This is a genomic window from Finegoldia sp. P1-F-LS (assembly GCF_052932205.1).
Genome location: NZ_JBRFJH010000008.1, coordinates 1 through 57,671 on the forward strand (window position 1 = coordinate 1; position 57,671 = coordinate 57,671).

Genomic DNA, 57,671 nt, shown 5'->3' on the forward strand with positions numbered 1-57,671 from the left:
CTACAATTCTATAGCCTCCAGATTTACCTGATAAGTATTCTAGTACTAATTTTATTTTAAATTCTTTTGTATATTTTGGCATACAAAAACCCCTCCATCCGTATTCCGGATTTTGGGGTTCAGATCAAATTAAGCGTGCTTAGAATTATTTATTTCCCAACATTTTTATAAATCAAAAAGCTTATCAATAATAATATCCCTACTCCAGCTACAATTGCGAATATTTTTAGTTTGGAGTTTAGCTGTTCTGCTTTTTCTTCACTTGTATCTATGATTTCTTCGGAGATGAATTTCTTTGCGACCATCATTAATGACGGAGCAAGGATTAAATCATCCAAGATTCCTAAACCTGCTAAGAAATCCGGCACGAAATCAACTGGGCTTACTACGTAAAGCACTGAGAGTGCCAATATAATTTTCGAGAATAATGGTGTTTGTTTGTTAAAAAATGCATACCACAATGTTGGTATTTCGTTTTTCAAGCCAAATAATTTTTTGATCATTTACTCACCTCAACAATATTATACCATACATTGCACGATATATCGTATTACATAATAGTTACAATTTGATCTATTTTTTGATTTTTCCTATTAATCCGCCAATTACTGCTGGAATTATCCAAATGAAGCTTTTGATTTGCATTGGAAATACGGATTCAATAATTTTCAACAAGCCGAAATCCAATTTGAAGCTGTTGAGTAGAATTAAAAATCCAAAAATTGATGCGCCTATGATTGCTCCAAGTTTCGTGTTTTTTTCGAATGTATCTTTGTTGAAAAGGTTCAAGAATATTAACACGATTGCTACTGGATAGATTGCTGAAAGTATTGGCGCGGATATTTTCAAGATTTTTTCCACTCCGACTACTGCAAAAAACGCGCTGAACACAGTGGATATGATAATTATCAAATCGTATGACATGATTCCATTTGTTTTATCTTTGAGCATATCGCCGAAAAATTCTCCTACAGTTGTCGTAAGTCCGATTGCTGTTGTGAGGCATGCCAATGTCATTGCAATGCAGATTAATATTTTTCCAAACACTCCCAATTGTTGGTTGCAAATGTACAATAGCAATTCTATTCTTTCCATGTTGCCCAAATTTAGATTGGAAGTTGTCGCGCCGATGAATAATAATCCACCATATACAAAACATAGTCCAATGGCTGCAATAGTTGCAGATTTTATCGTGTAATCTTTGATTTTGTCTTCATCTTTGATTCCGTTTTGCATGAATCCTTTGGTAACTACGATTGCAAATACAATTGACGCCAATGCGTCCATTGTTTGATATCCTTCTTCAAAGCTTGATTGGAAGACTTGAATTTGATATGTATTCACAGGTGTTGCGACAGGAGATATTATTCCTTTTAAAATAATCGCAAGAAGAGTCACAATCAATAATGGTGTCAAAATTTTTCCCAAATTATCTATTATCTTGTTAGGTTTTCTTACGAATAAATACACACAAACAAAAAATATTGCTGTTAGCAAAATGGAATTTGCTCCTTTGAAGAATCCTTTTTGTATTACTTCTACCGTTGTCGCTGCAGTTCTTGGAATTGCAAGTCCAGGTCCAATCGCAAGCATAATTATTGTTGAAAATATCAGTGAGAATCGAGGATTTATAGTATTTCCGATTTTTTCAATTGTTCCTCCACATTTTGTCGCTGCCAATAATCCCAGAAACACAAGTCCAACCGAACTCAACAAGAATCCAATCATAGCTATCAAATATTGATCTCCAACTTTGTTTCCAAGATATGGTGGAAATATCAAATTCCCTGCTCCGAAAAACATTGAGAATAGTGCAAAACCACTAACAATTATTAGTTTTTTATCTTTCATCTTTACCTCTGTATAATTATTTTAAATTTTTATCATTTCTTACAATTCTATCACAATTTTGTCCAATAAACAACAATTTTTCCTAAAAAACAAACTTGTGCGAATATTTGTTTTATTATAAAATACGAATAGGTGATATTATGGAATTAAAACGTAAATTATCAATATTATCAGACGCTGCCAAGTACGATGTCAGTTGTTCTTCCAGTGGTTCCAATAGAAAAAACACTACGAATGGAATTGGCCAGGCACACAATTCTGGAATATGTCACAGTTGGTCAGAAGACGGAAGGTGCATATCCTTACTGAAAATTTTGCTTACGAATAAATGCATTTACAGTTGCGAATATTGCGTAAATAGAAAAGAAAACAACGTCGAAAGAGCAGAATTTACTCCAGAAGAAGTGGCTGATTTGACTATAAATTTTTACAAAAGAAATTACATCGAAGGATTATTTCTGTCGAGTGGAGTTGTGAAAAGCCCCGACTATACTATGATAAAGCTTATTAGAGTTGCAGAAATTCTTCGTAACGAGAAAAAATTCAACGGATACATTCATATGAAGGCAATCCCTGGCGCAAGTGAAGAATTAATCGAAAGACTAGGAAAACTTATCGATCGTATGAGTATCAACATAGAACTTCCAACAAAATCAAGTTTGAAGATGCTTGCTCCTCAGAAAACTTATGAGTCCATCGAAAAACCGATGAGTTTCATCAACGAATCCATAACACAATACAAAATCGACAGGAAAACCATCAGAAAAACTCCTTTGTTTTTACTAGCAGGTCAATCCACTCAAATGATTGTGGGTGCAGCTGGAGAATCTGATCTTACAATTATCAACAAAGCTAGTAGCTTATATGAAGATTACAAACTCAAAAGAGTTTTCTATTCTGGATTTGTCCCTGTAATCAAATCAAAATATACAGAGAAAATCAAAAAAGTTCCCATGTTACGTGAACATAGGTTGTATCAAGCAGATTGGCTGATGAGATTTTACAAATTCAAATCAAATGAAATCTTGAACGAAAAAAATCCGTTTTTTGATTTGACGTTGGATCCCAAGGCATTCTGGGCAGTGCAAAATGTAGCGAATTTCCCAATAGAAATAAATCGCGCATCTTATGAAGATCTTTTGCGTGTTCCTGGATTTGGTCCAACTTATGCGATGAGAATAATAAATGCGAGAAAATTTGCCAACCTTAGCTTCGATGATTTGACCTCTCTCAAAATTTCTTTAAAAAAAGCGAAGAACTTCATCCTCGTAAATGGAGTTTATCGCGGACAAAAATACAACACGCAAGACGATTTGCTAGAAATTTTGAGAATGCAAGAAGGAAAAAATATCACGCAGCTTAGTTTTTTGGAGTAGATATGAGATACAGTTATGACAACAGCTTAGATGGCTTATTCACGGTGATTTTTGAACAGTACAAACACATCGAAAATTCGATTATCGTAGTAAAAACTGAGCAATTGGATTTTTTGAATGACGACATATACATTGAGACAGACGTTGACAAATCATCGCGTGTAAAAAAATCTATAATAGACAATTTTGGATTCAATTTTTATCGTAGCATCAACTACGCATTTGTCTCAGAAAACCCCGACAAGTCGACCATTATCGCTAAGACAATCAAGAATATGTACAAATACAACTACAACTTCATCAACTCTTCCGACAAAATCGCAGTCCAATTCAATAGTCTGTGCAAATATTCAACAAGAGAACTTCACGCATACAAAGGTCTTCTTAGATTTAAAGAAATCCAAGACAATTTCTTATTCGCAGAATTTGAACCAAACAACGATATTTTGGAATTACTAGCATATCATTTCAAAAACAGATTGAGAAATGAAAAGTTTGTGATTTACGATAAGAAAAGAAACAAGTGCGCGATTTATGTGGACAAAGAGTTGGCGTTTTACGATGTACAAGAAATCTTCAAACAAGAATCTGATGAAGAGAAAATGTTCGAAGATTGCTGGATAGAATTCTACAATTCAGTCGGGATAAAAGAACGACACAACCTGAAACTTATGCAGAATAATATGCCGAAAAAATACTGGAAATATTTACCAGAAAAAAACAAAATTTACGATAACGAAGAATAATTAATTTAAAGGAATACAAATATGAAAGAAACCGAAGAAACAAACAAAAAATTAGTCAGTCAATTAATTGAAAAAAGTATAGAAGCTTTTATCTTAGGAATTGAAATTTATAATAAGCCAACAATAAAATATAGAATAGAAGGATTTAGTTTTTTTATCTGTAATGCATGGGAATTGATGCTAAAAGGCGAATTAATAAATCGTGAAATACCTATATACTATAAAGACAGCCCAGAAAGAACTATTACTTTATCTGAATCAATAGCAAAAATATATTCTGATAAAAACACAAGAATAAGGCTTAATCTTGAAAAGATTATTGATTTAAGAAATATAAGCACTCACTTTATAACTCAAGACTATGAAGTAAAATACGCTCCTCTTTTTCAAGCGTGTGTATTAAATTATATTAATGAAATCAATAGATTTCACAGTGTAGATATAACTAAATATATACCTCAAAATTTCTTAACTATTTCTGCTCATTATCAACCTTTATCTAACGAGGAAATTAAATTGAAATACCCTCCAGAGATAGCAGAAAAATTCATTAAAGAAGCAAATGAGGTTGATGTACTTATGGATGAATATAATTCAGATAAATTTTCAGTTAAAATAAAGCAAGTTTTGTATATAACTAAGAAGAGAGATGATGCTGATTTCACAGTTCGTATAGAAAAAGATTCTAAAACACCTATTGAAATAGTGAAAGAACTTAAAGATCCTGCTGATACTCATAAATACTCTTTTAATAGTGTGGTTACAGCTGTTCAAGAACGTTTGAAAAGAAAAAATATTGTATTATCTTATGAGAAAGGTTTTACTGCATATGTTCTAACTCAATTTATCAATTTTTATAATATTAAAGAAAATGACAAATATTGCTATAAGCATAAGATTGGAAACAACAATAGCTATACATATTCTCAACAATTTATCGAATTTATAGTTGATGAAATAAGTAAAGATCCATTAAATATTGTTGAAAGTCTTAAAGATGGTAATAAGAAATTGAATAGTTCTAGAGAAGAAAACAAAAAAAGATAACCCCAGGCACATAGGAATGCTCGATATAAAATATCTACCCCTTTCTGGGACCCAGCGTTAATCCTTCACAAGTTATCTTTGTTAACTATATTATAGCATATTTTCATCAGAACAAAAAGAAAACTTATCTTAAACTTAAAAAAGCCTTGAGAATTCTACTCAAGGCTTTTCTTTTGGTACTCCCACCCGGATTCGAACCGGGGATGCCCCCTTAGGAGGGGGGTATTATATCCAGCTTAATTATGGAAGCACATAAAAACCGAATTAATTCGGCTTATGATGCAAGAAGTGCTTCTAATAATTCGTAAGTGTATTTGGCGCTTCTTTTTATTCTAGTTAATGTGTCTGCTTTTTCGTAAGGTTTCTTGACAACAAGGCTTACTTCTCTCTTGTCGCCTTTTCCAGTGTCTATTATAACTTTTCCTACGACTTGTCCTTTTTTCAAAGGAGCTTTCAAATCTTTTTTGATGTCGACTTTTTGTTGCAGACCAGTTTTATTATTATACAAAATAGATACGTCTTCTGTAGGATAAATCTCAACTTTTTTATCAACGACACTGTCGACTGATTTCGTTTCGATTGGTTTTTCACTGTTTAATATATTCATTGGCTCGAATGAATTTCTGACGTATTCTAGCATTATTTTTTGGTAAGTATTTCTGTCGTATTTTGTTGGAGCTCCCATCAAAACAGATACTACTTTGTTTTTGGGATTGTTTGGCTTCAAGCTCATCGTAGTTATCAAACAGTATCCAGCTTTTTCAGTTGTTCCTGTTTTAAATCCATCTACGCCTTCTATTTTTCCTAAAAATGGAACTGTAGTTGCAGCTTCGTATTTTCTACTTGGCATTACAAGTTTTTGTGTTTTTGTGTAATTCAAAACTTGTGGGTAATTGTTGATTGTATAAGTTGTTAATTTCGCCAAATCTTTTGCGCTCATCAAATTTTCCTTGTCGTTTTCAGGATAACCTGATGCAGAATAAAACTTCGCAGATTCCAATTCCAATTCGGCTGCTTTTTTGTTCATTCTTTCGACAAATTTTGCCACAGATCCTTCTGATTTCACTGCTAATTCGTCTGCGGCATCATTGCCACTGACTATCATCATTCCTCTTATCAAATCATTTACAGTTAATTCTTCACCTTTTTTAAGTTGCATTGTGCTTGCTTCAGGCTTAGCGTATTGTGTTTGGATTTTGATTTTATCGTCGAGTTTGTATTTGTTTGCGTTGATATCTTCCATAACCAAAACATAAGTCATGATTTTAGTTAAGGATGCTATAGCCAAAGGCTTGTTCTCGTTGTAATTCAACAATTCTTGGGAATAATCCTGTTCAATTGTGTAATATGCTTTTACTTTGTCTTCAAATCCCAACTTCGAGTCCGCTTTTGATAATGCAGGTTGAAATACAATAGCAAGTACTAACATTAAGGGTATTATTTTTTTAATACTCTTCATTTCTCACCTCATCTTTTCGATATAACTTCTTCGTACACTTTTATTACATCATCTGTAATATTTTCTTCGGAATATACTTCTTTGATATCGTGTGATATTTTCTTTCTGTCGTATTTTTCAATATTGTCGTGCATATATCTTAACGCTTCGGCTAACTTCTCAACGTTAAATCTATCAACCAATATTCCATTTTCTTCATTTATTAAATGTTCTGGCCCACCGCACTTGCTCGCAACTACAGGAAGTCCTGCAGATAGCGCTTCCAAATACGCCAACCCAAAAGTTTCTGAATACGAATACAAACAAAACATATCCGCATTATTGTAGCCCTCAACGATTTTTTCTCTTTTTGTTAGTCCAGGAAGAAATACTTGGTCGGTCAAATTCAACTCTTCGACCATTTTAATTAAAGGTTTTCGTAAAAATCCGTCGCCATAAATCGTAAGCTTCACATTTTTATCGTTTGAAAAAGCAATGTTAAACGCCTCGATTAATTCTTGTGGACCTTTTGTCGTGATTACATTTCCAGTGGATACGATGTTGAAGATTTCTCCTCGTTTGAAATTCTCGTTGTTTTTGAAAATCGTAAGGTTCGGAATAATTGCAATTTCTGTAGAATCCTTGCCAAATTCTTCTTTTATTTTCTCTTTGAATTTGGGACTTACAGTTATTAGCCCGTCTGTCCTATCGTAAGTTTCTTGGGCAATTCTTCTGTAAGAAGGCTTGATTGTATCTTGATTTACAACAGAATTGCATTCAGTAAGTACGAATGGAATGTTCAACTCTTTTGCAAGCTTGGATGTGTAGTATCCTTGGTCTGTAAAATAAGTGTGAAGCACATCTGGTCTTCCTTCGATTTTCTCCACTTTTTTGTAGAAATGTCTAAGTACCAAATAAGAAAAGTCATAAAGGCTTTTGAAGATATATCTTCCAATTGGAAAATGAAAGGAATACACTTTGACATTATCTTTTATAAAATATTCACTTTTATATTTTCGAAAACGTCTAAGTGATCTGAAATCAAGAGCAATCAACACAACTTCTACGCCTTTTTTGGCGAGTGCAATTGCCTGATCCAGTTCAAATATTCCGTTCATTTTGTATTTATCCGTTGGATAACCTCTAGCGATTATATAAGCCTTCATTTCTTTTCCTATCTTAATTTTAGTTTACTAGTCTATTATATCAAATCCTGTGTATTTTTGTAGCACTTCAGGAATTTTTATAGATCCATCAGCTTGTTGATAGTTTTCGATTACAGCTGCAAAACAACGTCCAATAGCAAGTCCAGACCCGTTTAGTGTGTGAACGTATTGTGGCTTATTATTTTCGTCACGATATCTAATATTTGCACGTCTTGCTTGGAAATCTTCAAAGTTTGAACAGCTTGAGATTTCAACGTATCTGTTGTAACTTGGCATCCACACTTCGATGTCGTATGTCATTGCAGATGAGAATCCCAAATCCCCAGAACAAAGTCTAACAACTCTGTATGGAATTTCCAACAATTGCAAGATTTCTTCTGCGTTATTAGTAAGTTTTTCTAATTCGTCATAACTTGTAGAAGGTTCAACGAATTTTACCATTTCAACTTTTTCAAATTGGTGATTTCTAATCAAACCTCTCGTGTCACGTCCAGCACTTCCAGCTTCTCTTCTGAAACATTGAGTAAATGCTGTGTAATAAATTGGCAAGCTTCCTTGTTCCAAAATCTCTCCACCCAATAAATTAGTTACAGGAACTTCTGCAGTAGGAGCAAGATACATGTCGTCTTTTTCGCAATAAAACATATCTTCTTTGAATTTTGGAATTTGACCAGTTCCTCTCATCGCACTTGGACTCATCAATACTGGAGTATTCATTTCAGTGTAACCTTGTTTATCAGTGTGAAGATCCACCATGAAATTCATCAACGCTCTTTCAAGTCGTGCTCCTTTTCCTTTGAATACAGAAAATCTTGATTTGGAAATCTTAGTTGCTCTTTCGAAATCCAAAATATCCAAGTCAACACCCAAATCCCAGTGAGCTTTTATATCGAAATCAAATTTACGAGGTTCGCCCCATTTTCTCATTTCCAAATTTTCAGTATCATCCAAACCAACTGGAACTTCCTTGTTAGGAGTGTTTGGAATTTCCATCAAATATTCTCTGATTTCATCGTCGATATCTTTCAAATCATCATCCAAATTTTTGATATCATCAGACAACTTCTTCAAATTTTTGAAAAGTTCTGTAGTATCTTCTCCGTTTTTCTTCATTTGTGGAACTTGTTTGGAAAGCTTATTTTGTTCCGCCTTCATTGATTCTACTTTTTGAATAACTTCACGTCTTTTTTCATCAGTAGCCAAAAGTTTTTGAATAGGATATTCTCCTCTTCTTTTTTTAAGCGCTTCAACGATTTCTTCTGGATTATTTCTAATTCTTTTAATATCTAACATAACCTTCTCCTTATAAAACAATAAAAAAACTCATACCAAGGGACGAAAATTACGTTTCCGCGACTGCCACCCTAATTAGCATAAGCTCTCTCAACCAATAACGCATCGAAGTTAGATTCATTATCTTCATATACTTATTCTCACCACACATAAGCTCTCTGAATTACTCCAATAATTACTATTTCTTCATCAACTGCAATATTCAACTATATTAATGTATATTTTACCACAAACTATCCATTTGTGTCAATGTATAGCTTGATTACAACGTTTTTGGATTTTTGTATATTCATCATTTTAAAAACAGATCAGCTTTTTAAACGCCAATCTGTTTCTATCTTTTATTTTTTATTTATAATCGTATTAATCGCCGCCTGCACAGCCTTATACCTGTCTTCATTCGTGTGAGATGCAAGACAAGTTATTAGATACTTCTTTCCGTCTTTCTCGTACAATACGACAATGTTGTAGGATGATGCCATCGTGCCCGTTTTGATGCCCTTTACATCTTTGTTGTAAAACGCTGACTTAGGATCCAAAAATTCGTTGGTATTTTTCCAATTCATTTCTCCTTGAGGAGTTTGAATTGTAAAATAACTCTTGCCCATACATTTTTTGACAAAATCATAATCAATAAGTTTAAGTGCAACTCTATTAATATCTTTTAAATTGGTATCTGCCTGTGTAGAAAATCCACTCGGATCGAACAAATGAGTTTTATTGTAACCTTCATCTGCGAGGTACTTGCTGAGATTTTTTACAAAATAATTCACATATTTTTTTGCGCTGTAACCATCTCCCAAGTCTTTTTTGCCGATATTATATGCCAATGCAAAAGCCGCATCATTTCCAGATGGCACAAGCATAGCCTGCATGATTTGCTCTGCTGTATATTTGCCAGGCTTTAAGTGTGCCATTGATGAGCCTTGTGGTACTAGATCTAATAATTCTTGATTAACCTCTATGCTATCTTCTAATTTTACCTTCGTTAGTGCGTAATCAATCGCAAAAAGTTTCGATAAGCTTGCAACCGTTGGTAATTGTCCGCCGCCTTCATAAAACAAATATTCTTCTTTATTTATGTCATACACCGAAAAAGAAAGTGCATCTTCTGGAATCTTCAACTCTTTAGTATCTATTTTGAAATCAATTCTATCGTAAAATTTTCTAAAAGTTCTGGATTGTAAAATTCTATAGCCACGCAATTTCAATACTCCCAAACAAAGCACTAAAAGAATGACTCCAAGAATTAAAAATATTTTGCGCTTATGTTTTTTCATAATTCACCTCTGTATCTAAATTATCCTATATCACAATGTGAATTACAATACTTGTATCCAAATTGTAGATTTGTTGAAAACATCAAACAAAAAACACCAAGCACAATCTCTCACAAGATTTGCTCAGTGTTATTTTCTACATATCTTTGTTTGCATTTTGGAAAAATTTTGCTACATATCCTATTACAACTAAAACCAAGAATACTTTCATCAAGAATTTCAAAATACTAATAGTAATTCCCATAATTCCTGTCATAATATTCAAAGCCAAAATAGCCAAGAATATATACAAAATGTATTTTAAATATTTGTTATCCATACTCCACTTCCTTTATATTTCTTCTTTTGCGAAAAATCTTCTGTAAATAAATCTAATTACCAAAACTACTAGCGCTATTTTTATGAAAACTTTCAAAAACGAGAATGCTACTGCCCCAATTGCCACTAAAATTCCTACAATTGCTCCGGCTAATCCCAATACCAATCCAAAAGCTCCTAAAATAGCTGCGAAAACTATTGATAAAATAACTATCAATGTTACAAACGCTAAAGTAATCATAATTGCCTCCCTTTGTTTCGTACAGTACCTTTTATTACATTATAGCATAATAATCCCTTATTCACAACAAGCATTAGGAGATAATTCAAAAGATTTTATAAAAAACTTGCCACTTTTTTCTTCAAGTTTAAGTTCCGATTTGATATCATCTTCCAAGATAATTTCCTTGGAATTGATTTTACACACCGCAGGTTCGAATGCCCACTCTTCATCATTTTCCATCACATAATACGAATTGTCACCCTTCAAATACACGACATTTTCCTTATTTTTCACATCGTCACTTGTAATATTCGCGTATTTCAATAAAACAGCATCCACCAAATTCTTGTCCACCTTTAAAATCTTTGCGTTTTCTCTTGTTTGTTTGAATGCATTTGGATTTTGTTTTTTCAATTCGTCTATCTTGGATTTGTCCTTGTCAGGATCTAGCGTTTCGCTTGGAAAATTCGCCACGAAGTTTTTCAAAGTGATTTCTTGTGGTGATGCGAAGCTTTCTCCGTAGAAAAATGTGTCTATTGAATTTACAACATCTTTGCCATTATAATTGTAGGGCTTGTTGAAGTTCGCTGCGATTTTTTCCACATCAGATTTTTCAAGTCTACCGTCTTTTGAAATGTCAACATTTTTAAATCCATCATTCAAATAATCTGCCACATAAGCCTTGTTTTCTTCGGTAATTTCGGGCATTTTCTTCGAACAAGATGCTACAAATACAACGCCGAGCATCACAAGTAAGATTTTAAATAATTTGTTTTTCATATTTCCTCCCATTATTTCACTAATCTTATTATATATGAAAATCAAACAAAAAACACTGACGGAAGTTTAACCAACTCCCAAATCAGTGTTTTCAACTAACATCTCGACTTTCGGATGATTTTTCAAATCGTAATGATTTTCCAAAAACCACTTCACAAGCTCATCATCTCTTTTGATCGGCGTGGAATTATTGATGAAAATATTAATAGTAATCCATTTGAAATTCGAAAGGCCAATCTCGATGTCTTTTTCAATCATCTCCTTAGTTTGACCCTTAATTCCAACCATTAAACACGCAGAATCAAAATAATCGGATACCTCTTTTACATCATGAAATTTCGCGTTTTTGTTGAGGACATTTTCTCTAAAATCGTAATCGAACGATTCAATTCCCGTCTTAAACAAAATCTCGCATCCGAAAAATTCCCTGATTTCGTGAAGTCTATGTTTAAAAATATAATGCGCTTCAAAAACCAACGTGTGAATATTTTTATCGTGAATTAAATTCTTGATGTCTATTTTCGTTTGCTCGGGAAGTTCGAACACATTTCCCGAATTAATACATTCCAAAACGCCAAATTCGCCAGTTACATTTTCAAGAATCTCGCGGTTCTCACGAACAGCATCATCCATATCCATCGTATTGTCTTCAATGTAATCGCAAAAAGTGCATTTGCCCCAAAAACATGGTCTGCCTTTCAAAAGCACAATCTCGCGTTTTAATTTTTCTTCAATCTTAGCGTATCGATTCAATCTTAATCCTCTTAACAGCAGTCATCACAACAGTAAATGAAATGAGCCTGTCGACAAATTCCATGAAATATTGGTTGATAAAAGATGCCGCAGCAGGATTTACTCCCTTGTTTATCATGAATCTTACGATAACATCACTTCCTGAGCTTGTAACCCCACCAAAAATATATCCTTGAATAATAGCGCCCAAAATAGCACCTGGAAGTACAGCCAATAAAAGTGCAGGAATAGTGTGCAATTTCTTAAAATATCCCTTTTCATATAAAATTCCAACCATAAACACCATAAGCATACCTGTAGGGGCAAATGGAAGCGCAAATGGATCGAAAAGAATTTGGTTCATAACAGACGATAAAAACGCCGTCACAATCCCGTATTTCCATCCAAATAACATACACACCAATAAAGATCCTATGTGATCCAATAACAAAGGAACCTTCGTACTAACAGCGATAAAAGCACCAAGGCAGTTGATTGCAATGCAAATCGCTATAGTAGTCAACAATTTCGTATTCGTTTTTCTCAATAAAAAAACCTCCTAATAAAATATAGGAGAACTCAAAAATAACGCCTTGTTTTTTTATACTTGGAGCTCTCAAACAAGTCCTGAAATAAATTTCAGTTTTAACTAGGCAACAGTAATTTTACCAAATAATTAAACTCAATGCAAATTAGTGTACCTAAAAAGTAATTGCAAAAAAGTAGAACCGATTTGTTTGTCGATAAAGAAAGTTTACCAAAAACTCGTAAATCGCTCATCTGACTACAAAAATTGATAAATTCAGCGCTCATGAAACTAAAATCGCGAACTCGCTATCGCTCAAACAGCGCGATTTTTACGTTCCATTTCGCTTGAATTTAAAGCAATTTTTTCCGAACGATTCGCTCCTTTACTTGCGTTTTTGGTTATAACATATTTCTCTCCAAATCGGTTTCTACTTTTTATTGCTATCATATTTTGAGATGATAATTTCGTAAAATTCCACACACACCCTCCCCTTTCCCACCAAAAAAACGCCTCTTACGAAGCGTTATTTAATACATGTTTAATTGATTTTTCTGGTATACCTATTGGTTCTACGACATATTCTCCCTCATACTCTTGCAACGACTTTTTTGGTAATTGCAATGTCACAAGAAGGTCTGCCTTCACTGCTACGTTGTGGATTTTATTTTCATCAGAATCCATTCCCGATGGCATGTCCACGCTCACAACAAAAGCTTGTGAGTCGTTAATCATGTCGATTACATCTTTGTAAATTCCTTCGATATCTCTTTTGAGACCCGTTCCAAAAATGCTGTCGACAATCAAATCATTTTCTGTTATGTCGAATTTCGTGTTTTCGTCTACAAATTCAATCTCCACGTCTAATTTTTTCAAAATATCGTAGTTGATTTTAAAATCCGTCGATGCTTTTTCCAGTTTTCCAATGACATACACTTTCACATATTTTTTTGCGTTGTAGATATCTCTTGCAACTGCCAATCCATCTCCACCATTGTTTCCAACAGAGCAAAACACGTACGCTTTGGAGAAATTCTTGTCCAAAATATGTTTGGAGATTTGCGCCTTGGCATTTTCCATCAAGACAATCGATGGAATTCCGATTTCGTGAATCGTGTAATGGTCGATTTGTCTCATTTGTTCAGCTGTTACATAAATCATAGTCCGTTTTTGAACCTCTCTTCTCTTATATCCCTGCCGAAAAATTGTATCGGTATAAACTCGCCCTTGATTCTTGATGAAATTCTCTGATCATATTGACTTTGCAAATCATCAAGGTCGATATTTGTCGAAATTATCGTAGTTTTTTGGTTTTGAATTCTGTAATTCAACAGATCAAACAATAAACTGATGTTGGTTTCTGTTGAATTTTCCGTTCCCAAATCATCAATCATAAGCACATCACAGTTGTAAATAATATCTTCAACCTCTGGTTGTGGCGCTTCGTTGAAATTCTGATATCTTATCGAAAAAAGTTGCTTCAACAATTGCATTGCAGACAAATATATCACAGAAAATCCGTTTTCAATGATTTCTTTCGCCATGCAGGACAACAAATATGTTTTTCCTGTTCCAACTTGTCCGTACAACAAAAGTGACTTCGCGTTTTTAGTGTAATTCTTCGAGTAATATTTCAAATTCTCGCTGATTGCTTGCATGTTTTCACGTTGGGACATTCCTTGTGAACTGTCTTTTTTCGTGTCAAACACGTTGATGTCAAATCTATCGAAATTTTGATTTTTCATTTGCTCGTTAAGTGAACTTTTCTCACGAGCAATGTTCACCATGATTGTTTTCTTGCAAGAACACATTTTTCCGTTGTAAACTCCAGTATCCTCACACTTGTCGCAGCGATGCTTCAAGTTCAAATAATCACTTGGAAACCCACTTAATATGAGCATTTTGTGCATTTTTTCTTCAGTGGATTTGATTTCATCTTCCAAATTTTTTAATTCTTCCTTGTCAGCTTTGATGCTTTTTCTCAGATACTCGTATCCAATCTCGTTTCTGTGTTGGAGCAAATTCTCGTATTCTGGAACTTTTCGAAAAACTTCATCAAATCTCTTATCCAATTCTCTTTTGGATTGATTTCTGTAATCTTCCAATATTCTGTTGGCTTCTTTTGCGTAGCTCATTATTATTTATCCTTTTGCTCTTTTGATTTCTTGATAAAATCGTTCAAAAATTTCGAGTTAATATTTGTAGCCTTGTTTTCAATATCGTTAGTCTTCGGTCTATAATAAGTTCTCTTCTTCGTTTTTCTTTGTTGTTTTTTATTGTTTTCTTCTTGCCATTGTTCCAACGTCATGATACCGTCAAGCTTCCAATTTCTGAGAACTTGCAAAACGTAATTCGTGTTGTTTTTCGTGTTCGGATTAGTTGTGCAGTAATGGAAAGCTGTCACCACCAACTCTGGTGTTTGGTGATAAGTGGAAATGTGTTCCAAAATTCTTTCCATTTCTGATTTGGATAATTCCATATCTCGGATATCTTCAATATCCCTGAACATTTCCTTGATTTCTTGACTGTTTTGTGGAATGTAAGTCTTCTGAGATTCGTCTGGCTCGGGATTTGTAATTCCAAGATACAATTGTCTCAAACTCAAAAAAACCGTGTGGTTAGTTTGCGTTTCGGCATCAGTGTATCGTTTGATAATTCCCTCATCCAACCAATAATTCCAACACTCCGATACTTCACTTTCAGTCAAATCCAACGCCTTCGCAATTTCTTCATCCGAAATATCCACATTCGCCGAAGTATCCTTGGCAAGCTTGTAACAGTACAAATACACTTTTAGTTGATTTCCTGTGGCCACTTGAAGATATTGATTCAAAAATATATTTTCAATAGGTGTTTCGCCCAAATCTATTTTAAATTTTTCTACACTATATTTCATAAAATCACCTCTTATTATCAATCGCCATCGTAGTGTTCTTCGCAAAAATTGTCCCGTCTTTTACCGTGAAAAACTCATCGAAATCCTCGTCGTGCGTGTCCAACCTTTGATTTTCAAACACTTCCTCGTAACTACAAAACTTCCTGAATCCACATTTTTCGTAACATTTTATCGCTCTTATGTTGAAATTATTCACATTCAAGAAAATCCTGTCCAGCCCGTAAACATTAAATGCAATGTCAATCAAAGCTTTTATGGATTCTTCGCCGTATGATTTGTCCATTTCATTTGGATCCAAAACAATACCCAAAAACGCCGTTTTCGTGAACTTGTCGTATTGTTTCAGCCCCACATATCCCACCAATTTTCGGGATTTATCCCTAATCGCAAAATATTTTTGCGTTTTCATTTCTCTTTTTTGGCGATACCACATTTTTATTTCAAAATCGTCCAAATCGGACAAGTTGTAATCGATAAGTCGTTCGTCTGTGTGTTTTCCCCATTGTTCGATTTCAAATGCATCGTTCAATGTCAAACCTTCCAGCGTTAACCTCTCAGTAGTTATCATTTGTCAAACGCTCCTACATCGGGCATTTGCTTGTCCAAATCCATAAACTTCGTGTGTTCCTTGTCGAATAAAGTATCCACAGTTCCTGTTGGACCGTTTCTGTGTTTTGCGACGATAATTTCCGCGATGTTCGGCTTGTCTGTTTCTGGATCGTAATAATCATCACGATACAACATCAACACAACATCCGCATCTTGTTCGATCGCCCCAGATTCACGAAGGTCACTCATGACTGGTCTGTGGTTCGGTCTTTGATCAGGCGCACGCGACAATTGGCTCAATGCAAGAATCGGACAATTTAATTCTTTCGCCAAGCCTTTGAGTCCTCTTGAAATCGTGGAGATTTCTTGTTGTCTGTTCTCATTTCTAGAATTTGTAGTCATAAGTTGCAAATAATCTATAATAACCAAATCCAATTCGCCACGTGCTTTTAATTTTCTACATTTCGAACGTAGCTCGTTCAATGAAATCGACGAAGTATCATCGACAAACATATTGCTTTCTGCTAATAGCTGTGCCGCTTGTCCCAAATTTGTCCACTCAGTAACTCTACCAGACACAAGTTCCGACAAATTAATGTTACTAAGAGCAGACAATAATCTTTGAGTCAATTGCATCTTACTCATTTCAAGAGAAAAAATTGCAACGTGATGTTTGACACTCGCCTTGTATGCAATATTAAGCGCAAGCGATGTTTTTCCCATCGCAGGACGCGCTGCAAGTAAAATCAAATCCGAGTTTTGTAGCCCCGAAAGTTGTCTATCCAAATCAATCAAGCCAGTCGTAACACCAGTTAATTGCCCTTGGCTCATACTCATTTCGCCAATTCGTGCAAGAGTTGGCTCCAACATTTCTTGGATTTTAACCAAATCTTGGTGATTTCTATTCTGACTGATTTTGAAAATATTACTTTCAGCGTATTCCAAAACCTCTCCAACGGAATTGTTGGCAATGGACATATCAATCACATCTTGTGACACGCGCATCAAGTTTCTGATAATCGCCTTGCTCTTGACAATTTCTGAGTAATATTTTACATTTACAGCACTTCCCACAGCTTCTGAAATGCTTATAAGTTCATCAATTCCACCGATAATTTCGTACATATTATTGGATTTTAATTGGTCTTCCAACGTAATGTAATCCACAGGCTTTTTCTCGTCAATTACTTGCAAAATCGCCTTGTAGATTTCTTGGTATTTCGTAGAATAAAAATCCACCGGCTCCACAATTTCTGCCGCATCATCCACAGCTCTCTCGTCAATTATCATCGCACCGATTATGCTTCTTTCAGCTTCCAAATCGCACGGCATAATATTTTGTTGATTTTCCATTACCTCACCGCCTTTCTTTCGTGTATTTTAAAATTATTCCTTGTCTACAATTACTTCCAAATTAGCGTTAATATCTGGATATACTTTTACCACAACATTAAATGTTCCCAAAGATTTGATGTTGTCTTTCATTTCGATTTTTTTCTTGTCAATATCCAAACCGTGTTGATCCTTCAATGCTTTTTCTATATCCATAGAAGTGATTGAACCGAAAAGTCTGTCGCCTTCTCCAGTCTTTGCGATAATCTTAACTTTAGTGTTTTCGATTTTTTCTTTTAATTCATTAGCTTTTTTTATGTTTTCTCTTTCAATCGCTCTTAATTCTGCTTGTTTTTCTTCCCAAATTTTAATATTTTCTTTTGTTGCTTGTACTGCTAATTTATTTGGTAGTAGGAAATTTCTCGCAAAACCAGTCTTTGCATTAACCATTTCGCCAGCTTTTCCTAACTTATCTACATCACTAGTCAATATAACTTTCATCCGTATCCTCCTTGATATATTCATCAATTGCTTGTTTTATCTTTTCTTCTGCTTCATCCATGCTGCAATCAAGTTGCGCACCTGCACTTGTAAGGTGACCGCCGCCACCGACTTTTTCCAAAATCAATTGCACGGAAATTTTACCCAAACTTCTCGCACTAACATGGATTTTATCTTTTAATTTCGCCAACACGAAAGAAGCTTCCACTCCCAAAATGTTGAGCAAATCATCTGCTGATTGTGCAGCAACCAAAATGGATTCGTCAACTTCTTCTTCCAATCTTCCGATGGCGATGTTGTTTCTATACATTTTCGATGAAGCGATAACATCTGATTTGAGCTTGATAGTTCTCTCATCGTCTTTGAAAAGTTGTTTAACCCTGACACTATCTGCGCCTTGTCTTTTCAAAATAGATGCCGCTTCAAAAGTTCTAACACCTGTTTGATAGAAGAAATTCTTCGTATCCACAGTAATTCCTGCAAGTAATGCCTCTGCTACAATCTTTGGTATCTCGAGTTTTTCTGTCATATAGAACAAAACTTCCGTCACCATTTCAGATGCGCTAGATGCGTAAGGTTCCAAATAAGTCAACGAAGTATCCTTGATATAATCGGAACTTCTTCTGTGGTGATCGATAACCACGATATTTTTCGTAATATCCATAATTTCTTGGCACTCAACAGAATTTCTTCTGTGATTGTCGCAAATAATCACCAAACTATTGCTGTTGCAATTTTCCTTCGCAAATGCATTCTTCACAAAATATTTCTTGTAATCTGGTTTTTCTTCCAAAACCGCATTGTAAATATTTTCGATTTGAGGGCCAACCTCATTCAAAATAATGTAACATTCCTTGCTATTAATCTTGCACGCTTCCAACATTCCCAAACAAGACCCAATTGAATCCATGTCTGGATTTTTGTGTCCCATAATAAACACATTCGAGCTTTGTTCGATAAGCTTCTTCAACGCGTGAGACACAACCCTAGCCTTAACCTTGTTACGTTTTTCAACAGCCTTGTTCTTGCCGCCGAAATATTTAAGCTCTCCAGTGTCAACCACAGCTTGATCTCCACCACGGCCAAGTGCAACATCTAGGCATGATCTTGATTTGTCGTGAATTTCGTAAGGATTATCTCCAACAATCGAAGCCCCGATACTCAAAGTAACAGGAACATTATTCGTGTTTTTAATATCCTTAATCATATCCAACACCGAGAATTTTTGTTGCATAATATTTTCAAGCTCGTGTTTCTCAACGACCATCACAAACTTATCAGATTCGTACTTTCTAATATACGCATTGTGTCCTCTCGCAAAATCTTGCAAAATCTTGTCAACTTCCGAGAACACCCTCGTTCTTTCTTCTTCTTTGATGCTGTTACGTGCCTCGTCGTAATTGTCGATGAAAATATCGACAAGTCCCAGTCTTTTTTCATCCAACAAAGTCACAACATCCATGAAAGCAGTGTTGTCAACGCCGTAAAGCAACGTCAAATCCTTGTCTTCACTATCTTTTATCGTAACAGGATAAAATCTGTAATATTTTCCGTCAACTTGCGTTTCGTAATAATCCAAATTATTCTCATCATCATTCACAGTTTTCAAATCGAGAATATTTTCGATTTCATTGTTGAAAATCTCAACCTCATCGTCACACAAATCCTTAAAATACGTGTTAAACCAACTGATTTTATTCTTATCATTGAGAATCAAAAGTGGAAAAGGAACCTTGAATACAGCATTTTTCGTAATATCTGTAAACTCGTTATTAAGATTAATAATCTTGTCCTCAACCTTTTGGTTCTTTTTGTTGATGTATGTGTATTGATTCATAATCATAAAAGCCGAAGCGATAAAAGCCAACGTTCCTATGATATTTTGAAAATAAAACAAAATCGCAGAAAGTATCACCAACAAAACTGCTTGTACAATCAAATGTTTCAGTGAATATTTAAGCTCTTGCATTGTTTTCCTTCTTTCTCAAATCCTTGAAACTGTTCACAGCTCCCAAGACTGCCAAAATATAAATAAACGGTTGAATTGCAACTGAAACTAGCACAGTCAACACCTTAAAAGGCTTCGACAATGATTTCAAATACGAAAACATCAGTGCAATTCCGCCCAATAAGTACGTATAAATACCGAATATCGACAAATTATACAACAAATAATTTCCCAAATCCCTATTCACAAAATAAGTTACTCCAGAAATCAACACCAAGCCCACAACTACACTTGTGAATATCATATCTATTCTGAAATCGTGAAACTTGTGCTCTTTTGATTTTTGTGGAATGTAAACATTCAACACACTTGTGTAAAAAGCAATAATTCCCATAATCGCATACACAGCTCTTACAATAAGCTTAGTTGATTGTTCAAACATAATCTTAACAGACTTCATCAATTCGTCGTCCATCTTCACAGAACTCAAAACCTTCATGAAATCATTCAACTTGTGGCTAATCACATCTGCAATCGACATGTCCGCATTAAATTTCAAAAGCAAATTCGTCAACGCAACGAACGCACAAATCCCAACAAAGCTAATCGCGATAGCTTGTGTGTCATCAAATCCCGAACTCAAAAGATTCAAAATCGAATAAAACACCAAAATCGTGAATAATCCAATAGGAATCGCAATCATAGGGCTTGACACAACCATGCTCAACACGAAAAATATACCGAAAGATATCAGAGCGAGTCTGTTATCTTTTTCCAATCCTAACTTAATAAAATAAGAAGGCAACACAATAAATCCAAATGGAAATACAAACAAACTCACGACATAAATCAACAGAGCTCTCAATGAAATTTTCATTAAAGATCTATAATCAATCGTATTAATAATCCCACCTCCGTTATCTTCTTATTATATCATAAAATATCGTATAAATTTATATCCACACCTGCTACAAATCACGAAACTATCCTAATCTTAGCAGAAATAGAACATTTCTCGCCGCTTTTCAAACCAAACTTTGAGTGATTAGATTTTTCGTTCAAATTAGAAAAATAATACGAAAATTTTCCTTCAACAAAACTGCTCGTGGATTCTAATTTGTATCCAGAAATTTCACTCACAATATTTGTGCTTTCCAAATTATTTTTCCAGCCAATCACAACCGCTGGATTCATCTTAATCGTACAATCAGAATCGTTAACCACATTTACATTCACATTCACAAAATCTTGTGTAAATTGGTACACAACAAAACTTTCGATTCCCTCGCGCACCAACCTCAACACGCACATATCCTCGGATTTACTCACAACATCGTATTCTTCATTTACGAAAAGCCCATCTGTTGGATAGCGAAAAGTCTTGTCCACACCGTAATTAGGAATACAGATTTTCAAATCATCAATCGCATCCGCACCATTTATCCTGAAATATTCTATACCAGCACCAACACTGTTGATGCAAATCTCCATATTTTTAATCGCATAAAAAATTCTCATGTAATCACTCCCTGTGGTATATATACCCAAATAAGATTGATTATTGCAACAAAAAATGCCTCGTCATTAACGAAGCATTCTCTATTATCTCAAAGCTCTTCTGAAACCTGCAGCACGAGCTTCTTTTTCTGTTCTAAAATATCTTATATGACTTGGTTTAATCTTGTTGTAGTCTCTTTGTCCAGGAAGATGGTAAATCATCGAATTCATATTTCCTTTAATTCTGCCTTCACCTACAGGGCCGTATCCATCTTGGTAGATATAATTAGGTTTGGTTGGTTTAGAAGCCTCTTTTTTGGCTTGTTCTTGCTTTTTAAGTTCTAATTCCCTTTGCTTTCTAGCTTGTTCTTCCCTGGCTTTTCTTTCATTTTCAAGTCTTTTCATCTCATTTACTTCTTCAACAGTAGGATTAGAAAATATATTGCTCGATACAGACTTTTCTCCACCAATAATAGTTACAGAATTCATCTTTTCCAAATAATTCTTAGTTGATTGTGTCAAATTTTCATTGTCAGTCAAAATAATAGGCGCTTTGTAATTTTTCGCAACGCTTACCGCTGACAAACTATCTGCAAAAACTTTTGAATTCGCCAATATAGCATTTTCATTACTTTCAAATGAACGTTTTGCTATAGCCAATGCTGTTTGATATCTGTCATTTCCTGCAATTCTTTCCCCAGTAAAACCGTTCAACGGAAGTTGGTTAACTCCACCAATTGCGATTTCTTTTAAATTGGATTTCGGATAAGAATTACCATCACTAAGAACCATCAACGCCTTGTGATCTGCCATGAAACTAGTAGCACTAAGAGCGTCAGGGAAGTTTTTTCCGCTTGCTATCAATAAGTATTCTGCGTCGACAAACTCCTTGGTTTTTTCCATAACCTTCACTGAAGTTTCATATCTGTCGTTTCCTTTAAGTCTTTCAATGTTAATATCATTTACAACGGATTTTACGGATTCTTCAATATTTGAGCTCAACGCATTTTCGCCACCAACAATGTACATATTTTTTGGCTTTAACTTAGCAATTTCATCGCTAGTTCTACTGTCCAATTGATCTTTTGACAAAATAAGTGGCGCATTTAACGCCGCAGCAAGTTGACCAGCTGATAAAGCATCAGCAAAATTAAACCCACTAGCAAGTACAACATTGTCCGATTCATTGAACATCTTTTTTGAGATTTCAATGGAAGTAGCAATCCTATCTTCTCCTGCAATCCTCGACACATTTTCAACATTTGCGCTAGACACACTAGCTGGAATCATACACGCAACAGCTAATGCAGCTATCGTCAATTTTTTCAAGTTTTTAATAAACATTTTATCCTCCGATAATTTAATATATTATTATGATACCATAATATATTAAAATTTCTAACGAATTATTTTAGATTTTTATTACTTAATAAGCATATTCCCCACAATCATAAGCAGTGGAAATGATAAAAGAAGCAAAAAGTTAAGCAAAGCTCTCGCAACACTTTTTTCAATTAAAGCTAGCACAATTCCGATTACTCCCAAAATCGGGCAAATATATATCGTCACAAAACCTATCGGTCTCAAATTTCCCAAGAAACCGAACTCAAAATCCTTCAATATAAAAGCGATCACTAGACACACCACACCAATGATAAGTGTCCACAAGCTTTTGTTTTTCGTTTTGTTCATAAACTCCTCCTATACTTAACATTATTATACCCTATCCAAGATTTTTCAAAAAATCGCACCAAAAAAGAGTGCAGGAAAACCCACACTCTTGTGTTTAAAGTTTTATGAATATATTCCAACTTTTGTAACTACTCCATTTTCAACAGTAATAGATAGTGACAATCCTACATTACCAACTTTATTATAGTATTTGATAAAACCTTCTGGTGTGTAATAACTTGTACGAGCTTGTCCACTGTTTCCTGTAAACTCTGTTTTGTTTGTAATTTTAAAAGTATGATTTACGCTGTGACCTAAAGGTTTACCGTCAGAAAAAGAATTAATGTCTTTACAGTATTTCATATGTCCAGACACTATCAGGTAATCATCATTGATCTTAACATCGTAAGCTTGGTTATACTCTCTCGATTTTGATTTTGATAGCTTTTGCTGTATTAGTGTTGAATAATATTCACCAGTTTTTGTGTGCAAATTCTTATCTTCTTTCTTTACAACAGGTTTTTTTCTAGTCAAAATATCATTCACAACAGTCTTTTCCCCGCCAACTATAAACACATTCTTACCATTCAAATATTTCTTGGCATTTTCTGTCAAGCTGTCTGATTGTGTCAATATGATTGGTGCGTTATGTTTTTTCGTCAAGCTTACTGCTGACAAGCTATCTGCGAAAACTTGTCCACTTGCAAGGATTGCGTTGTTGTTCTTGTCAAATGAAAGCTTTGCGATTTCAAGTGCTGTTTCGTATCTGTCTTTTCCGGAAACTCTTTTTCCTTTGAAGCCTTTTAGTGGTAGTTGGTTTTTCCCACCGATTGCGATTTCTTGTAGGTTTGATTGTGGATATGTTAATCCATCACTTAAAACCATTACTGATTTGTGGTTTACAAAAAATCCTGTCGCTGCTAGTGCGTCTGGGAAGTTCTTGCCACTTGCTATCAACAGATATTCTGGGTTGATTATTTCTTTTGTTTTTTCCATTACTTTTTGGGATGTAGAATATCTGTCTTGTCCTTCAAGTCTTGTTACGTCAATCTTTTCTGATTTTAATGTTGTGTCAATTCCAGTTTTACTGATTGCATTGTCTCCACCTACAACAAAAACTTTCTTCGCTTTCAAACGTTCGATTTCGTTTTTTGTTTGTGAGTCAAGTTTATCTTGTGATGACAATAAAAGTGGAGCATCTAGTGCTGATGCAAGTTGTCCTGCTGACAAAGCATCTGCGAAGTTGAATCCACTTGCAAGTACGACATTTTCTGATGTAGTATATGCTGATTTGGATATTTCTACAGATGTTGCGATTCTATCCTTGCCGGATATTCTTGTAACTTGTTGTTTATCAGCATTTGATACACCTGCTGGCACAATCATCGCCGCAACCAATGCCGCTACAGTCAACTTCTTCAATTGATTTTTTAACATATTTCTCCTCCATAAATTCATTATGATATTTTAATAAAATAACGGAATTTCTCCTATTATTTTGCCTTCAATATTATTATACCCAATTTGAGATTTTTCAGATAAATTCGTTCAATTAAAAAGAGTGCAGATTCTTCTGCACCCCTTGTGTTATTTTAGTTTTTCGTAAGTTTGCTTCTTTTCTTTGTATTCTTTTTCAAGTCTGGCTATTTCTTTTTCAAGCATCTTAATTTCTTCTTTTAATCTACCAGTCTCATTGTTTTTTCCATTTTTCAAGCGGTCAATATCATTTTCTCTTTCATTTATATATCGATTTATATTTTTAACGGTTGTTTCTGCTTCGACTTTTTCTTTTAGCAATTCATCCTTATTAGTTACCTTTTTATATTCTTTAATGATTTCATCAAATTTCCAAACTCTTGTTCCAAAACTGTTAATTTTTTCTCCATTAAGACAAAATGTAGCTTTCCCAGAACCATCATTTGATGTATTTCTAGCAATAGCGACTACATCGAATGAATATTCTAAAAGCTCCTCAAAATTACCATAATCCGGATTCTTTCCATGTTTTTTTCTGTAATCTTCTTTTGCTTTTTCCATGGCTATATGGTCTCGCTCATTAGTATACTTTTCTTTGATTATATTTATTAATTCGTCTTGTACAGCTTTTCCGTCATTGTACCAATATTCTATTGGATTTTCTGACCCTGAATATACATGCTCTACTACATTAAATGTGTTGTTTTTTGAAGAATAAACATTTCCGTTACAACTTACCATTGATTTTGCAAGAATAGAAAAGTTAGTGTTATTTCTACCAACTTCTGCTTTATATTGAAATTCTCTAAGATTCTTGTGTAATTCCGCACTGGCTATTAAGTTTTCATAACTTGTAGCATCGCCAGCTGTTTTCCTTACACCACCTTTTTTGTAATGTTCATTCAATATAGCTAGCGCATTATCAGCATCTTGCTTATATTCTGGATATTTTTCTCCTGCCCATTCGAAAAACGCAAATGCACCTTCCTCAATTCTTTTATCGATTAATGGTATCGCTTTGTCTACTTCTTCAATTCTCTTCTTATTAAAGTCTATTCTTTCTTTGTTGTATTCTTCGTATTCTTTAATGTCACGTTGAATTCTTTTAATTTCATCTTCAATAGTCTTCTCGTCTTTTTCAGGATTTTGATATCGTTGTAATCTATCTTCTAATTCTTTCAAGTATGTCTTTTTATTCTTCAATGACCATTCTACTTCATTAAGTTCTTGCCAAGCTATATCTTTTTTAGAGTTTTCTTGTCTTTTCTTTTCTGCTTCAGCTTTTCTCTTATCAAGTATTCTTTCGATTTCCTTCTCTAAATCAATTACTTGATTAGATTTCTTTTTATCTAGGATCTTTTCAATTTCTTTTTCTAAATTATTATTTTTATTGGATAGTTTCTTATCTATGATTTTTTCAATCTCTTTCTCCAAGTCAACATTTTTATTAGATTGTTTTTTATCCAATATTTTTTCAATTTCTTTTTCCAAGTCGACTGATTTACCAATTTGTTTTCCTGATAGAGCTTTTTCGACTTCTTGTTTAATAATCAAATTTTGATAAGCTTGGTTTTTGGCTAAGATTCTTTCGATTTCTTTTTCCAAATTGATATTGTCGTTGTTTTTCTTCTTGGCTAATACTTTTTCTATTTCTTCTTCAAGGTTAAATGAAGCTATTTTCGCTCTTTCTTCTGTTGTAATATTCGTCATTATTTTATTCACAACAGTCTTTTCCCCACCAACTATGAACACATTCTTGCCATTCAAATATTTCTTGGCATTTTCTGTCAAGCTATTTGATTGTGTAAGTATGATTGGCGCGTTGTGTTTTTTCGTTAAGCTTACTGCTGACAAGCTATCTGCGAATACTTGACCACTTGCAAGAATTGCGTTGTTGTTCTTGTCAAATGATAGTTTTGCGATTTCTAGTGCTGTTTCGTATCTGTCTTTGCCGGAAACTCTTTTTCCTGTGAAGCCTTTTAGTGGTAGTTGGTTTTTCCCGCCGATTGCGATTTCTTTTAAGTTTGATTTAGGATAAGAATTACCATCACTTAAAACCATTACTGATTTGTGATTTACAAAAAATCCTGTCGCTGCTAGTGCATCTGGGAAGTTTTTCCCACTTGCTATCAACAAATATTCTGGGTTGATGATTTCTTTTGTTTTTTCCATGACTTTTTGTGATGTAGAATATCTGTCTTGTCCTTCAAGTCTTGTTACATTTATGTTTGATGATTGTAAGTTTGTGTCAATTCCAGTTTTACTGATTGCATTGTCTCCACCTACAACGTAAACTTTCTTCGCTTTCAAACGTTCGATTTCGTTTTTTGTTTGTGAGTCAAGTTTATCTTGTGATGATAATAAAAGTGGCGCATCTAGTGCTGATGCAAGTTGTCCTGCTGACAAAGCATCTGCAAAGTTGAATCCACTTGCAAGTACGACATTTTCTGATGTAGTGTATGCTGATTTGGATATTTCAACTGATGTTGCGATTCTATCCTTGCCTGATATTCTTGTAGTTTGTTGTGATTTTGCTTCATTTTTCATGTTTTGTTTATCGGCATTGACAACTCCAATTGGAAGTATCATGGAAAGTGCAAGAGTCGATGCCAAGACTTTTTTCAATAATTTCGTGTTCATTTTTGCCTCTTGTTAAATATTTTTGTATGCTTCTAGCACTTTTCCGTAGCCTTCTTCTTTTAATGCTTCTTCAACATATCCTCTGATTTCTTTTGTTGGATATACATTTCTTTTTATAGATTTCATTTTCTTCAACACATCTTCAACGATAATGTTCACATCAGAAGCATTCATCTTCGCTCCAGAAGAATCGGATGTTTGGGCTATTGAATGGAAGATTTTTTCCTTGTCAAAGCTTTCAACGCTGCCAAGTTTTTTAAGCACCCATTCTCCTTCTTCTCCAAACATTTCATCAAGCACATTTATTTTTGCATCTTCAATTATATTTGCAACTTTATTTGGGTCGATATCGTTATCCTTGAAATAGTCAAACAATATTTTTGTTAAATCGTTCATAAAATCCTCCTTATAAATCAAGTATAAAACAAGAGCATCCATTAAAAACGGATGCTCAGCTTGTCAAATTAATCTAGTTAAATATTATGCGATAATTTTAGAAACAACGCCTGCTCCTACTGTTCTACCGCCTTCTCTGATGGCAAATCTTAGTCCTTCTTCGATTGCGATTGGAGTGATTAATTCGATGATGAATTTTGCGTTATCTCCTGGCATTACCATTTCTACGCCTTCTTCTAGTTCGATGTTTCCTGTTACATCTGTTGTTCTGAAGTAGAATTGTGGTCTGTATCCTGAGAAGAATGGTGTGTGTCTTCCACCTTCGTCTTTTGTTAATACGTATACTTCTGCTTCAAATTTTGTGTGTGGGTGTATTGTTCCAGGTGCTGCTAGTACTTGTCCTCTTTCGATTTCTTCTCTTTGTACACCTCTTAGTAATGCTCCGATGTTGTCTCCTGCTTCTGCTTCGTCAAGTTGTTTTCTGAACATTTCTACACCTGTTACTACTACTGTTCTTTTTTCTGTTGTAAGTCCTACGATTTCTACGTTGTCACCAACTTTTACTTTTCCTCTTTCTACTCTACCTGTAGCTACTGTTCCACGTCCTGTGATTGTGAAGATGTCTTCTACTGGCATTAGGAATGGGTGGTCTACGTCTCTTACTGGAGCTGGGATCCATTCGTCTACTTCTTCCATCAATTTCATGATTTTGTCTCCCCATTCTCCGTCTGGATCTTCTAATGCTTTTAATGCTGATCCTACTACGATTGGTGTGTCGTCTCCTTCGTATTCATATTCGTTTAATAGTTCACGTACTTCCATTTCTACTAATTCGATTAGTTCTGGGTCGTCAACTTGGTCTTCTTTGTTTAAGAATACTGCGATTTTTGGTACGCCTACTTGTCTTGCTAACAAGATGTGTTCTCTTGTTTGTGGCATTGGACCGTCTGCTGCACTTACTACTAGGATTGCTCCGTCCATTTGTGCTGCTCCTGTGATCATGTTTTTAACGTAGTCAGCGTGGCCTGGACAGTCTACGTGTGCGTAGTGTCTTTTTTCTGTTTCATATTCTACGTGAGAAGTGTTGATTGTGATTCCTCTTTCTCTTTCTTCTGGTGCCTTGTCGATGTTAGCGTAGTCTACGAATTCTCCTGATCCCATTCTCTTGTTTAATACAAGTGTGATTGCTGCTGTTAATGTTGTCTTACCGTGGTCAACGTGACCTATTGTACCAATGTTAACATGTGGTTTTGTTCTTTCAAATTTAGCTTTACTCATGCTATCCTCCTGGAAATTTTTAGTTATTTTTATTATATCACAAACGTTAACAAATTACATTTTTTGGGGGAAATTTAAGAAATTAAACCTATTTCTATTCTACATAATCGAGTGGTTGTTCCGATAATATTTTTCGTGCTACTTTCCACTCAGGATAATATTCTCCAAGTAACTCATAAAATCTATTCGTGTGATTTCTTTCTAATAAATGGACCAATTCATGAGTTACGACATATTCCAAACATTCGATAGGTTTTTTTGCTAACTGAAGATTAATCCAAACCCTCTTCTTGTTAATATTACAAGTTCCCCACTTAGTCTTCATATTTTTTACTCTATATTCATTTGCTATCAATCCAGTGTTTTTCTCGCACTTTTTCGAAACAATTTTTAAAACTCTTTTGAGCTCATTCCTGTACCATTCATTAATTATTGACTCTCTTTTTTTAACATCCGAACCTTCTCTTACTCTTAGAATAATTTTTTTCGGAGTAACCACAACCTCAGGCTTTTTATTCTCATAAACTACCTCTAAAATATATGTCTTCCCCCATAAATAACACGATTCTCCAGACACATATTCGCGTTTAGATAGTCGTGGTTGATTTCGAAATTTTTCTTTAACATTTTTTATTTTGGTCATATTCTTTAATACGAAATATTTGATTTCTTCATCTGAGCACTTCAAAGGAACACTTACCTTCACATCTCCATCAGGCGGAAATATTCTTATATACAAATTTTTCAAATTGCTTTTTTTGTGAATTTCTACACCTAATCCATCAATTATTTCATTATATTTCACGATACTCATCCTGACTTTTTACTATATCAAAAATTTCTTCCGTCAAATCATCGGCTAAGTTTTCATCTTTTCCATGTTCGCACAACACATCATATATAGAGCCTTTTATTTTGTTTTGTTTTTGTCTATTGGTCATCCAATCTGGTTGTATCGAAGTTTTTATTGCACTATCTAATATATACGCAAGATCTCCGCCCTCATCTCCTAAATAATCATAAATAGCTCTCTTCGCTTCGCTATCCTTTATATAATCAGGATAATTATCGCTGTCTTCTGGATGAATTATATTCTGCGCTATTTTAGTTACTTCTTTAAGATAATTTTCATAACTTATAACGCCAATTTTTCTTTGCTCAATAACTTCTTCCAACATTTCCGATAATTTCCCATAATATACTTCATTAGAAGACTTCCTTTTGACGATTTCATAAGTTAAATTGTTTTCGATAATCTCAGATTTTGCATTATCATCTCCAGGAAGGCCATCTACAATTTGGTCAATTGGAGATTTCGTGTCACTACTTAGCAATAACTCTACCAACGACATATTTTCCAATTCACTAATAATAGTGCTGTCCTCAGCCATCACATAAGTATCCAAAATATATCTCATATCTGATTCATAAGGTTTCAAATCTATATAATCGTAGCTAGCAAGTTTTATCATTTCTTTAATCTTGTTGTAATTTGTTATTTCATTTCTTAATTTATTAACTTCCTTGTCGTTATATCCGAAATCTGAAACCAACTTATCACAACAATTTGCAAAAGCCCTCGTGTATGACGATGAAATTGAATAAAACACTTCTCTTCTACCCAAGTAAGTCTCATCATCTTCCCTGTCTCCACAGAAATACTCAATAATTTTGGAATCCTCTGATTTATCCTCTATATTTGAAAACAAATCATTAAGAGAAGCCCTTGCTCCTACCATTTCTGCCTTTGCTTCCTCGTAACGACCCTTAATAAGTCCATCCACATCTTCAGCTGCGTAATCTTCAAACGCACCACTCGTATAATCAGTGATTGCAAGCTGAACATTCTTGAACAAATCCTTGTAATCAACAATATAACCGTAATCTTTGTCTTCACCATCTGGTCTGTTTACTCTACAAATAGCTTGAAACAAATCATGATCTCTCATTGATTTATCAATATACAAATACGTCGCACTCGGAGCATCAAAACCTGTCAACAGCTTGTCCACAACAATTAAAAGTTTCATATTCGCAGGCTCTTCCTTGAACTTTTTCTTTACTTCACTTTCATAATCAGAAGTAGACCTACCAGCTAACATTCTTTCGTAGATTTCTTTTTTGTATTCGCTTTCACTTTGTTCGTTCAAATCAGACGTAGCTGTTCTTACGCTCGCTGCATTCGGTTCGTATGAAGTCACCACCGCACACTTCTTAAATCCATTTGATTGAAATATCTCCCAATACTTGCAAGCTTGCAGAATATCACCAGCGACAAGCATAGCCGTTCCTCGATCACAAGACAACCTAGGCTTCGTTTCCATATCAAAAATAATATCAGCCGCAATTTTTTCTAATCTTTGTCTCGATGAATACAGTTTGTTCAACGATGCCCATGATGATTTAAGCTTGTTTTTTGCATAATCAGTCAGACCCTTCGTCTTTGTTTCAAACCAAACATCAACCCTTGATTGATTAGTCAGATTTTGATCCACATCCCTTGCTTCATATCTTAAATCAAGTACAACTCCATCTTCTACACCCTCGTCAAACTTGTAAGTGTGGATGAATTCCCCAAACACCTCGCGACTAGTTTGCTTGTCCTTTTTTAAAAGAGGAGTTCCCGTAAAACCAATAATAGTAGCATTAGGCATCAAAGTTCTCACAGCCTTGTGAAGTTTACCAGAATTTGTTCTGTGACACTCATCAATAAAAGCCACAATATTTCCCTTGGCCTCATAATCACTGCCCAAACTTTTTTCCAATTCCTTGACATATAAATCAACATCAGATTGATTACCAGCATTATGTCCGTATTTATGAATAAGAGAACAAATAATTGACTCATCATACGTGTTTAATAAATCTCTTAAATGTTTACCTGACCTTGCCCTTGCTATACTAATATCTACATCGGAGAATAATCCTTCAATCTGATCGTCTAACTCGTCTCTATCGGTAATAATTACAACACGACTGTCTTCGATGTTTTCTATAATCCATTTTGTTAACCACACCATAATAAGAGACTTGCCAGATCCTTGCGTATTCCAAATAATGCCGCCTTCTTTTCTTTTAATAAAATCCCTAGCCGCAATATTTGCAAAATATTGGTTGTGACGAGCAAGTTTCTTTTTTCCCGCATCAAAAATAACAAAATCATAAATCATAGACAAGAATCTTTCTTTTTCACACAAAGACACGATACCATTTCTGAGTCTATTAGATTCTTCATTCTGTAATTTTCTAATACGCATACTCAATTCATCTGTTGCATTCTTATCTTCCTTCCATTGAAGATAGAACTTTTCAGGAGTACAAATAGTCCCATATTTGAGTCCCTCAGACTCATTTCCCGCAAAAACAAACTGAACCGTATTGAAAAACCTCGCGATATTTTCTTGTTTTTGATTGTGTAGATTTTGTCTGATACCTTCACCGATACTCACAGAAGATCTTTTCAGTTCAAAAACTCCCAACGCAATTCCATTAACATAAATCACAACATCGGGGCGCTTGTGCTTCTTACCATCTAAACATAAAACACTTACCTCTTCTGCCACAGCAAAATCATTGTTTTCGATATTATCCCAATCAATCAAATCAACTGTAACTCTGTTTTTGTTTTCATCTTGTAATCCCTGCACACCATATCTAAGAATAGAATAAAATTCCATATTGTTCCTGTAAAGGCTGGAAGTTTGATTAAACGCTACATCTTTTACTTTTTTCAAGCAAAGCTTCACAAGATGAGAAGAATATCCTCTTTTTTCTAGATTTCTTGTAAAATCATCCTCTTTTATAGATTTATTATCGTAACACTTAAGATTTCCGATATACCTATATCCCAAATCCTCTTTCAAAACATCGAGGACTCGCTCTTGTAATTTTATCTCCTTATCTACTTTCATATTTCCTCCTAGACAAGCCTTACCTTGCCAGTTAGTAAATCATCCATCGCTCCAGCTCTTATTTTCTCAATCTTTGCTTTTTCATCTTCCAAGTCTTGTATTTCATCATCCATTGAAGTTAGAATATCTGCAATGGCTTGTTGTTCTTTTATACCGGTTGGGATGTAAAGAGAAAATCTCTTTAAATCTTTCTGATATAAATGTTTTATTGTAGACCCGGCTGACAGTTCACTGATAAATTTTTCAAACATCGATGACCTTAATATCCAATATAAAAAATATTTTTTTAGTTTTTTATTTGTTTTAAACACAAAAACTCCACTATTTAACGTAGCTTTTTTGTTGATATTAGGAACAATAGCAACCTTACCAATCGTTCCATCTTTCGTTACCAATACATCACCACTACAAACTTGAATATTCACATCGAGGTCAAATCTTTCTTTAGTTACAAAGCTAATTCCGTCAAAAGATATAGTCCCATTATTAAAATCAGTGCCACTGATTAAATATGAATATCCTGATTGTAGATATTCTTCCTTTTTTAATCCTTGCCACCCTATTCGAGCCTTTGGAATAACTACATCAGAAAATCCGACTTCTTCCCACTCATCATCAAATCCATCGAGTCTTGTTTTCCCTGTCATCAAATCTTCCACGGCGCCATCTCGGATCATCTTTTTCTTTTCAATAAGATTTTCAAGATTTTCAATGTGTTTATCAAATGTCATTAGAGTATCGGCAATGACTTTTTGTTCTTCTAGTGGTGGTATTGGAATTTTAAGTTTTTTCGCATTCTGTATAGTAAATGTTCCGACTGTTGTAAATCCAGAAAGGTTTAATATCTGATTTTTAATTTTACTTGATAAAAACAGGTAATATAAGTATTTAGGATGAAAAAAATCTCCTTTTTTTATCCATATTATATTTCCATCTTTAAAATAAATTTTATTATCATTTTCTATCAAAAATGGAATTCCAATACTACCTACTCCCGTAACTAATAAATCTCCTTTATGAGGTGCTCCTGACACCATTACCTTATTTCGATAGGTTTCTTCTGAAATAAATAATTTATCATTTTGTTCTTCTTTTGAATGAAAACTTACAATATCCCTTGTCCTAAAAAAAGGAACACCCCTGTTTTCCCATTCTTTTTCAAAAACCCTTTTACTAGATGTTATTAAATTGTACTCTCCTAACTCAACCTCTTCCCAATCCTTTGGATAATCACTCATCTTTCTCACCGCCTTCAAGGCTATTCTTTTTAATAAACTTATCAAAATCAGAATTGATCAATTGATTTTTGTTGAAAACCATGTACTCACCAATAGCTTTTTCTCGTGCTTTTTTTGCGCTGATGTGACCATTTCCCGATAATATCTTGTATCTTCTAAAATTCAAGAAATCATTTAATGATGATGAGAAATCTTCCATTCCCAAAAGCACTTCATCTTCTATCAAATCTTCTACGTAATCAAAATATCCTGTAACAAGTCGTTCCAGTTTTCTGATTTCTTTTTCTGATAGATAGTTCTTGGCAACTGTTACATCGGTTTTTAATATTCTACCGTCTGGTGAATTTTTCCACGTTGCTAGTCCCATGTTGTTTTTCGTTGAATCACTTTTTTCGTAGATAATTTCTGCTGCTGTTTTTCCTGTTATTGCATAGTGAAATTTGTTTTGTACCATTGCGTAGAAATTTCTCGTAATTTCAGAATTTTTGTCGTAATCAAAGCTGCATTCAGCAAATATATCTGTGATCTGTTGCCAAATCCTGCGTTCACTTGCTCTGATTGAACGTACTCTTTCTAGAAGTTCTCTGAAATAGTCTGTGCCGAAAGTGCTTTTTCCTTGAGATAGCATTTCGTCATTTAAAACAAATCCTTTTCTAATGTATTCTTTGAGTACATTGGTCGCCCATATTCTAAAGTTGGTAGCTTGTCTCGAATTGACACGGTACCCTACAGAAATAATAGCATCCAAGTTGTAGAATTGGGTTTTCTTTTCTTGTGTTTTTCCCTCAATTGCTCCGTGTTTAGTGGTTATTTCCAAAATGGAAACAACCACATTTTTGTCCAATTCTCCTTCTTTAAATATATTTGATAGGTGCTTGGAAATAGCAGGAACCCCAACTCCAAAAAGCTCCGACATTGCCTTTTGTGTCAGCCAAATGGTTTCATCTTTTACGACAACTTGAATTTTGGCTTCTGTAAGTTCGTTCTTGTAGAGCAAGAATTCTATTTTTTCAGGATAATCTACCATGAATATCCCATCCTTTCCAATGCATCTCTTACATCACTTCGTGAATTTTCAACCCTTTCTTCAAGTTGTGACAATGTTGTTTCGTAGCGTTTAGATATTTCTACAAGCTTAGCTGCAATATTATTTATTTCGCTATCTACAGCATCTTTTATGTCATTGTTGATTCTCGCCATCCATTTCTTGTCAAATAACAAGTCTTTTATTTCTTTTTCCGTTAGTTTACTGTATTGTTCTTCGATTCTTTCATCGAGTGATTTTGTTTTTGATTTTAGTTCTTTGTTTTGTGAATCTTTTTTCTTTAATAAGTTTTGATATGAGATTAGTAGCTCATATTCATCCTTATCCTTGTTTTTGTCGATTTGTTTGATTCGATCTGTTAAACTTTTTTTGGTAATGTTTCCTTTGTCATTGATTGCATCATTGATAAGTCCATCTTCTCCTGAATTTTCTTCGAATATTTCATTCATTTTCTCATCTATTTCTGAAATTGTTGAGTTGATGGCTGATATTTCTTCTAGTTCATCATTGAAGTATTCTTTTTCTATAATTTCTTTAGGAATTAAAAGTCCATCAAATGATTTGAATTTCTTTTTATCTTCTATTTCTATTTCGATTCCTTGTTCATCTTTTATTTTTTTCTTGCCATATTTTCTATCGATTTCACAACCTGCTCCATATCCCGATGCTTTTATTAGGTATACATCATCTTGCATTTTTTCATTCCAATAGTTCAATAGAAAATCATACGCATCATAATTGTCTAATAGTTTGGATTTTTCGTAGGCTTTTAATATCGAAAATCCTAGTTCTCTTATTAATTTTTTAGGAATTATTGTTTTGTCAATATTTTTCAATACGCTTTCTGATTGTTGTTTCCAAATATTGAATATGTCTATTGTTTCTTCTTGTATTACTTTTTTGATTTTTCCGTCTTCAAATATTAGATCTTCTATGTTGTCTGGCTCTACTTTCAAGTCGTATACTTTAGCGTTATCTCTTTTTTCAAAAATTTCATTTCTTAATTCACTAGATATATTCCACAATCTTTCCATTGAGTCTATGTCTTTTTCTGGTATTCCGCCATTTAGATGCGAATTGATGTTTTGAGGTAAATTTTTGTTGATTTTACTGATATATCTTGGAACATTTAGGTTCGCATTGTTGTCTTCTATGATTTCTGTGTAAGTGATAAATCGTGAATACCCTTTGATTTCTGTTTTATTCGTAAAAACTTGTACGATTTTTTCGATGTCTTGTTCTCTGAGCCTGTTCTTGTCACCGTCTTTTTTGAATCCATCACTCGCATCTATCATAAACAATCCTTCTCTTTTATCAGCATTTTCTTTGTCGATGATTATTATACAAGCTGGAATTCCTGTTCCAAAAAACAAGTTTGAAGGAAGTCCTACAATCCCTTTGATGTATTTTCTTTTCAATATTTCTTTTCTTATGGTTTCTTCAGCATTTCCTCTAAACAAAACTCCGTGAGGAAGAATTATTCCAGCTTTTCCATTTTCGTTTAATGCTTTTAATACATGCAAAAACCATGCATAATCTCCGTTTTTTTCTGGGGGTATGCCGTATCCGTCAAATCTATGATATGTGTCTTCGTCTGCTTTGATTCCATCTGACCAATCCTTGTCTGAAAAAGGTGGATTCATAACAATAAAATCAAATTTTCGCAATTCACCAAAATCATCTGTATAATATGGCGCTGATAATGTATTGTCGCTGTAAACTTCTCCAGTTCCTTTGTTGTGTAGAATAAAATTCATCTTGGCAAGACCTGCGGTGTCTGAATATTTTTCTTGTCCGTATATAGTTACAATAGAGTCGCCGTTGCTATCAACAGGCGCTTCATCTGCTGCTCTGATTAATAAACTTCCACTTCCTGCGGCAGGATCGTGTAACGTCCATTTCTTATTTGGTGAATTTTCAATATCTCCAATACCAATAAGTCTGGAAATCACCCTTGAAACTTCACTTGGGGTATAGAACTGTCCTTTGCTTTTTCCAGATTCCTGTGCGAATTTCATCATGAAATACTCATAAGCATCCCCGATGATATCATCACCGCTTGCTCTGTTTTTCTTGAAATCTATGGCAGGATTTTGGAAAATCGCAATCAATCCCGATACTTTGTCAACTAATTCTTTTCCTTTTCCTAATTCTTCAGGATTGTTAAACGAAACATCTGGAAGTGCACCTTTTAGGTTATTTATTTCTAGAAATTTTTGAATAATCTTGTCTACACGTTCGCCTACGTCTGGCTTTCCCTTTGCCATTATAAGATCATCAAAGGAAGCTCCTTCTCCTATTTCAAATTCACCGTATCTTTGTCCTTTGTATTTATCTGTAACGTATTTGAAAAACAAAAGTAGTAGAACATAATCCTTGTATCTTGAAGGTTCCACTCCACCTCTGAGTTTATTTGCCGCATCCCATAGTATGGAGTATAATTCTGATTTTTTTACTGCCATTGTATCTTCCCCTTAATTTTTTACTATAAATCATTATTATTTTTTAATTTAAATCAAATTATTTAAAATGATTTTAAAACTTTATAGAAGAATTAATTTAATTTGAAAATAATATTTTATTTATTTATAATTTATTTTTTCATCATCTTATCATATTTATGTGGTTTTTTCAATAAAATAACGTTTTAACGTTCCCCATTACCCAAATAAAAAACCAGCGTAGCCATAGCCACACTGGTATTGTCAACCAACTTTCTTTGTTAATCAATTCGCTTTTGGTTTGATTTTGTTGGAGAATCAAATCCTCGATTCCTGGAGGAAATGTAATATGAGCGATGTTTATAGTTGGTTTTTTGTTAAATTTATTGTTGGTTTAGAAAATCGATGGCGTATTGTGCGTATGTTGCGGCGCCATTGATGAGTACTGATTCATCTACGTTGAATCTTTCGTTGTGATGTGGATAATCTGCTCCTACTTCTGGGTTTCTACATCCTACGAATCCGAAGCAGCCAGGTTTCTTTTCAAGATAGTATGAGAAGTCTTCTCCTCCTGTTGTTTTTTGCATTTTTCCGATGGCGTCAATGCCTGCGAATTTTTCGATTGCCTTGGCTGCAAGTTCGGATGATTTTTCTTCGTTGATTGTTGGTCCCAAGATATATGTGTAGTCCATTTCATAAGTTGCTCCGTAAGCGTCACACACTCCTTTGATGACTCTTCTCATGTCATCTTGTATTGTCGCGCCGATTTTTCTGGAGAAATATCTGTTGGTTCCTTCTATTTCTGCTTCTCCTGCGATGATGTTGAATCTGTTGCCGCTGTGGAATGATCCAACTGTTACTGTAACTGATTCAAGTGGAGAGTAGTTTCTGGAAACGAGTTGCTGTAGTGCGTTGACTACTGCTGCTCCTACTACTACTGCATCGACTGTTTCGTTCGGTAGTGATCCATGTCCAGATTTTCCTATGATTTTTATTTTGAACATGTCTGCTGCTGCCATTCTTGGGCCTGCTTCTATGGAGATTTTGCCTGCGTCGCATCCTGACCAAATGTGCGATCCGTAGATGTTGTCTGTTTCTTCGAACCATGTTCCTTGTCTCATCATGTATTTGGCACCTGTTCCAACTTCTTCTGCTGGTTGGAATATCAAATATACTTTGCCGCACAACTGATCTTCTACTTCTTTTAGCATTTTGGCTGCTGCAAGTAACATGGCGATGTGTGTGTCGTGGCCACATGCGTGCATTTTGCCGACGTTTTTGGATTTGTAATCTACATCGTTCATTTCTGTTACGTTAAGTGCATCGATGTCTGCTCTTAGTGCAACTGTCTTTCCAGGTTTTTTCCCTTTGATTACTCCGATGACTCCTGTTTGTGGTTTTTCTGTAGGTATTTCGTATTCTATTCCCATTTTATCCAATTCTTCGCAGATTCTTTTTGTTGTTTCGAATTCTTGGTAAGATAATTCTGGATATTGATGGAAATATCTTCTCATTTCTACTACATAATCTTTGTATTTGTCTTTTATATCTTTTACGTTCATTGTTTACTCCTTGTTGTATGTTTTTTGTTGTATTTTCTCCTAATTTCCCTTATTGTTTTAACCTTATTTGGAATTTATTTTACCCCTTACTCCTTTTTAATTTGTAAAATAATTAAACTCCTGGTGTTAATAATGGTGCTAATATTCCTGCAAGTACAACTGATCCTATGGATACTGTTACGAATCCTGCTACCAACATTTTTGGTAAGATTTGTGACAATACGAGTTTCTTATCTTCTTCGTTGTCACACACGCCGCTTGCAACTTCTTTGGAAACTATATATGTTCCTGGGAATCCAAATAAAGCGGATGATCCAATTGCAAATGCCATCCAGCCGTCTACCTTCAATATTTTACCGATTAGAACTGACATGATTCCTATACCAATAGTACCGATTACTAGACAAATAACTATTGGCATACAAATATTCAAAACATCTTGTGGGCTTGCACCTGCAAGTCCACCGTAGATTACAGCCATTAATGCTGCCATCAAAAATCCGAATGAATTTCCTTTGCTAAGTGGTTGTCTTTCCAATACTCCTATTTCAGAAAATATTATTCCGAAGATTAGTGCTAGTACGTTCTTGTCGATTCTGATGAATACATTCGCCAAGAATATTCCTGTGTCGACTTTTTTCAATTGTCCTGCGATGAATGTCGCTACAAATGCGATTAGCACTGTTTTTGCCAAGTAATAGTTGGCTGTTGCGTATTTTAATGGTAGATGAAATATTGATTTCTTTTCTTCTCCATCTGTTTCTTGAATTTTTTCAAATACGTGACCTTCTGATTTTAGCTTCAATATATTGTGAGCTGTTTTTCTGAGACAAAATGATGCCAATGGATAGCCGACGAATCCTTGAAGTACTACAAGTAATGTTGCCATGAGTTTCAGGTCTGCTCTTTTAATTGCATTCGCAGCTTCTGCCATTTGTAATCCTGCGATTACTCCACCAGAGATAGGTGGTGCTGCAACGATTGCTGTTTCTTTTCCTACAATTACACTTCCTACTGTCAATAACAATGCACAAATCCCTACGATTCCTGCTGCGGAAATGATAACTGTCTTCCATTGTTCCATTAATTGTTTGAGATTAAGCATAGAACCCATGTGTACCAATAATACTGGAATGAACACAGCTCCTATGTTGAACAAAAACGAATCCTTGAATAAAGTTTGTGGCATGCCTACCCAAAAACTTACCAAGAATATTGCTGAGCACACGAACAACGATGGTACGATACTTTTTGTAGCCGTCGCCACAACATCGCCGATTGTGTACACGATAAAAATAAATAATAATGCCAATAATGCGTCCATTAATCTTCCTCCTTGCTTCCACACTTTTATGTGTTAAAGTGTATAAATTTAAAAATAATTATATATTAATAATTTTGGTGTGTCAACACTAAAACCTAAAAAATTTTGCACTTTAAACCGATAAACCATGTTATTCGGTGTATCCGGCATTCAGTAAAACATTTTCTTCTCTGATATTACTTGCTAATAAAAAATCAAATGATGTTTGTGTGTTCTTTTTTTATCTTGTAATTTGTACGATTATTATTTTTTTGTTCCGTATATTTTGTGCATAAACTATTTATAAAGAAACTTTTATGCATTTTTTGAGAAAAGGAAAACTATTCTTTTATTTTTTAATTTTATTTATTTTAATTTTAGTGATTTTTTTATATTTTTTTGATTTTTCGTTCGAATTTGATGTGTGCGTAAAATTTATTTGTGCTGAGAAAAAATCTTGACGAATGACACTGTGTCATTTATAATTTAATTATGACAAGGTGTCATTTTATTTGAGGAGTGATTATATGCCAAAGCAAACTTTTTATAATTTAAGTGAAGATAAAAGAAATTTGATTGATGAGGTTTTGAAGGATGAGTTCTCCAAGAAGCCTTTCAAGGATTGTAATGTGAAAAATATTGTGGAGAGGCTTTCTATTGCGCGCGGGAGTTTCTACCAATATTTTGATGATTTGATGGATAGTTATTTTTACATTTTGGATAAGGAAACGAAGGATGTGCATTTGCTTTTCATGTCTGTGTTGAAGAATAACAACAACGATGTGTCCGTGGCGTTGGATGCGTTTGGAGATGAGGTGTGCGATGTGATTTTTGCGGATGGCGAGTATAATTTGTACAAGTTTAGGTATTTGTATTGGAATAGTGAGCTTGAAGATGGCTGGAGGGCTACGAAAAACGAGTATTACGAGATTTTCCAGGATAATTCTGATTGTATGAAACAAGAGCTTGTGTATTTTATGAAGGCGATTATTCACAGTTTGATTGAGAGAAATTTCAAGGAAGAATGGTCGAGGGATGTTTTCATTGAAAAATACAGGCTTCATATTAATTGGTTGAAGAAGGGAGTAGAACATGAAGATTGTTGAGAGTTTATTTGATGTGTGTTATTTGATGATTGTGGTGGCTTTTGGTGTGAGGTTGTTGTTGGAGAAGAAAAATGGCGCGAAGTTGTTCGGGATCATGGCGATGGTACTTGGTATTGGCGATGGGTTTCATTTGATTCCGAGGGTGATTTCGCATTTGAGTCCGGGAGGTTTTGCGGCGCACGCGGCTGTTTTGTCGTGGGGTCAATTTGTGACGAGTATTACAATGACGATTTTCTACGTGCTTTATTATCATTATTATAGGATGCAAAGTAATGATACTGACAATGTGAAAAAATGGTTGATTTACGGCTTGGCAATGTTGAGAATTGGTCTTGTGTTGTTGCCACAAAATAATTGGGGAACGGCGGACGGAAATTATATGTTTGGAATTTACAGGAATGTTCCTTTCTTGATTATGGGAATTTTGCTTGTTGTGTGGTCGTACAAGAAGAAGGAAATCCTCGCGTTCAAACACATGTGGATTTTGATTTCGTTGTCGTTTTTGTTCTACGTTCCTGTTGTGTTGTTCAGCAAGACTGTCCCTGCGATTGGCGCTTTGATGATGCCAAAAACTGTGGCGTATTTGTTGATTGTGTGGATGGGTTTCAAATATTTCGTTAGTGATTTCGGGGCAAATAATTTGTTCGCAAATTCTATTACGATTTTGATTATGGGACTTATCGGTGGCGTGTTCTATCGTGAATTTACGAAATTTTACGCATTTACCGATGCAACTCATCTCGGAAAGATTCACATTCACACTTTGGTTTTGGGATTTGTCGTTAGTTTGTTGATGTATTTGTTGGCAAAAGATATGAAAGATGTGAAATCTTTGAAGAAACCTTATGAAATTTATCTGACAGGTCTTGTGTTCACAATCGCAAATATGGTTGTGATTGGAATTTACGAGGTCGTTCGTGAGGGATCGGATGTGATTGTGCGTGCGGCAATCGATGGTACTTCTGGCATCGGCCACATTGTCCTATCAGTTGGAATTGTGTGGATGTTTGTGAGGGCATATAATTTGAAAATATCAGAATGATTTGTGAGAGTAGCTTGCGGGCTACTCTTTTTGTGTGATGTGAGGTTTTCTTTGGGTATATATGTAGTGAAAGTTATCGGAAATTTGAATTATTAAGGAGGATTTTATGGCTAGAAAATTTGAAAAGGCCTGTGTCATTGGCGGCGGCGTGATTGGTTCGTCGTTTACTTTGCTTTTTGCGATGGGCAAGATGGATGTTGTCTTGTATAATTTGGATGAAAATGAAGAGAACAAATCAAAGAAGATTATCGAAAAATACGTCGACGAATTGATTGAAAAGAATGTCGTTGATGAAGATAAACAAACGATCATGGCAAGAATTAGATACACTACCGACGAAAAAGAAGCGATTGAATTTGCAGACATTGTGGAAGAATGTATTCCTGAAAACTACAATGTGAAAAAAGAATTCGTGAAGGTTTTTGAAAAATACGCAAAGCCTGATTGTGTCTTGTGTTCTGCAACATCAGGACTACTTATCACTAAAATTGCAGAAGATGCCAAACATCCCGAAAGAATTTTCGGAGCACACCCTTACAACCCACCTCATTTGATTCCACTGATTGAGATTTCACAAGGAGAAAAATCAGACCCAGAAATAGCAGACGCCCTTCGTGAATTGTTCGTAAGATTGGGCAAGAAACCTATCGTCATCAGAAATGAGGTTCCAGGTTTTATCGCAAATAGACTTCAAGCCGTGGTGCTTCGTGAAATGATGGATTTGGTGGATAAAGGTGTCGTTAGCATGGAAGATTGCGAAACTGCGTTGACATTTGGCCCTGCAATTCGCTGGGCAATCATGGGTCCAGGACAAATATTTGAACTTGGAGGCGGCGAACACGGACTTCAAGGTTTGCTCGACCATATCGGCCCTTCCATGGAAACTTGGCTAGAAGATGCTGCTACATGGACGAAATTTACAGACGACATCAAGAAGAAAACAGTCGATGGAGTTCACGAAGCAATCAAAAATAGACCACAAGACATCGGAAACACCAATGAAACACTTGCCAAATATCGTGACGGAATGCTCGTAGAAATACTACGACTACACAAAGATTTTAAGATTTAGTTATGTAATATGAAAATCTCCCGAAAACTCGGGAGATTTTTGTGTTTAAAAAATATTTTTAAGTTTTTTGATTTACATTATTTTTTATTTCTGAGATAATTTTTCCCACTCTTCACGTGTGACGCCGTATTTCATACTATCATAGTATGTGCCTTTCCAATAGCGAACTTTCCTGATTCTTGCCTCTTGTGTGAATCCGATTTTTTCTGCAGCCTTCATCATTCGTGGATTGCCGCTAAAAGTAGTCAGTCCTAGATGTTCGATTTGTGGGTTATCATTGAACACTTCGCTTGTCCACAATTTGAGGGCTTTCGTTCCTATGGATTTATTCCAGTAATTTTCGTCGTAAATCACAATTCCTATTTCCATCCATCTAGTTTTCTCGTCAATCCAATTTTGAGATACCATGCCAACGACAACACCGTCTACTAATATAGCTTTGCAATTGGGTTGTTGAAGATATTTCCAAATACCAGATTTTTCAAATGATTCTAAGCTTTCAAAAGAAACATAATCTTCAAAATACGGTCCGTTGAACTTCGCCCACTCGGGTGATTCTTCGTAAAATCCATCTCTCCATATCTTTTCTTTATGTTTATCGGTAAAGCTCTCTAATTGTATTTTCATTTTCTCTCCTTTGCCCTACTACCCCCAGTATTTCTGATCCACTGTCCTATATCTGATAGCTTCCATCAAATGTTTGGCTTCAATGTTTTCTTTTCCGTCTAGGTCTGCAATTGTGCTTGATATTTTGGGTATCATTTTGGGTATCATTTTTGGTATCATCTTGTGCATGTGCATCTTTTTGTGCATTGCCTTGTGCATGCACATGCGCAACACGTTGCAACTTTCTCAAGTCTCTGCTTATTGTACTTCTTGAAACCGAGAATATTTTTGATAGTTCCACTGTTGATATCTCTGGGTTTTCTTCGAGTATTTTTATTATTTCTTGACGTCTTTCTTTCGGTGCCATTTTGTGTGCATCGCCTTGTGCATCGTCATGTGCAACACGCTGCCCTACCCCCAGTATTTCTGATCCACTGTCCTATATCTGATGGCTTCCATCAAATGCTTGGCTTCGATGTTTTCTTTTCCGTCTAGGTCTGCGATTGTGCGTGATATTTTGAGTATTTTGTCGAATGATCTGGCGGAGAATTTGTATTTGTCGAATGCCAATTGTATGATGGAGTTTAGTTCGTCGTTTAATTTGCAGTATTTTCTGATTTGTCGGGTGTTCATTTGTGAATTGGTTGTGATTTTTTCGTTTTTGAAACGTTGTTTTTGGATTTCTCGTGCAGCTTCAACTCGTTTTTTGATTTGTTCTGATGTGTCGCATTTCTCATCTGTTGTGAGTTCGTCCAATTTTACTGGCGAAACTTCGACGTGGATGTCGATTCTATCGAGTATCGGACGGCTGACTTTGTTGAGGTAATTTGCGATTTGGTTTTGCGAGCAAGTACATTCGTGGTTTGGATCACCGTAGTATCCGCAAGGACACGGATTCATTCCTGCGACAAATAGGAAATTTGCAGGATATGACAAGGATGCGTTGACTCTTGTTATGGTAATGTTTTTCGTTTCGAGTGGTTGACGCAACACTTCTATTGTCGATTTGGAAAATTCTGGAAGTTCGTCCAAGAACAATGCTCCGTTGTGTGCGAGGCTGATTTCCCCTGGTTTTGGCACACGTCCACCACCTATAAGGCTGACTTGACTTGCGGTGTGATGAGGCGAACGAAATGGTCTTGTTGTTACGATGTTTTTCTCTCCTAATAATCCTGCTACGGAGTAAATTTTCGTGGTTTCCATTATTTCATCGAAGCTCATGTCGGGTAAAATCGTGCTAAGTCTCATTGCAGACATTGTTTTGCCGCTTCCAGGAGGCCCAATCATCAACAAATTATGAAATCCCGCCGCAGATATTTCCATCGCTCTTTTGAGAAATTTTTGCCCTTTTATGTCCGAAAAATCAACGTCGTAATGTATTTCTTGTTGCATGATGTCAATGTCATCTAAGATTTTCAATTCTTGTTCGCCATTCAAAATCCTGATGATTTCATCCAAACTTTCCACACAAACCTTCTCTATTCCTTTGACCATGCTGCATTCTTGTGCGTTTTGTTTGGGTATGTAAACTCGTTCGTATCCCAAATCTTTAAGTGACAACACCATGCACAACGACCCATTCACTGGATTTAGTCGTCCGTCCAATGATAGTTCTCCGATGAACGCCCATTTTTCTGAAAAATCTTCCACCACTCCCATTGATTGCAAAATCGCCATCGCAATCGCAAGGTCTAGCTGGGAACCTTCTTTTCTCAAATTTGCCGGTGCCAAATTAATCGTGATACGTTTCACTGGAAATCTGATTCCAGTGTTTTCAATCGCAGAGCGCACTCTTTCCTTGGATTCTTTTATAGAAGCGTCAGGAAGGCCAACGATGTTAAATGAACGCAGTCCATTTGCAAGGTCGCACTCGCATTCCACGACATATCCGTTCAACCCTTCCAAACAACACGTTTTTACTTTCGAATACATATTTTCTCCTTGTTATTAATTATTAATGTGATTTATACCGAAAAATTGACAATTACGCATTTTGATTTTTCAATAGACATTAATTATCAACCAATTTTATACAAACTTATTATCTATATTATATCACTGTATTTGGACAAATAAAAAATCGGTGCAGATAATTCTACACCGAAAATTTTCTATTCTTGTGATTTCTTCATGATTTCTTGTACAACCTCGTCTTTTTCGATAGCTTTTGAAACTCTATTGATGTTTGGATATTCTTTCCAAGATTTTGGAGTAAGTTCGCTCCAACGAGTAAGAACGTAAACATAAGCATCCAACACAGTTTTCTTGTTTTTGTAAACGTGATCGCCGTCTCCAATCAACCTATCCAAATGAGTCATCATTTTGTCGATAGTTTCAAATGATTTTTGTTTGATTTTATCAATCTCTGCTTCGTCAGTTGATGTTGTAAGGCCAGCTGCAGCAAACATACCTTCAAATGCTGGATGAAAATCTCCAGTCATAAAAGCCATGATTTCGTCGAATTGGAACTTATCTTCAGGAGATTCGTCAGCCCCCAAATCTTTTTCGGGGTATTTGTGCAAAATGTAGCGAAGAATTGCTGCCAATTCGCTTCTCACAACACCTTCTCCAATGTCTAGCGCTGGAACTGCTCCCAAAGGATTGATTTTTCTGTATTCATCTGTTCCAAGTTGTACCTTTTCTACCTCGTAATCTGCGCCTGCCCATTCCAGTGCAATCCAACAGGCAACAGCGCATGTACCTGGTGCGTAATATAATTTCATATTTTCCTCCTTTTGTTTCGCTGTAAATTGTATACCCTTTATTCTTTTTTAATAATCAAATTGATTGGGCAAATTTGAAAATTTGTGTGACAAATTTCTCGGATAAATTTTTGAAAATTCAAATTAATGTGCTATAATAATCACAGAGTGTTTAACACGAAGGGGTACACCACCGCGGGTGTAGGTTTCCTTCGTGTTATTTTTTTTAGGGGGTGAATTATGATTACTGTAAATTCTGTCAAATATCCATTCGAAGAAAATTCTTCTTTGAGAAAAGTATTGGAAGATTTGAACTTTAATGTGGAGTTGACGGTTTGCGAAGTGAACAAAAACCTCGTCAAAAAAGTTGACTACGATAATTTTATCGTCACTGATAACGACGAAATCGAGGTGTTTTCATTTGTTGGAGGAGGTTAAAATGGAGAATATTTTCAAAAGACAAATCCCCGAGCACACACACATTTTCAGAAAATCTAAAATTCTGATCCTTGGATGTGGCGGTTTGGGGACAAATTTGTGTTTCATGCTCGCAAAATCAGGTGTCGGGCACATAAAAATTGTCGACTACGACACAGTTGAATATTCCAATTTGAACAGGCAAATCTACAGGCCAACAGATATCGGCAAATACAAGGTCGATGCGTTCAAGGAAATTTGCGATGAGTTCTTGCCATTTGCAAATATTTCTGTTGAAAATATCAAAATCACAGAAAACAACATCGACGAATTGACCGACGGCTACGATATCGTGCTGGAAGCGTTGGATGATGAGTACGCAAAATCATTGGTGTTGGAGCATTTTATCGCAACTGACAAGAAACTCATATCGGTGTCTGGAATTGGCGGCGTGAAAAAATTAGATATGAAAATAAAAAAAATGAACAACATTGTAGTTTGTGGTGATTTTGAAACGAAGACAGACATCGGCTTGTACTATCCAAACGTGATGATGGCAGCCAGCACACAAGCTATAATCGCACTTAATTGGTTATTGGAGGAAAATAATGGAAGATAAATTGATTTTGGGTGGCAAATCTTTCGATTCGAGATTTATTCTTGGATCTGGAAAGTACGATCCCAACCTTATCAAAGCTTGCGTGGAATCTGCAGGCTGCGAGATGATTACTGTGGCACTTAGACGTGCAAATACAGACGATACGAAAAATATTTTGAATTTTATCCCAGAAAATGTGACGATAATTCCGAACACTTCTGGAGCGAGAAACGCAGACGAGGCGATTAGAATTGCAAGGCTTGCTCGTGAAATGGGCTGCGGCAATTTCGTAAAAATAGAAATCATGCGTGACAGCAAATACTTACTACCAGACAACGTAGAAACGTTGAAAGCTACGAAAGTTTTGGCGGACGAAGGATTCGTCGTTATGCCATACATGTATCCAGATTTGAACTTCGCAAGAGATTTGAAAGAAGCTGGTGCAAGTTGCATTATGCCATTAGGCTCTCCGATTGGATCCAACAAGGGACTTGCAACGAGAGATTTCATCCAAATCATCATCAACGAAATTGATTTGCCAGTGATTGTGGATGCAGGAATTGGCAAACCATCACAAGCGTGCGAAGCTATGGAAATGGGCGCAAGTGCAATCATGGCAAACACTGCCATCGCTACAAGTGGCGACATCAACAAAATGGCAGAAGCTTTCGCATTAGCAATCAAAGCGGGAAGACTAGCTCACATCGCAAAACCGGGCAGAGTTTTGGAAACGGGTGCTGACCCATCATCTCCACTCAGAGATTTCTTCAAGTAGGCGACAAATGGAAGATTTCAAATATTTTAACAATATGCAAGACATTCATTCGGACATTTACGATAAAATTTCCGAAAAATTAAATGAAGTAAAATCCGTAAATGTAACGGCTGATGATGTCAGAAGAACTTTGGGAAAAATAAAAAACAACGAAGCGTTGGACCATTTTGATTATTATAATATGTTGAGTAATGCTGCAATTGATTTTATAGAAGAATTGGGAGAAATCTCACAAAAACTCAGACTACAATATTTTGGAAACAACGTGTATTTGTTCAGCCCACTTTACATCGCAAATTATTGCGAAAACAGCTGCAAGTACTGTGGATTTAGAGCGAAATCAGATATCGTCCGTGCGAAACTTACCATGGATGAAATAGAATCGGAAATGAAACAAATGAGACGAGAAAAAATCGAAGACGTTTTGATTCTAACAGGTGAATCGCAAAAATACTCCTCGGTGGATTATATATGTGATGCCGTCAAATTGGCGAAGAAATACTTCCGTGTAGTTGGAGTTGAAGTGTATCCAACAAATGTTGAAGATTACAAGAAACTTCACGAAGCAGGTTGCGATTTCGTTACAGCTTTCCAAGAAACATACAACCCCACAAACTACAAATTCTACCACCCAACTGGACACAAATCTTGTTTTCCTTATAGATTAGACACACAAGAACGTGCAATTATGGGAGGAATTCGTGGCGTAGGATTCGGGGCATTGTTCGGACTTTCCGATGGAATTGAAGACTGTTTTTGTTTGGGAATGCACGCAAATTTACTGCAAAAAAAATACCCACACGCAGAAATCAGCATATCATTTCCACGAATCAGGCCAACAAAAAACGAAGAAGATTTGAACATAAAAGAAGTTCCTGAAACAAAATTGATGCAATTTATAATCGCAACCAGAATCTTCTTGCCATTCGCGCAAATCACAATCTCAACAAGAGAATCCAACGAGTTCCGTAACTTGTCGTTGTTGATGGGAGCTACCAAAATCTCCGCAAGCGTCGACACTGGAATAGGAAGACGTAATGATGAAAAAGATAAAGGCGACGAACAATTTTTGATTAACGACACAAGAACAGTCGACCAAGTAGAACGCGACTTGGCGAAGTACAACTTGTATCCTGTGTATAGCGACTACATTGATGTGTAAAATTTAATATCTTATCATGGCCCACATTTGTGGGCTTTTTTTATAAATATGTGAAATTACATAATTCTCAAACTTATAAGGATAAGTTAAAGAAAAAACTCAAGTAATACTAAAAAGCAAAAACGCCCACAAACGTGGGCAATAGATAGACAAGCAGGTTAAAACCTGCTGCTTTCTATTCTATAAAATATAATAAAAACACTTAAAAGTCAAGTGGTAAAAATTCGGATAAAAAAAGTAAAAAAATCAAGCTTAAAACCCGACGATATAATTAATCTAATAAGTGCAATTATTGGATTAATAGCCGTGATTCTAGGCTTGATAATAAAATTACTGGGATAGGGGTTATTATAACCTATCTCCCCTTTAGCTTGTGAAAATTATACTACAAAGGATGGATAAAAATCAAGTGGAAAATAAAAGAGGTTAAAAAATAAAATATGAGCCTGAGAAAGGAGAAAATCATGTGCGGAATGACAAACGAACAATTTAACGCAGTATTAAAACTAATAATACAAATTTTAAAAGATGATAACGTATCTGAAAACACAATAAAAAAGATTGAAAATTTATTAAAATAAAAATTCAATCTTTCGTAAATCCAAGTTACAAGGTGATAGCTTGTAACAGCTTTTAAAGGAAGGGAGCCTACTCCTCCCTCCTTTTTAAAAATTATATTATAAAGGAGGTTAAAATACAAGTGGATAAAAAAAGAAGTAGATTTTTTTCTCTACTTCTCCAATTTATATTTTATTTTTCCTTGTATTTTTCTATTACTTTTTCAACTTGTTCTTCAAGCTCTTCTCTATTTGGGATATACAAAGTGTATTTTGATGCGAATATTTTATTTGACAAGTTTCCTAATGCGTATTCTGCTTGCACCCCGTCTTTATCAGTACACAATATTATTCCTATCGGTTCATTGTCCATCTCATCATTAACTTCTGATTTATAATAATTGAGATACATATTGATTTGACCTACTGCTTCTGGCATGAGTTTCGTTGTTTTTAGTTCGATTAAGACATAAGACCTTAAAATTTTATTGTAAAATACCATATCCACATAATAATGAGTGTTGCCGAGGGTTACTCTTTGTTGGCTGCCTACATACATAAAACCCTTGCCAAGTTCTAGCAAAAATTTTTCAATATGGTCTATAAGCGCTTTTTCCAAATCACTTTCCATCATTGGTTTTTCTTCTGGTAATCCTAAAAATTCAAATACATAAGGGTCTTTTACAAGATCTGCTGGCTTATTTATTTCATTGCCCTTTAAGGCTAGGTCTAGGACTTTTTCTTTGTTCTCTTCTCCTGATGATAAGAGCAGTCTTTCAAAAAGCGATGTTTTAATTTGCCTTTTAAGTTCCCTTACTGACCAATTTGCGTTGATACTTTCTTTTTCATAAAAACTTCTTTTTTTCTCATCGCTGATGGATAAAAGCTCACAATAATGGGACCAGGTCAATTTAACAGACACTGTCTGTTGAATTTCATATTCTTGAAAAAATCTCCTCATAAATTGCAAGTTTGATACTGAAAATCCTCGTCCAAACTCTTTAGTTAATCTCTTAGATAAATCTTTAAGTAGCTCTCTCCCATACTCTGCTCTTTCTGAATGACCTTGCTCATCTTCTACAATGATACGTCCAATCTCCCAGTAAGTTTGCACCAAAATATTATTGACTTCTCTTGCAACTTCATTTCTTGCCTTATCCATCAATATTTTTATACTATTAAAGACATCATCATGAACTCTATCTATGTCGTTTTTGTTATTCATACAAAGCACCTCTTTGACCTCTTAATCGCTATAATTATATCATAAATATTGTTAAATGATTTTTTATATCAACTTCTAAGATTGCATCTCTTGTTACTAACCTATGAGTTCTTTCTTTTCTTCTTTTATCATCTAATGATATTGTTCGCAAAATACAACCTGTATCCTGTGTATAGCGACTACATTGATGTGTAGAATTTAAAACCAGCGTTTTATAAAATAACGCTGGTTTTTTGATTTATTTATTAAGTTGTTCTTCAACCTGTTTTGAAATTGATTTTTCTCCACCTATTATAGTTATCATTGATTCATTTTTTGTCAGATATTCTTTAATTTCTGATGATAGTTCGTCTTTGGCACTTAATACTAATACCGCATTTTCTTTATCTGCGTATGGAGCTGCCACTAAACTATCTGCAAAGTTTTCTCCGCTTGCTATTATAAATTTATCTGATTTGTTCATCAATTTTGCAATTTTGAAACTTGTTTCGTAGCGATTATCTCCCGCAATTCTTTCAACTTTTGATTTAGTAATAGTTTTTATCTCATTAAAAGTTTTATTTGAGATTGAGTTTTCTCCTCCAGCTACGTTTATTTTTTCCAAATTTAATTTACTTAATAGTTTTATAATTTCAGAATCAATCGTATCTTTTGCTACAAGTAATATTGGTGTGTTATCTCTGTTAGACAAATTGGTTATTGCCAATGCATCTGCAAAGTTTTCTCCACTTGCTATTTGCAATTTATTAGAGTTTGATTTATTGATAACTTTTTCTGCAATTTTCAAGCTTGTTTTATATCTGTCTTTACCAGCTATTCTAGTTACAGAATATTTATTATTCTTTAACTTGTCTGATACTTCTACTTTAATAGAATTTTCTCCGCCTATTATAATAACATTCTTGGCCTTTAGCCTTTTAATTTCATTTAATGTATCTTTTGAAATTTCATCTTTGGATGCGTATAATATAGCTGCTCTTTCAGTCTTAGCTAAAGGAGATGCTGAAATTGTATCAGAAAAAGTTTCTCTATTAGCTAAAATAACTGTATCTGTACCATTAGGATAAGTTTCTTTTGATACTTCAATAGCTGTTAGTTCTCTGTTTTCTCCAGATATTCTGTTGATATTTTTAGTTGTTTTTGAACTAGTATTTTGGCTGACATTAGTTGTTTTTGAACTAGTACCTTCGCTGACATTTGGATTTTCTAAATTTTTAGAGTTTTCTTTTAATTCCCATTTTCTTAGTTTTATATTGTTTTTATTATCAGCTTTAACAAAATCAAGAGCTTTTCTATAGTTTGCGGACGATAAATTCTCATTTAATTTTTTTAAATAATCTGAATCATTCAACTCGTCGATAGCCTTTGAATTTTCAACTATAGAGTTCTTCACTACAACTCCAAATCCATTTTTTGTTTTTTTAGATTTTCCTGTTATTTTTACTAAGGAATTCTTGTTGTAAAAATTATCGAAATTTTTTCCTGTTCCTGTAGACCTTCCTGCTAGTTCCCCAACATCAGTTGTAGGAGAAGTTGAATTTAGGTTTACACTAGAGTAATTGTTAAAAATAACGCCTGATTGGTATCCGCACAACCCACCTATAGATACTTTATTTAATAAACTATCTGCTGTTATATTACCTTTTGAATAACTGTTAAATAGTGCTCCAAATGCATTAATTCCAACAAGTCCCCCAGCATAAATATCTTTCGATTCTCCTTTTGCATCAATTTGAATTTCTGCAGATGAGTTTATTATGCTAGACTTCAATGATTGTCCTGCAATTGCTCCTATATATTGTTGTGTTCTCATAGATTTTGAATGTATTTTTCCGCTAACATTTACATTATCAATAAAAGCGCCATTTTGTATTCCACCTGCAACAGCTCCTACAAATACTCTATCTTCAGATAAAATTGTATTATATATTTCAAAATCTTTAATGTTTAAATTATAAACCTTTCCTCCATCTATTACTGCAAAAAGAGCTGCAAATCTGTATTGGCGAGGTGTTTTTTCTGCACCAATCTTCATATTTGAAATAGTATGATTGTTCCCGTTAAAATCTCCTTTAAATGGGTGTTTACCTTGAGATCCTACCACTATCCATTCTTTTGTAAGTTTAATATCTCTATTTAATTTTACGTATTTATCAGCATAGTTTTCTTCTTCATTAACTGACCTAGCAAAATCTAGAAATTGATTTTCATTATCTATTATAAATGGATCGTCTTTAGTTCCTTTACCTTTTTCAAATATACTATAATTTAGCTTTGAATAGTCTGTTATATCATTTACCTTTGATTTTTCTACCGCTTTTAATAAAGCTTCTTTTAATTTATTGTTTTTGATATCAGATATTTTTTCTTTTTTATTAATTATTTTATCAATTTCTTCTTTTGTAACTCTTCCTTCAAGAGTCATAATGTCTATGATATCACCTTTTTTATCGAATTTAACTTTTACAACTAAGGATTTATCTTTACTTCTTCCGTAAAAAACACCTTCATTTATTCCTTCTTTGGAATTCATTTGAAGTTGTTTTATAAGCTTTTCTGTATTTATATCATAAACCACTGATGTCTTTTTGTCAGAAAAAACAGGAAAACCTGATGAGTTTGTCCATTCGAAAATATTTTCAGCTAGATTTTCATCTTTTTCCCAGTGACCTTTTGAACGGCTTCCTTTTTTTAAATTGATTCTAGATTTCTTAAGATTGGAATTTAGTATATTAGCCAGACTACTCGATATTTCTGACTTTGTCATTCCCTTTAAATCCATACTAATACAACCTTCATATGCCATTCCTTCGTCGCTAACACCACTACCTTTAACCATCCATCCAATAGGAACAGAAGGTTTTATAATGTTTTTATTCTTAGTAGCATTATCAGTAATTAGGACAGAATCCTTATCATAATAGCTTTGGAAAGTTGATCCAATTCCAGTTACCCATCCTGTTATCGCTCCGATAAAACCAGTGTAACAATCGCTAATAATATCATTTGTAGAATAGCAGTTTGAAATGGTTCCTGCATTTACTCCACAAATTCCACCTAAAGCAGTACTTCCTTCTTTTGTAACTCTATTTGCATTTGCTGATATATTACCTTTAGAATAGCAATTGAAAATAAGACCTCTGTTAGAAAGAGCCATGATTCCTCCACCTTCAGCAAGCCCTCCATCAGATTCTACTCTTATATCAATAGCACTTTTTGAATTTACTATTTTTTGTCTAATTCCATTTGAAACAACTCCCCCTACAAAAATATTTGATTTTGCATGAGTAGTTTTCCCAATTAATTTACCAGTAACTTCTATGTTATTAATAGTTGAACCATTAGCATATCCTGCTAATGCACCAACATAAAGCGCACCGTCTGATATTAAATTAAAATCAACATCTATTTTTAAATTTTCTATGTAGCTATTAGCTCCTAGCACTCCAAATAGCCCATAAAAAGCAATTTTTTTATCTTTTTCTGATGGATCTTTGTGCAAATTATCTTTGCTTCCAATTTTTAATCCACTTATTTTATGATTTTTACCATCAAAATGACCATTAAAAGCGTATTCTCCCAATCCTATAGGAACCCAATCATTATTTAATTCAATGTCACTAGAAAGCTCAACATACTTATCTTTGTAATCTTGTGTTTTTGATAAACTATAGGCAAATTTTATAAGCTGATCTGCATCATTAATTGTATAAGGATCTTCTTTTGTTCCTTTTTGTCCTTTAAATAATTCATCTACAGTTATTGTTTTTTCATTAACCTTTTCTGTATGATTGTCTTCATGTGTAGATGGATTTTCATTGCCATCCTGCGGCTTTTCATCCTTGTTAGTAGAGTTTGAAACAGCATCTGGTTTGTTATTAGTTATTTTTTCATTCAAATTCTGCTCAAACTTGCTCTTACTAAAGTCATTTTCGTTATTTGCTAAACTTTCAAAAGGAATCATACTTGTTGTCATAATTCCCGCAAGAAATAGCGCCATTATTTTTTTCTTATCTAATTGCATAATATCTCCCTTCGAGTAAAAATAATAATCGTTATCATAGATAACGATTATTATTTTACATTTAAATTATTTTCTTGTCAATAACATTTAATACGAAAAATCGATTGTTTCTTTATATCATAAGTTAATTGACAATTTACAACTTATTCAATACACTTTAATTATAATTATTTTGAGGAGGGGTTTTATTTGAAGATAAAAACTCACAAGCTTGTTCAATGTGCAGTGCTTGCTGCATTATGTTTCATCACGTTCACTTATTTGCAAATCAAGGTTCCTGTTCCGGGTGGAGATTTCACATCAATCCATTTTGGTAACGTGTTCTTGGTTTTGGCGGCGCTTTTACTTGGCGGGCTTTACGGTGGACTTGCTGGTGCAATCGGAATGACTATCGCAGATATCATGGATCCTGTGTATATTTTGGTTGCTCCGAAGACTTTCGTGTTGAAGTTGTGTATTGGTTTGATTGTGGGAGCAATCGCTCACAAATCCAAGAAAATCAACGAATCTAACGACAACAAATACATTTTGAAGTGGGCTGTTATCGCTTCATGTGCAGGAATGTTGTTCAACGTGTTCGCTGATCCATTTGTAGGTTATTTTTATAAATTATATGTCTTGGGTCAACCACAACAAATAGCATCTGCATTGGCGAAAATCAGCGCCGGTGTAACTTTCTTCAATGCTGTTGTAACTGTTATTGTTGCAAATATTTTGTACATGGCAGTACGTCCAGTGTTGAAACGCTCACATTTATTGGATTAAAAAATGCGTCAGATTACTCTGACGCAAATTTTTATTACCCTATCGCTATAAACACGATTGCTAGTATCAATGCTAATAGTCCTATAAGGATGCATTTTCTACAAGTAGATATTCTTTTCAATATCATTTCTTGTTCTTTTTTGGTAAATTTTCTGTTGTTTTTTCTCATCAAAATCCTATCCAACGCTACTGGTTGGCGGTTATTTTGTGAGATAGTTTGCCACACTTTTTCTGAGTTGACGTTTTTTCTAATTTTGGCGATTGCCAATATTCTCGATATTGAATAAATTCCATAAATGAGTGCTATCGCAAATATTCCTAAAAACACATAGCCTACTATTTTCATTTTATCATCTCCTTTACGATTAGTATAAATGAGATTTCGATTTTACTCAACTAACTCGCATAGCTCTGAATGAATTCAAAATAGCAAGCACTGTAACTCCGACGTCTGCGAAGATTGCAGCCCACATGTTTGTAAGTCCAAGTGCCGATAATATTAGCACAATTATTTTCACGCCGATTGCAAAATACGCGTTTTGTTTTGCGATTTTGAGTGTTTTCTTGGAGATTTTGATTGCTTGGGCGATTTTCGTTAGCTCATCTGTCATGATTACGACATCACTCGCTTCGATTGCCGCATCGCTTCCGATTTGTCCCATGGAAATTCCGACATCACTGAGTGCAAGCACTGGCGCATCGTTGATTCCATCTCCTACGAATGCAACTTTTCTTCCCTTTTCTATCAAACCTTTTACAATTTCAACCTTGTCTTGTGGAAGTAACTTGGATTTGTATTCGTCAATTTTGAGATTTTCTGCTACTGATTTGGCTACAGATTCATTATCACCAGTTAGCATGTATGTTTTTTTGATGCCGACATTTTTCATATTAGTTATAGCTTGTGCGCTATCTTTTTTGATTTCGTCGGCGATTCTGATATATCCCGCAAATTTTCCATCGATTGCAACGTAGACAACAGTGTCTGTAGTATCAATCGGTTCAAATTCAACATCTTTTAAAAGCTTCGCATTTCCCGCTAGGATTTGTTTGCCATTTATCACGGCATTTATTCCTTGTCCTGCGATATTTTCTGCAGAGTCCAAGTTCAAATATTCTTTGTTTCCATAATAATCAATAATCGATTGTGCGATTGGATG

52 protein-coding genes, 1 tRNA gene and 2 pseudogenes (1 of these 55 running past the window's edge) are annotated in these 57,671 nt (G+C 34.7%); 12 read left to right on the top strand and 43 right to left on the bottom strand.

Annotation, left to right across the window (positions count from 1 at the left end; all coding sequences use genetic code 11):
* Window positions 1-149: 149 nt before the first annotated feature.
* Both ACU68Y_RS06895 and brnQ read right to left on the bottom strand, forming a co-directional pair.
* Window positions 150-503, bottom strand: a complete 354-nt coding sequence (locus ACU68Y_RS06895) for a YkvA family protein (protein ID WP_002837442.1) — start codon at window positions 501-503, stop codon at window positions 150-152.
* Between the two features lie 70 nt (window positions 504-573).
* Window positions 574-1,851, bottom strand: coding sequence for a branched-chain amino acid transport system II carrier protein (gene brnQ, locus ACU68Y_RS06900; RefSeq protein WP_002837419.1), 1,278 nt, complete (start codon window positions 1,849-1,851; stop codon window positions 574-576).
* A gap of 140 nt (window positions 1,852-1,991) precedes the next feature.
* On the opposite strand from brnQ, the gene ACU68Y_RS06905 reads away from it, so the two are divergent.
* From ACU68Y_RS06905 to ACU68Y_RS06915, 3 genes are read left to right on the top strand one after another with little or no spacing between them, the layout of a single operon-like run.
* Window positions 1,992-3,227 carry a putative DNA modification/repair radical SAM protein gene (locus tag ACU68Y_RS06905; RefSeq protein ID WP_446755751.1) on the top strand — a complete coding sequence of 412 codons (1,236 nt, stop codon included), beginning with the start codon at window positions 1,992-1,994 and terminating at the stop codon, window positions 3,225-3,227.
* 2 nt (window positions 3,228-3,229) lie between these two features.
* Window positions 3,230-3,973: a TIGR03915 family putative DNA repair protein gene (locus ACU68Y_RS06910; protein ID WP_446755750.1), complete on the top strand. Its 744-nt coding sequence runs from the start codon at window positions 3,230-3,232 to the stop codon at window positions 3,971-3,973.
* 21 nt (window positions 3,974-3,994) lie between these two features.
* The gene (locus tag ACU68Y_RS06915) at window positions 3,995-5,020 is read left to right on the top strand and encodes a DUF3644 domain-containing protein (protein ID WP_002837437.1); all 1,026 of its coding nucleotides are present in this window, start codon (window positions 3,995-3,997) and stop codon (window positions 5,018-5,020) included.
* Between the two features lie 174 nt (window positions 5,021-5,194).
* Here the strand turns inward: ACU68Y_RS06915 and ACU68Y_RS06920 are convergent.
* The 32 genes and pseudogenes from ACU68Y_RS06920 to ACU68Y_RS07075 form a co-directional block, all read right to left on the bottom strand.
* Window positions 5,195-5,270: transfer RNA gene (locus ACU68Y_RS06920), tRNA-Arg, on the bottom strand.
* A gap of 24 nt (window positions 5,271-5,294) precedes the next feature.
* On the bottom strand, window positions 5,295-6,449 hold the full coding sequence (locus ACU68Y_RS06925) for a D-alanyl-D-alanine carboxypeptidase family protein (protein WP_446765330.1): 1,155 nt from the start codon (window positions 6,447-6,449) through the stop codon (window positions 5,295-5,297).
* 38 nt (window positions 6,450-6,487) lie between these two features.
* Window positions 6,488-7,624 (bottom strand): glycosyltransferase, encoded by a 1,137-nt coding sequence (locus ACU68Y_RS06930; protein WP_002837427.1) that lies wholly within the window; start codon window positions 7,622-7,624, stop codon window positions 6,488-6,490.
* 27 nt (window positions 7,625-7,651) lie between these two features.
* Complete coding sequence (gene serS, locus ACU68Y_RS06935; RefSeq protein WP_446755749.1) at window positions 7,652-8,917, bottom strand: serine--tRNA ligase; 1,266 nt, start codon at window positions 8,915-8,917, stop codon at window positions 7,652-7,654.
* 341 nt (window positions 8,918-9,258) lie between these two features.
* Window positions 9,259-10,197: a D-alanyl-D-alanine carboxypeptidase gene (locus ACU68Y_RS06940; protein ID WP_446755748.1), complete on the bottom strand. Its 939-nt coding sequence runs from the start codon at window positions 10,195-10,197 to the stop codon at window positions 9,259-9,261.
* A 136-nt stretch (window positions 10,198-10,333) separates the two neighbouring features.
* Complete coding sequence (locus ACU68Y_RS06945; protein WP_002837458.1) at window positions 10,334-10,516, bottom strand: hypothetical protein; 183 nt, start codon at window positions 10,514-10,516, stop codon at window positions 10,334-10,336.
* Between the two features lie 12 nt (window positions 10,517-10,528).
* Window positions 10,529-10,756: a hypothetical protein gene (locus ACU68Y_RS06950; RefSeq protein WP_002837438.1), complete on the bottom strand. Its 228-nt coding sequence runs from the start codon at window positions 10,754-10,756 to the stop codon at window positions 10,529-10,531.
* Between the two features lie 57 nt (window positions 10,757-10,813).
* Window positions 10,814-11,518: a hypothetical protein gene (locus tag ACU68Y_RS06955; protein WP_446755747.1), complete on the bottom strand. Its 705-nt coding sequence runs from the start codon at window positions 11,516-11,518 to the stop codon at window positions 10,814-10,816.
* Between the two features lie 66 nt (window positions 11,519-11,584).
* Window positions 11,585-12,271 (bottom strand): radical SAM protein, encoded by a 687-nt coding sequence (locus ACU68Y_RS06960; RefSeq protein ID WP_446755746.1) that lies wholly within the window; start codon window positions 12,269-12,271, stop codon window positions 11,585-11,587.
* Entirely contained in the window at window positions 12,255-12,797 is a 543-nt protein-coding gene (locus tag ACU68Y_RS06965; protein WP_002842027.1) for an ECF transporter S component, read from the bottom strand. The genes ACU68Y_RS06960 and ACU68Y_RS06965 overlap by 17 nt, the downstream gene beginning before the upstream one ends.
* A 495-nt stretch (window positions 12,798-13,292) precedes the next feature.
* Window positions 13,293-13,937, bottom strand: coding sequence for an NAD(P)H-hydrate epimerase (locus ACU68Y_RS06970; RefSeq protein WP_446755745.1), 645 nt, complete (start codon window positions 13,935-13,937; stop codon window positions 13,293-13,295).
* Window positions 13,934-14,911 (bottom strand): ATP-binding protein, encoded by a 978-nt coding sequence (locus ACU68Y_RS06975; protein ID WP_446755744.1) that lies wholly within the window; start codon window positions 14,909-14,911, stop codon window positions 13,934-13,936. The genes ACU68Y_RS06970 and ACU68Y_RS06975 overlap by 4 nt, the downstream gene beginning before the upstream one ends.
* A gap of 2 nt (window positions 14,912-14,913) precedes the next feature.
* Window positions 14,914-15,672 carry a DnaD domain-containing protein gene (locus tag ACU68Y_RS06980; protein WP_002840674.1) on the bottom strand — a complete coding sequence of 253 codons (759 nt, stop codon included), beginning with the start codon at window positions 15,670-15,672 and terminating at the stop codon, window positions 14,914-14,916.
* 4 nt (window positions 15,673-15,676) lie between these two features.
* A complete protein-coding gene (locus tag ACU68Y_RS06985; RefSeq protein ID WP_002837455.1) occupies window positions 15,677-16,240 on the bottom strand; it encodes a GNAT family N-acetyltransferase in 564 nt (187 codons plus the stop codon).
* Window positions 16,237-17,574 carry a replicative DNA helicase gene (gene dnaB, locus ACU68Y_RS06990; RefSeq protein ID WP_002837423.1) on the bottom strand — a complete coding sequence of 446 codons (1,338 nt, stop codon included), beginning with the start codon at window positions 17,572-17,574 and terminating at the stop codon, window positions 16,237-16,239. The genes ACU68Y_RS06985 and dnaB overlap by 4 nt, the downstream gene beginning before the upstream one ends.
* A gap of 33 nt (window positions 17,575-17,607) precedes the next feature.
* Window positions 17,608-18,054: a 50S ribosomal protein L9 gene (rplI, locus tag ACU68Y_RS06995; protein WP_316058339.1), complete on the bottom strand. Its 447-nt coding sequence runs from the start codon at window positions 18,052-18,054 to the stop codon at window positions 17,608-17,610.
* Window positions 18,035-20,023: a DHH family phosphoesterase gene (locus ACU68Y_RS07000; protein WP_446755743.1), complete on the bottom strand. Its 1,989-nt coding sequence runs from the start codon at window positions 20,021-20,023 to the stop codon at window positions 18,035-18,037. Before ACU68Y_RS07000 ends, rplI begins: the two co-directional genes overlap by 20 nt.
* On the bottom strand, window positions 20,010-20,879 hold the full coding sequence (locus ACU68Y_RS07005; RefSeq protein ID WP_446755742.1) for a DUF2232 domain-containing protein: 870 nt from the start codon (window positions 20,877-20,879) through the stop codon (window positions 20,010-20,012). Before ACU68Y_RS07005 ends, ACU68Y_RS07000 begins: the two co-directional genes overlap by 14 nt.
* A 98-nt stretch (window positions 20,880-20,977) precedes the next feature.
* Entirely contained in the window at window positions 20,978-21,520 is a 543-nt protein-coding gene (locus ACU68Y_RS07010) for a hypothetical protein (RefSeq protein ID WP_002842018.1), read from the bottom strand.
* A gap of 84 nt (window positions 21,521-21,604) precedes the next feature.
* The gene (locus ACU68Y_RS07015; protein ID WP_446755741.1) at window positions 21,605-22,843 is read right to left on the bottom strand and encodes a cell wall-binding repeat-containing protein; all 1,239 of its coding nucleotides are present in this window, start codon (window positions 22,841-22,843) and stop codon (window positions 21,605-21,607) included.
* Window positions 22,844-22,921: 78 nt separating this feature from the next.
* A complete protein-coding gene (locus tag ACU68Y_RS07020) occupies window positions 22,922-23,191 on the bottom strand; it encodes a hypothetical protein (RefSeq protein ID WP_446755740.1) in 270 nt (89 codons plus the stop codon).
* 102 nt (window positions 23,192-23,293) lie between these two features.
* Window positions 23,294-24,607 (bottom strand): cell wall-binding repeat-containing protein, encoded by a 1,314-nt coding sequence (locus ACU68Y_RS07025; protein WP_446755739.1) that lies wholly within the window; start codon window positions 24,605-24,607, stop codon window positions 23,294-23,296.
* A 1,743-nt stretch (window positions 24,608-26,350) separates the two neighbouring features.
* Window positions 26,351-27,286 (bottom strand): annotated as a pseudogene (locus ACU68Y_RS07030) (cell wall-binding repeat-containing protein); the annotation flags it as partial.
* A 12-nt stretch (window positions 27,287-27,298) separates the two neighbouring features.
* Window positions 27,299-27,682 (bottom strand): ATP cone domain-containing protein, encoded by a 384-nt coding sequence (locus tag ACU68Y_RS07035; protein WP_316535299.1) that lies wholly within the window; start codon window positions 27,680-27,682, stop codon window positions 27,299-27,301.
* Between the two features lie 84 nt (window positions 27,683-27,766).
* Entirely contained in the window at window positions 27,767-28,960 is a 1,194-nt protein-coding gene (gene tuf, locus ACU68Y_RS07040; RefSeq protein WP_002842030.1) for an elongation factor Tu, read from the bottom strand.
* Between the two features lie 94 nt (window positions 28,961-29,054).
* Window positions 29,055-29,765, bottom strand: coding sequence for a M48 family metallopeptidase (locus ACU68Y_RS07045; protein WP_199797395.1), 711 nt, complete (start codon window positions 29,763-29,765; stop codon window positions 29,055-29,057).
* Window positions 29,755-32,871, bottom strand: a complete 3,117-nt coding sequence (locus tag ACU68Y_RS07050; RefSeq protein WP_316450884.1) for a type I restriction endonuclease subunit R — start codon at window positions 32,869-32,871, stop codon at window positions 29,755-29,757. Before ACU68Y_RS07050 ends, ACU68Y_RS07045 begins: the two co-directional genes overlap by 11 nt.
* Before the next feature lie 8 nt (window positions 32,872-32,879).
* Window positions 32,880-34,109 carry a restriction endonuclease subunit S gene (locus ACU68Y_RS07055; protein WP_094225305.1) on the bottom strand — a complete coding sequence of 410 codons (1,230 nt, stop codon included), beginning with the start codon at window positions 34,107-34,109 and terminating at the stop codon, window positions 32,880-32,882.
* The gene (locus ACU68Y_RS07060; protein WP_094225304.1) at window positions 34,102-35,136 is read right to left on the bottom strand and encodes a virulence RhuM family protein; all 1,035 of its coding nucleotides are present in this window, start codon (window positions 35,134-35,136) and stop codon (window positions 34,102-34,104) included. Before ACU68Y_RS07060 ends, ACU68Y_RS07055 begins: the two co-directional genes overlap by 8 nt.
* A complete protein-coding gene (locus ACU68Y_RS07065) occupies window positions 35,130-37,616 on the bottom strand; it encodes an N-6 DNA methylase (RefSeq protein ID WP_094225303.1) in 2,487 nt (828 codons plus the stop codon). Before ACU68Y_RS07065 ends, ACU68Y_RS07060 begins: the two co-directional genes overlap by 7 nt.
* Window positions 37,617-37,978: 362 nt before the next feature.
* A complete protein-coding gene (locus ACU68Y_RS07070) occupies window positions 37,979-39,157 on the bottom strand; it encodes an amidohydrolase (protein ID WP_446755736.1) in 1,179 nt (392 codons plus the stop codon).
* A gap of 112 nt (window positions 39,158-39,269) precedes the next feature.
* On the bottom strand, window positions 39,270-40,481 hold the full coding sequence (locus ACU68Y_RS07075; RefSeq protein WP_446755735.1) for a hypothetical protein: 1,212 nt from the start codon (window positions 40,479-40,481) through the stop codon (window positions 39,270-39,272).
* 506 nt (window positions 40,482-40,987) lie between these two features.
* On the opposite strand from ACU68Y_RS07075, the gene ACU68Y_RS07080 reads away from it, so the two are divergent.
* The 3 genes from ACU68Y_RS07080 to ACU68Y_RS07090 all read left to right on the top strand — a co-directional run bounded on the left by ACU68Y_RS07080 (window position 40,988) and on the right by ACU68Y_RS07090 (window position 43,680).
* A complete protein-coding gene (locus tag ACU68Y_RS07080) occupies window positions 40,988-41,566 on the top strand; it encodes a TetR/AcrR family transcriptional regulator (RefSeq protein ID WP_446755734.1) in 579 nt (192 codons plus the stop codon).
* Window positions 41,553-42,608, top strand: coding sequence for a DUF2871 domain-containing protein (locus ACU68Y_RS07085; RefSeq protein WP_446755733.1), 1,056 nt, complete (start codon window positions 41,553-41,555; stop codon window positions 42,606-42,608). The genes ACU68Y_RS07080 and ACU68Y_RS07085 overlap by 14 nt, the downstream gene beginning before the upstream one ends.
* Before the next feature lie 106 nt (window positions 42,609-42,714).
* On the top strand, window positions 42,715-43,680 hold the full coding sequence (locus ACU68Y_RS07090) for a 3-hydroxyacyl-CoA dehydrogenase family protein (RefSeq protein WP_446755732.1): 966 nt from the start codon (window positions 42,715-42,717) through the stop codon (window positions 43,678-43,680).
* A gap of 84 nt (window positions 43,681-43,764) precedes the next feature.
* Here the strand turns inward: ACU68Y_RS07090 and ACU68Y_RS07095 are convergent, their stop codons facing one another.
* The 5 genes and pseudogenes from ACU68Y_RS07095 to ACU68Y_RS07115 all read right to left on the bottom strand — a co-directional run bounded on the left by ACU68Y_RS07095 (window position 43,765) and on the right by ACU68Y_RS07115 (window position 47,009).
* Window positions 43,765-44,307: a GNAT family N-acetyltransferase gene (locus ACU68Y_RS07095; protein WP_446755731.1), complete on the bottom strand. Its 543-nt coding sequence runs from the start codon at window positions 44,305-44,307 to the stop codon at window positions 43,765-43,767.
* A gap of 18 nt (window positions 44,308-44,325) precedes the next feature.
* Window positions 44,326-44,505 carry a magnesium chelatase subunit ChlI family protein gene (locus ACU68Y_RS07100; protein WP_446765331.1) on the bottom strand — a complete coding sequence of 60 codons (180 nt, stop codon included), beginning with the start codon at window positions 44,503-44,505 and terminating at the stop codon, window positions 44,326-44,328.
* Window positions 44,506-44,530: 25 nt separating this feature from the next.
* Window positions 44,531-44,653 (bottom strand): annotated as a pseudogene (locus tag ACU68Y_RS07105) (HTH domain-containing protein); the annotation flags it as partial.
* A gap of 44 nt (window positions 44,654-44,697) precedes the next feature.
* Window positions 44,698-46,218 carry a YifB family Mg chelatase-like AAA ATPase gene (locus tag ACU68Y_RS07110; protein ID WP_060790937.1) on the bottom strand — a complete coding sequence of 507 codons (1,521 nt, stop codon included), beginning with the start codon at window positions 46,216-46,218 and terminating at the stop codon, window positions 44,698-44,700.
* Window positions 46,219-46,397: 179 nt separating this feature from the next.
* Entirely contained in the window at window positions 46,398-47,009 is a 612-nt protein-coding gene (locus tag ACU68Y_RS07115) for a glutathione S-transferase family protein (protein WP_446755729.1), read from the bottom strand.
* A gap of 219 nt (window positions 47,010-47,228) precedes the next feature.
* On the opposite strand from ACU68Y_RS07115, the gene thiS reads away from it, so the two are divergent.
* The 5 genes from thiS to ACU68Y_RS07140 all read left to right on the top strand — a co-directional run bounded on the left by thiS (window position 47,229) and on the right by ACU68Y_RS07140 (window position 50,521).
* The gene (thiS, locus tag ACU68Y_RS07120) at window positions 47,229-47,426 is read left to right on the top strand and encodes a sulfur carrier protein ThiS (RefSeq protein ID WP_002841746.1); all 198 of its coding nucleotides are present in this window, start codon (window positions 47,229-47,231) and stop codon (window positions 47,424-47,426) included.
* 1 nt (window position 47,427) lies between these two features.
* Window positions 47,428-48,024 carry a sulfur carrier protein ThiS adenylyltransferase ThiF gene (gene thiF / locus ACU68Y_RS07125; RefSeq protein WP_446755728.1) on the top strand — a complete coding sequence of 199 codons (597 nt, stop codon included), beginning with the start codon at window positions 47,428-47,430 and terminating at the stop codon, window positions 48,022-48,024.
* The gene (locus ACU68Y_RS07130) at window positions 48,014-48,778 is read left to right on the top strand and encodes a thiazole synthase (protein WP_002837839.1); all 765 of its coding nucleotides are present in this window, start codon (window positions 48,014-48,016) and stop codon (window positions 48,776-48,778) included. The genes thiF and ACU68Y_RS07130 overlap by 11 nt, the downstream gene beginning before the upstream one ends.
* A 7-nt stretch (window positions 48,779-48,785) precedes the next feature.
* Entirely contained in the window at window positions 48,786-49,940 is a 1,155-nt protein-coding gene (thiH, locus tag ACU68Y_RS07135) for a 2-iminoacetate synthase ThiH (RefSeq protein WP_446755727.1), read from the top strand.
* A 440-nt stretch (window positions 49,941-50,380) separates the two neighbouring features.
* Window positions 50,381-50,521 (top strand): hypothetical protein, encoded by a 141-nt coding sequence (locus tag ACU68Y_RS07140; protein ID WP_155265914.1) that lies wholly within the window; start codon window positions 50,381-50,383, stop codon window positions 50,519-50,521.
* Between the two features lie 169 nt (window positions 50,522-50,690).
* On the opposite strand, the gene ACU68Y_RS07145 is transcribed toward ACU68Y_RS07140, so the two are convergent.
* Window positions 50,691-51,722: a PDDEXK nuclease domain-containing protein gene (locus ACU68Y_RS07145; RefSeq protein WP_446755726.1), complete on the bottom strand. Its 1,032-nt coding sequence runs from the start codon at window positions 51,720-51,722 to the stop codon at window positions 50,691-50,693.
* A 238-nt stretch (window positions 51,723-51,960) separates the two neighbouring features.
* On the bottom strand, window positions 51,961-55,746 hold the full coding sequence (locus tag ACU68Y_RS07150; protein WP_304151837.1) for a cell wall-binding repeat-containing protein: 3,786 nt from the start codon (window positions 55,744-55,746) through the stop codon (window positions 51,961-51,963).
* 189 nt (window positions 55,747-55,935) lie between these two features.
* On the opposite strand from ACU68Y_RS07150, the gene ACU68Y_RS07155 reads away from it, so the two are divergent.
* Window positions 55,936-56,511 carry an ECF transporter S component gene (locus ACU68Y_RS07155; RefSeq protein WP_094225289.1) on the top strand — a complete coding sequence of 192 codons (576 nt, stop codon included), beginning with the start codon at window positions 55,936-55,938 and terminating at the stop codon, window positions 56,509-56,511.
* A gap of 34 nt (window positions 56,512-56,545) precedes the next feature.
* Here ACU68Y_RS07155 and ACU68Y_RS07160 read toward each other — a convergent pair whose 3' ends face one another.
* Complete coding sequence (locus tag ACU68Y_RS07160) at window positions 56,546-56,857, bottom strand: hypothetical protein (protein ID WP_035112011.1); 312 nt, start codon at window positions 56,855-56,857, stop codon at window positions 56,546-56,548.
* 46 nt (window positions 56,858-56,903) lie between these two features.
* Window positions 56,904-57,671 carry the 3' portion of a heavy metal translocating P-type ATPase gene (locus tag ACU68Y_RS07165; protein ID WP_446755725.1) on the bottom strand. 1,044 nt of this gene lie beyond the right edge of the window, so only the last 768 of its 1,812 coding nucleotides appear in the window; the start codon falls outside the window, past its right edge; its stop codon occupies window positions 56,904-56,906.

Bases quoted from the DNA above. Each gene is read 5' to 3' on its own strand.
- ACU68Y_RS07060 (WP_094225304.1), bottom strand. From the start codon at position 35,136: ATGGTAGATTATCCTGAAAAAATAGAATTCTTGCTCTACAAGAACGAA.
- ACU68Y_RS07090 (WP_446755732.1), top strand. From the start codon at position 42,715: ATGGCTAGAAAATTTGAAAAGGCCTGTGTCATTGGCGGCGGCGTGATT.
- ACU68Y_RS06950 (WP_002837438.1), bottom strand. From the start codon at position 10,756: ATGATTACTTTAGCGTTTGTAACATTGATAGTTATTTTATCAATAGTT.
- ACU68Y_RS06905 (WP_446755751.1), top strand. From the start codon at position 1,992: ATGGAATTAAAACGTAAATTATCAATATTATCAGACGCTGCCAAGTAC.
- ACU68Y_RS06915 (WP_002837437.1), top strand. From the start codon at position 3,995: ATGAAAGAAACCGAAGAAACAAACAAAAAATTAGTCAGTCAATTAATT.
- ACU68Y_RS06955 (WP_446755747.1), bottom strand. From the start codon at position 11,518: ATGAAAAACAAATTATTTAAAATCTTACTTGTGATGCTCGGCGTTGTA.
- thiH (WP_446755727.1), top strand. From the start codon at position 48,786: ATGGAAGATTTCAAATATTTTAACAATATGCAAGACATTCATTCGGAC.
- ACU68Y_RS07000 (WP_446755743.1), bottom strand. From the start codon at position 20,023: ATGCAAGAGCTTAAATATTCACTGAAACATTTGATTGTACAAGCAGTT.
- ACU68Y_RS07110 (WP_060790937.1), bottom strand. From the start codon at position 46,218: ATGTATTCGAAAGTAAAAACGTGTTGTTTGGAAGGGTTGAACGGATAT.
- ACU68Y_RS07150 (WP_304151837.1), bottom strand. From the start codon at position 55,746: ATGCAATTAGATAAGAAAAAAATAATGGCGCTATTTCTTGCGGGAATT.
- ACU68Y_RS07015 (WP_446755741.1), bottom strand. From the start codon at position 22,843: ATGTTTATTAAAAACTTGAAAAAATTGACGATAGCTGCATTAGCTGTT.
- ACU68Y_RS07025 (WP_446755739.1), bottom strand. From the start codon at position 24,607: ATGTTAAAAAATCAATTGAAGAAGTTGACTGTAGCGGCATTGGTTGCG.
- ACU68Y_RS06895 (WP_002837442.1), bottom strand. From the start codon at position 503: ATGATCAAAAAATTATTTGGCTTGAAAAACGAAATACCAACATTGTGG.
- ACU68Y_RS06940 (WP_446755748.1), bottom strand. From the start codon at position 10,197: ATGAAAAAACATAAGCGCAAAATATTTTTAATTCTTGGAGTCATTCTT.
- ACU68Y_RS07085 (WP_446755733.1), top strand. From the start codon at position 41,553: ATGAAGATTGTTGAGAGTTTATTTGATGTGTGTTATTTGATGATTGTG.
- ACU68Y_RS07005 (WP_446755742.1), bottom strand. From the start codon at position 20,879: ATGAAAATTTCATTGAGAGCTCTGTTGATTTATGTCGTGAGTTTGTTT.
- ACU68Y_RS07095 (WP_446755731.1), bottom strand. From the start codon at position 44,307: ATGAAAATACAATTAGAGAGCTTTACCGATAAACATAAAGAAAAGATA.
- ACU68Y_RS06945 (WP_002837458.1), bottom strand. From the start codon at position 10,516: ATGGATAACAAATATTTAAAATACATTTTGTATATATTCTTGGCTATT.
- brnQ (WP_002837419.1), bottom strand. From the start codon at position 1,851: ATGAAAGATAAAAAACTAATAATTGTTAGTGGTTTTGCACTATTCTCA.
- ACU68Y_RS07160 (WP_035112011.1), bottom strand. From the start codon at position 56,857: ATGAAAATAGTAGGCTATGTGTTTTTAGGAATATTTGCGATAGCACTC.
- ACU68Y_RS06980 (WP_002840674.1), bottom strand. From the start codon at position 15,672: ATGAAATATAGTGTAGAAAAATTTAAAATAGATTTGGGCGAAACACCT.
- ACU68Y_RS07130 (WP_002837839.1), top strand. From the start codon at position 48,014: ATGGAAGATAAATTGATTTTGGGTGGCAAATCTTTCGATTCGAGATTT.
- serS (WP_446755749.1), bottom strand. From the start codon at position 8,917: ATGTTAGATATTAAAAGAATTAGAAATAATCCAGAAGAAATCGTTGAA.
- ACU68Y_RS07010 (WP_002842018.1), bottom strand. From the start codon at position 21,520: ATGAGAATTTTTTATGCGATTAAAAATATGGAGATTTGCATCAACAGT.
- rplI (WP_316058339.1), bottom strand. From the start codon at position 18,054: ATGAAAGTTATATTGACTAGTGATGTAGATAAGTTAGGAAAAGCTGGC.
- ACU68Y_RS06910 (WP_446755750.1), top strand. From the start codon at position 3,230: ATGAGATACAGTTATGACAACAGCTTAGATGGCTTATTCACGGTGATT.
- ACU68Y_RS07020 (WP_446755740.1), bottom strand. From the start codon at position 23,191: ATGAACAAAACGAAAAACAAAAGCTTGTGGACACTTATCATTGGTGTG.
- ACU68Y_RS07055 (WP_094225305.1), bottom strand. From the start codon at position 34,109: ATGAGTGATTATCCAAAGGATTGGGAAGAGGTTGAGTTAGGAGAGTAC.
- ACU68Y_RS07075 (WP_446755735.1), bottom strand. From the start codon at position 40,481: ATGGACGCATTATTGGCATTATTATTTATTTTTATCGTGTACACAATC.
- ACU68Y_RS07050 (WP_316450884.1), bottom strand. From the start codon at position 32,871: ATGAAAGTAGATAAGGAGATAAAATTACAAGAGCGAGTCCTCGATGTT.
- ACU68Y_RS07140 (WP_155265914.1), top strand. From the start codon at position 50,381: ATGAGCCTGAGAAAGGAGAAAATCATGTGCGGAATGACAAACGAACAA.
- ACU68Y_RS07145 (WP_446755726.1), bottom strand. From the start codon at position 51,722: ATGAATAACAAAAACGACATAGATAGAGTTCATGATGATGTCTTTAAT.
- thiF (WP_446755728.1), top strand. From the start codon at position 47,428: ATGGAGAATATTTTCAAAAGACAAATCCCCGAGCACACACACATTTTC.
- ACU68Y_RS06970 (WP_446755745.1), bottom strand. From the start codon at position 13,937: ATGATTTATGTAACAGCTGAACAAATGAGACAAATCGACCATTACACG.
- dnaB (WP_002837423.1), bottom strand. From the start codon at position 17,574: ATGGAAAATCAACAAAATATTATGCCGTGCGATTTGGAAGCTGAAAGA.
- ACU68Y_RS07100 (WP_446765331.1), bottom strand. From the start codon at position 44,505: ATGCACAAGGCAATGCACAAAAAGATGCACATGCACAAGATGATACCA.
- ACU68Y_RS07035 (WP_316535299.1), bottom strand. From the start codon at position 27,682: ATGAACGATTTAACAAAAATATTGTTTGACTATTTCAAGGATAACGAT.
- ACU68Y_RS07070 (WP_446755736.1), bottom strand. From the start codon at position 39,157: ATGAACGTAAAAGATATAAAAGACAAATACAAAGATTATGTAGTAGAA.
- ACU68Y_RS07080 (WP_446755734.1), top strand. From the start codon at position 40,988: ATGCCAAAGCAAACTTTTTATAATTTAAGTGAAGATAAAAGAAATTTG.
- ACU68Y_RS06930 (WP_002837427.1), bottom strand. From the start codon at position 7,624: ATGAAGGCTTATATAATCGCTAGAGGTTATCCAACGGATAAATACAAA.
- ACU68Y_RS07065 (WP_094225303.1), bottom strand. From the start codon at position 37,616: ATGGCAGTAAAAAAATCAGAATTATACTCCATACTATGGGATGCGGCA.
- thiS (WP_002841746.1), top strand. From the start codon at position 47,229: ATGATTACTGTAAATTCTGTCAAATATCCATTCGAAGAAAATTCTTCT.
- ACU68Y_RS06975 (WP_446755744.1), bottom strand. From the start codon at position 14,911: ATGAGCTACGCAAAAGAAGCCAACAGAATATTGGAAGATTACAGAAAT.
- ACU68Y_RS07115 (WP_446755729.1), bottom strand. From the start codon at position 47,009: ATGAAATTATATTACGCACCAGGTACATGCGCTGTTGCCTGTTGGATT.
- ACU68Y_RS06985 (WP_002837455.1), bottom strand. From the start codon at position 16,240: ATGATAACTACTGAGAGGTTAACGCTGGAAGGTTTGACATTGAACGAT.
- ACU68Y_RS06925 (WP_446765330.1), bottom strand. From the start codon at position 6,449: ATGTTAGTACTTGCTATTGTATTTCAACCTGCATTATCAAAAGCGGAC.
- tuf (WP_002842030.1), bottom strand. From the start codon at position 28,960: ATGAGTAAAGCTAAATTTGAAAGAACAAAACCACATGTTAACATTGGT.